Annotated in this window: 58 protein-coding genes and 4 tRNA genes (1 of these 62 only partly in view); 35 read left to right on the top strand and 27 right to left on the bottom strand. The window is 65.6% G+C overall.

The window, feature by feature from the left end:
* Nucleotides 1-70: 70 nt before the first annotated feature.
* From OHA40_RS16955 to OHA40_RS16945, 3 genes are all read right to left on the bottom strand, one after another.
* Nucleotides 71-158 (bottom strand) — tRNA-Ser (locus OHA40_RS16955).
* 66 nt (nucleotides 159-224) lie between these two features.
* Nucleotides 225-683: a nucleoside deaminase gene (locus tag OHA40_RS16950; RefSeq protein ID WP_330233987.1), complete on the bottom strand. Its 459-nt coding sequence runs from the start codon at nucleotides 681-683 to the stop codon at nucleotides 225-227.
* 43 nt (nucleotides 684-726) lie between these two features.
* Nucleotides 727-1266 carry a tRNA adenosine deaminase-associated protein gene (locus OHA40_RS16945; protein ID WP_330233986.1) on the bottom strand — a complete coding sequence of 180 codons (540 nt, stop codon included), beginning with the start codon at nucleotides 1264-1266 and terminating at the stop codon, nucleotides 727-729.
* On the opposite strand from OHA40_RS16945, the gene OHA40_RS16940 reads away from it, so the two are divergent.
* Complete coding sequence (locus OHA40_RS16940) at nucleotides 1265-2275, top strand: prephenate dehydrogenase (protein WP_330233985.1); 1011 nt, start codon at nucleotides 1265-1267, stop codon at nucleotides 2273-2275. The genes OHA40_RS16945 and OHA40_RS16940 overlap by 2 nt on opposite strands.
* Nucleotides 2276-2386: 111 nt before the next feature.
* Here the strand turns inward: OHA40_RS16940 and OHA40_RS16935 are convergent, their stop codons facing one another.
* The 3 genes from OHA40_RS16935 to OHA40_RS16925 form a co-directional block, all read right to left on the bottom strand.
* Nucleotides 2387-2902 carry a putative glycolipid-binding domain-containing protein gene (locus tag OHA40_RS16935; protein WP_330234223.1) on the bottom strand — a complete coding sequence of 172 codons (516 nt, stop codon included), beginning with the start codon at nucleotides 2900-2902 and terminating at the stop codon, nucleotides 2387-2389.
* A 146-nt stretch (nucleotides 2903-3048) separates the two neighbouring features.
* Nucleotides 3049-4935: an ABC transporter ATP-binding protein gene (locus OHA40_RS16930; protein ID WP_330233984.1), complete on the bottom strand. Its 1887-nt coding sequence runs from the start codon at nucleotides 4933-4935 to the stop codon at nucleotides 3049-3051.
* A gap of 2 nt (nucleotides 4936-4937) precedes the next feature.
* Nucleotides 4938-6626, bottom strand: a complete 1689-nt coding sequence (locus OHA40_RS16925) for an ABC transporter ATP-binding protein (protein WP_442944056.1) — start codon at nucleotides 6624-6626, stop codon at nucleotides 4938-4940.
* A gap of 365 nt (nucleotides 6627-6991) precedes the next feature.
* Here OHA40_RS16925 and OHA40_RS16920 point away from each other — a divergent pair, with 365 nt between their 5' ends.
* Nucleotides 6992-7270 (top strand): putative quinol monooxygenase, encoded by a 279-nt coding sequence (locus OHA40_RS16920; RefSeq protein WP_330233982.1) that lies wholly within the window; start codon nucleotides 6992-6994, stop codon nucleotides 7268-7270.
* Between the two features lie 110 nt (nucleotides 7271-7380).
* Here OHA40_RS16920 and fadD32 read toward each other — a convergent pair whose 3' ends face one another.
* Together fadD32 and OHA40_RS16910 are read right to left on the bottom strand one after the other, a co-directional pair.
* Nucleotides 7381-9303: a long-chain-fatty-acid--AMP ligase FadD32 gene (gene fadD32, locus OHA40_RS16915; protein WP_442944021.1), complete on the bottom strand. Its 1923-nt coding sequence runs from the start codon at nucleotides 9301-9303 to the stop codon at nucleotides 7381-7383.
* A 107-nt stretch (nucleotides 9304-9410) separates the two neighbouring features.
* Nucleotides 9411-10661, bottom strand: coding sequence for a KasA/KasB family beta-ketoacyl-ACP synthase (locus OHA40_RS16910; protein WP_330233981.1), 1251 nt, complete (start codon nucleotides 10659-10661; stop codon nucleotides 9411-9413).
* Nucleotides 10662-10997: 336 nt separating this feature from the next.
* Between OHA40_RS16910 and OHA40_RS16905 the strand changes: the two genes are divergently transcribed.
* From OHA40_RS16905 to OHA40_RS16880, 6 genes are all read left to right on the top strand, one after another.
* Nucleotides 10998-12131 carry a DNA cytosine methyltransferase gene (locus tag OHA40_RS16905; protein ID WP_330234221.1) on the top strand — a complete coding sequence of 378 codons (1134 nt, stop codon included), beginning with the start codon at nucleotides 10998-11000 and terminating at the stop codon, nucleotides 12129-12131.
* Between the two features lie 38 nt (nucleotides 12132-12169).
* Nucleotides 12170-12565 (top strand): very short patch repair endonuclease, encoded by a 396-nt coding sequence (locus OHA40_RS16900; protein WP_330234220.1) that lies wholly within the window; start codon nucleotides 12170-12172, stop codon nucleotides 12563-12565.
* A gap of 233 nt (nucleotides 12566-12798) precedes the next feature.
* Nucleotides 12799-13479: a DUF998 domain-containing protein gene (locus OHA40_RS16895; RefSeq protein ID WP_330233980.1), complete on the top strand. Its 681-nt coding sequence runs from the start codon at nucleotides 12799-12801 to the stop codon at nucleotides 13477-13479.
* Nucleotides 13480-13756: 277 nt separating this feature from the next.
* The gene (locus tag OHA40_RS16890) at nucleotides 13757-14149 is read left to right on the top strand and encodes a RidA family protein (protein WP_330233979.1); all 393 of its coding nucleotides are present in this window, start codon (nucleotides 13757-13759) and stop codon (nucleotides 14147-14149) included.
* Between the two features lie 194 nt (nucleotides 14150-14343).
* Nucleotides 14344-15066: a maleylpyruvate isomerase family mycothiol-dependent enzyme gene (locus OHA40_RS16885; protein WP_330233978.1), complete on the top strand. Its 723-nt coding sequence runs from the start codon at nucleotides 14344-14346 to the stop codon at nucleotides 15064-15066.
* 468 nt (nucleotides 15067-15534) lie between these two features.
* Nucleotides 15535-16803: a cytochrome P450 gene (locus OHA40_RS16880; RefSeq protein ID WP_330233977.1), complete on the top strand. Its 1269-nt coding sequence runs from the start codon at nucleotides 15535-15537 to the stop codon at nucleotides 16801-16803.
* A 1434-nt stretch (nucleotides 16804-18237) separates the two neighbouring features.
* Here the strand turns inward: OHA40_RS16880 and OHA40_RS16875 are convergent.
* The 3 genes from OHA40_RS16875 to OHA40_RS16865 all read right to left on the bottom strand — a co-directional run bounded on the left by OHA40_RS16875 (nucleotide 18238) and on the right by OHA40_RS16865 (nucleotide 19799).
* Nucleotides 18238-18891 (bottom strand): hypothetical protein, encoded by a 654-nt coding sequence (locus OHA40_RS16875; RefSeq protein ID WP_330233976.1) that lies wholly within the window; start codon nucleotides 18889-18891, stop codon nucleotides 18238-18240.
* Nucleotides 18892-19182: 291 nt separating this feature from the next.
* The gene (locus OHA40_RS16870; RefSeq protein ID WP_330233975.1) at nucleotides 19183-19569 is read right to left on the bottom strand and encodes a hypothetical protein; all 387 of its coding nucleotides are present in this window, start codon (nucleotides 19567-19569) and stop codon (nucleotides 19183-19185) included.
* A 53-nt stretch (nucleotides 19570-19622) separates the two neighbouring features.
* Entirely contained in the window at nucleotides 19623-19799 is a 177-nt protein-coding gene (locus OHA40_RS16865) for a hypothetical protein (RefSeq protein ID WP_330233974.1), read from the bottom strand.
* A gap of 563 nt (nucleotides 19800-20362) precedes the next feature.
* Here OHA40_RS16865 and OHA40_RS16860 point away from each other — a divergent pair.
* On the top strand, nucleotides 20363-21196 hold the full coding sequence (locus OHA40_RS16860) for a hypothetical protein (protein ID WP_330233973.1): 834 nt from the start codon (nucleotides 20363-20365) through the stop codon (nucleotides 21194-21196).
* A 58-nt stretch (nucleotides 21197-21254) separates the two neighbouring features.
* Here the strand turns inward: OHA40_RS16860 and OHA40_RS16855 are convergent, their stop codons facing one another.
* Entirely contained in the window at nucleotides 21255-21935 is a 681-nt protein-coding gene (locus OHA40_RS16855; protein ID WP_330233972.1) for a GntR family transcriptional regulator, read from the bottom strand.
* A 213-nt stretch (nucleotides 21936-22148) separates the two neighbouring features.
* Between OHA40_RS16855 and OHA40_RS16850 the strand changes: the two genes are divergently transcribed.
* Genes OHA40_RS16850 through OHA40_RS16805 form a run of 10 tightly spaced genes read left to right on the top strand, consistent with a single transcriptional unit; the run spans nucleotide 22149 to nucleotide 29057 of the window.
* Complete coding sequence (locus OHA40_RS16850) at nucleotides 22149-22610, top strand: hypothetical protein (protein ID WP_330233971.1); 462 nt, start codon at nucleotides 22149-22151, stop codon at nucleotides 22608-22610.
* On the top strand, nucleotides 22610-23257 hold the full coding sequence (locus OHA40_RS16845) for a DUF2637 domain-containing protein (RefSeq protein ID WP_330233970.1): 648 nt from the start codon (nucleotides 22610-22612) through the stop codon (nucleotides 23255-23257). The genes OHA40_RS16850 and OHA40_RS16845 overlap by 1 nt, the downstream gene beginning before the upstream one ends.
* Nucleotides 23257-23520 carry a hypothetical protein gene (locus OHA40_RS16840; protein WP_330233969.1) on the top strand — a complete coding sequence of 88 codons (264 nt, stop codon included), beginning with the start codon at nucleotides 23257-23259 and terminating at the stop codon, nucleotides 23518-23520. The genes OHA40_RS16845 and OHA40_RS16840 overlap by 1 nt, the downstream gene beginning before the upstream one ends.
* Complete coding sequence (locus OHA40_RS16835; protein WP_330234219.1) at nucleotides 23520-24812, top strand: FtsK/SpoIIIE domain-containing protein; 1293 nt, start codon at nucleotides 23520-23522, stop codon at nucleotides 24810-24812. Before OHA40_RS16840 ends, OHA40_RS16835 begins: the two co-directional genes overlap by 1 nt.
* The gene (locus OHA40_RS16830; protein ID WP_330233968.1) at nucleotides 24809-25135 is read left to right on the top strand and encodes a hypothetical protein; all 327 of its coding nucleotides are present in this window, start codon (nucleotides 24809-24811) and stop codon (nucleotides 25133-25135) included. The genes OHA40_RS16835 and OHA40_RS16830 overlap by 4 nt, the downstream gene beginning before the upstream one ends.
* Nucleotides 25132-25323, top strand: coding sequence for a hypothetical protein (locus OHA40_RS16825; protein ID WP_330233967.1), 192 nt, complete (start codon nucleotides 25132-25134; stop codon nucleotides 25321-25323). The genes OHA40_RS16830 and OHA40_RS16825 overlap by 4 nt, the downstream gene beginning before the upstream one ends.
* On the top strand, nucleotides 25320-25931 hold the full coding sequence (locus tag OHA40_RS16820) for a hypothetical protein (RefSeq protein ID WP_330233966.1): 612 nt from the start codon (nucleotides 25320-25322) through the stop codon (nucleotides 25929-25931). Before OHA40_RS16825 ends, OHA40_RS16820 begins: the two co-directional genes overlap by 4 nt.
* Nucleotides 25931-27589: a replication initiator gene (locus OHA40_RS16815; RefSeq protein WP_330233965.1), complete on the top strand. Its 1659-nt coding sequence runs from the start codon at nucleotides 25931-25933 to the stop codon at nucleotides 27587-27589. The genes OHA40_RS16820 and OHA40_RS16815 overlap by 1 nt, the downstream gene beginning before the upstream one ends.
* Before the next feature lie 8 nt (nucleotides 27590-27597).
* On the top strand, nucleotides 27598-27795 hold the full coding sequence (locus OHA40_RS16810) for a helix-turn-helix transcriptional regulator (RefSeq protein ID WP_330233964.1): 198 nt from the start codon (nucleotides 27598-27600) through the stop codon (nucleotides 27793-27795).
* A complete protein-coding gene (locus OHA40_RS16805) occupies nucleotides 27795-29057 on the top strand; it encodes a hypothetical protein (protein WP_330233963.1) in 1263 nt (420 codons plus the stop codon). The genes OHA40_RS16810 and OHA40_RS16805 overlap by 1 nt, the downstream gene beginning before the upstream one ends.
* Before the next feature lie 525 nt (nucleotides 29058-29582).
* Here OHA40_RS16805 and OHA40_RS16800 read toward each other — a convergent pair.
* From OHA40_RS16800 to OHA40_RS16790, 3 genes are all read right to left on the bottom strand, one after another.
* Nucleotides 29583-29756 carry a hypothetical protein gene (locus OHA40_RS16800; protein ID WP_330233962.1) on the bottom strand — a complete coding sequence of 58 codons (174 nt, stop codon included), beginning with the start codon at nucleotides 29754-29756 and terminating at the stop codon, nucleotides 29583-29585.
* 988 nt (nucleotides 29757-30744) lie between these two features.
* On the bottom strand, nucleotides 30745-31536 hold the full coding sequence (locus OHA40_RS16795; protein ID WP_330233961.1) for a glycosyltransferase family 2 protein: 792 nt from the start codon (nucleotides 31534-31536) through the stop codon (nucleotides 30745-30747).
* Nucleotides 31530-32312: a GntR family transcriptional regulator gene (locus OHA40_RS16790; protein WP_330233960.1), complete on the bottom strand. Its 783-nt coding sequence runs from the start codon at nucleotides 32310-32312 to the stop codon at nucleotides 31530-31532. The genes OHA40_RS16795 and OHA40_RS16790 overlap by 7 nt, the downstream gene beginning before the upstream one ends.
* A gap of 130 nt (nucleotides 32313-32442) precedes the next feature.
* Here OHA40_RS16790 and OHA40_RS16785 point away from each other — a divergent pair, with 130 nt between their 5' ends.
* The 13 genes from OHA40_RS16785 to OHA40_RS16725 are packed head-to-tail and all read left to right on the top strand — an operon-like array spanning nucleotide 32443 to nucleotide 39916.
* Complete coding sequence (locus OHA40_RS16785) at nucleotides 32443-32910, top strand: hypothetical protein (protein ID WP_330233959.1); 468 nt, start codon at nucleotides 32443-32445, stop codon at nucleotides 32908-32910.
* Nucleotides 32910-33137, top strand: a complete 228-nt coding sequence (locus tag OHA40_RS16780) for a hypothetical protein (RefSeq protein ID WP_330233958.1) — start codon at nucleotides 32910-32912, stop codon at nucleotides 33135-33137. Before OHA40_RS16785 ends, OHA40_RS16780 begins: the two co-directional genes overlap by 1 nt.
* A complete protein-coding gene (locus OHA40_RS16775; protein ID WP_330234218.1) occupies nucleotides 33137-33796 on the top strand; it encodes a DUF2637 domain-containing protein in 660 nt (219 codons plus the stop codon). The genes OHA40_RS16780 and OHA40_RS16775 overlap by 1 nt, the downstream gene beginning before the upstream one ends.
* On the top strand, nucleotides 33796-34086 hold the full coding sequence (locus tag OHA40_RS16770) for a hypothetical protein (RefSeq protein ID WP_330233957.1): 291 nt from the start codon (nucleotides 33796-33798) through the stop codon (nucleotides 34084-34086). Before OHA40_RS16775 ends, OHA40_RS16770 begins: the two co-directional genes overlap by 1 nt.
* Nucleotides 34086-35390 (top strand): FtsK/SpoIIIE domain-containing protein, encoded by a 1305-nt coding sequence (locus OHA40_RS16765; protein WP_330233956.1) that lies wholly within the window; start codon nucleotides 34086-34088, stop codon nucleotides 35388-35390. The genes OHA40_RS16770 and OHA40_RS16765 overlap by 1 nt, the downstream gene beginning before the upstream one ends.
* Nucleotides 35387-35578 (top strand): hypothetical protein, encoded by a 192-nt coding sequence (locus OHA40_RS16760; RefSeq protein WP_330233955.1) that lies wholly within the window; start codon nucleotides 35387-35389, stop codon nucleotides 35576-35578. The genes OHA40_RS16765 and OHA40_RS16760 overlap by 4 nt, the downstream gene beginning before the upstream one ends.
* Complete coding sequence (locus tag OHA40_RS16755) at nucleotides 35575-35901, top strand: hypothetical protein (RefSeq protein ID WP_330233954.1); 327 nt, start codon at nucleotides 35575-35577, stop codon at nucleotides 35899-35901. The genes OHA40_RS16760 and OHA40_RS16755 overlap by 4 nt, the downstream gene beginning before the upstream one ends.
* Nucleotides 35898-36098 (top strand): hypothetical protein, encoded by a 201-nt coding sequence (locus OHA40_RS16750; RefSeq protein WP_330233953.1) that lies wholly within the window; start codon nucleotides 35898-35900, stop codon nucleotides 36096-36098. The genes OHA40_RS16755 and OHA40_RS16750 overlap by 4 nt, the downstream gene beginning before the upstream one ends.
* Nucleotides 36095-36256: a hypothetical protein gene (locus tag OHA40_RS16745; protein ID WP_330233952.1), complete on the top strand. Its 162-nt coding sequence runs from the start codon at nucleotides 36095-36097 to the stop codon at nucleotides 36254-36256. The genes OHA40_RS16750 and OHA40_RS16745 overlap by 4 nt, the downstream gene beginning before the upstream one ends.
* The gene (locus OHA40_RS16740) at nucleotides 36253-36873 is read left to right on the top strand and encodes a hypothetical protein (protein ID WP_330233951.1); all 621 of its coding nucleotides are present in this window, start codon (nucleotides 36253-36255) and stop codon (nucleotides 36871-36873) included. Before OHA40_RS16745 ends, OHA40_RS16740 begins: the two co-directional genes overlap by 4 nt.
* Nucleotides 36873-38567: a replication initiator gene (locus OHA40_RS16735; RefSeq protein ID WP_330233950.1), complete on the top strand. Its 1695-nt coding sequence runs from the start codon at nucleotides 36873-36875 to the stop codon at nucleotides 38565-38567. The genes OHA40_RS16740 and OHA40_RS16735 overlap by 1 nt, the downstream gene beginning before the upstream one ends.
* A gap of 16 nt (nucleotides 38568-38583) precedes the next feature.
* Complete coding sequence (locus OHA40_RS16730; RefSeq protein WP_330233949.1) at nucleotides 38584-38757, top strand: helix-turn-helix domain-containing protein; 174 nt, start codon at nucleotides 38584-38586, stop codon at nucleotides 38755-38757.
* Nucleotides 38758-38761: 4 nt separating this feature from the next.
* Complete coding sequence (locus tag OHA40_RS16725) at nucleotides 38762-39916, top strand: tyrosine-type recombinase/integrase (RefSeq protein ID WP_330233948.1); 1155 nt, start codon at nucleotides 38762-38764, stop codon at nucleotides 39914-39916.
* Nucleotides 39917-40014: 98 nt separating this feature from the next.
* On the opposite strand, the gene OHA40_RS16720 is transcribed toward OHA40_RS16725, so the two are convergent.
* The 3 genes from OHA40_RS16720 to OHA40_RS16710 form a co-directional block, all read right to left on the bottom strand.
* A tRNA-Arg gene (locus OHA40_RS16720) sits at nucleotides 40015-40087 on the bottom strand.
* Nucleotides 40088-40121: 34 nt separating this feature from the next.
* Nucleotides 40122-40211: transfer RNA gene (locus tag OHA40_RS16715), tRNA-Ser, on the bottom strand.
* 88 nt (nucleotides 40212-40299) lie between these two features.
* Entirely contained in the window at nucleotides 40300-41007 is a 708-nt protein-coding gene (locus OHA40_RS16710; protein WP_330233947.1) for a dienelactone hydrolase family protein, read from the bottom strand.
* A gap of 118 nt (nucleotides 41008-41125) precedes the next feature.
* Here OHA40_RS16710 and hisC point away from each other — a divergent pair, with 118 nt between their 5' ends.
* On the top strand, nucleotides 41126-42199 hold the full coding sequence (gene hisC, locus OHA40_RS16705) for a histidinol-phosphate transaminase (protein WP_330233946.1): 1074 nt from the start codon (nucleotides 41126-41128) through the stop codon (nucleotides 42197-42199).
* Here the strand turns inward: hisC and OHA40_RS16700 are convergent.
* The 5 genes from OHA40_RS16700 to OHA40_RS16680 all read right to left on the bottom strand — a co-directional run bounded on the left by OHA40_RS16700 (nucleotide 42196) and on the right by OHA40_RS16680 (nucleotide 48582).
* A complete protein-coding gene (locus tag OHA40_RS16700) occupies nucleotides 42196-43263 on the bottom strand; it encodes an alpha/beta hydrolase (protein ID WP_330233945.1) in 1068 nt (355 codons plus the stop codon). The two genes, hisC and OHA40_RS16700, sit on opposite strands and share 4 nt — an antisense overlap.
* Nucleotides 43264-43608: 345 nt before the next feature.
* Nucleotides 43609-44721, bottom strand: a complete 1113-nt coding sequence (locus tag OHA40_RS16695) for an IS630 family transposase (RefSeq protein WP_330234030.1) — start codon at nucleotides 44719-44721, stop codon at nucleotides 43609-43611.
* A gap of 65 nt (nucleotides 44722-44786) precedes the next feature.
* The gene (locus OHA40_RS16690) at nucleotides 44787-45437 is read right to left on the bottom strand and encodes a response regulator (protein WP_330233944.1); all 651 of its coding nucleotides are present in this window, start codon (nucleotides 45435-45437) and stop codon (nucleotides 44787-44789) included.
* A gap of 18 nt (nucleotides 45438-45455) precedes the next feature.
* Complete coding sequence (locus tag OHA40_RS16685) at nucleotides 45456-47678, bottom strand: sensor histidine kinase (protein WP_330233943.1); 2223 nt, start codon at nucleotides 47676-47678, stop codon at nucleotides 45456-45458.
* A 169-nt stretch (nucleotides 47679-47847) separates the two neighbouring features.
* Nucleotides 47848-48582, bottom strand: a complete 735-nt coding sequence (locus tag OHA40_RS16680; RefSeq protein WP_330233942.1) for an NUDIX domain-containing protein — start codon at nucleotides 48580-48582, stop codon at nucleotides 47848-47850.
* Between the two features lie 537 nt (nucleotides 48583-49119).
* On the opposite strand from OHA40_RS16680, the gene OHA40_RS16675 reads away from it, so the two are divergent.
* The gene (locus OHA40_RS16675; protein WP_330233941.1) at nucleotides 49120-49323 is read left to right on the top strand and encodes a hypothetical protein; all 204 of its coding nucleotides are present in this window, start codon (nucleotides 49120-49122) and stop codon (nucleotides 49321-49323) included.
* Between the two features lie 8 nt (nucleotides 49324-49331).
* Here OHA40_RS16675 and OHA40_RS16670 read toward each other — a convergent pair whose 3' ends face one another.
* The 4 genes from OHA40_RS16670 to OHA40_RS16655 form a co-directional block, all read right to left on the bottom strand.
* A complete protein-coding gene (locus tag OHA40_RS16670; RefSeq protein WP_330233940.1) occupies nucleotides 49332-51041 on the bottom strand; it encodes an SIR2 family protein in 1710 nt (569 codons plus the stop codon).
* Nucleotides 51042-51208: 167 nt separating this feature from the next.
* A tRNA-Ser gene (locus OHA40_RS16665) sits at nucleotides 51209-51293 on the bottom strand.
* Between the two features lie 24 nt (nucleotides 51294-51317).
* On the bottom strand, nucleotides 51318-51818 hold the full coding sequence (locus tag OHA40_RS16660) for a MarR family winged helix-turn-helix transcriptional regulator (protein ID WP_330233939.1): 501 nt from the start codon (nucleotides 51816-51818) through the stop codon (nucleotides 51318-51320).
* A gap of 41 nt (nucleotides 51819-51859) precedes the next feature.
* Entirely contained in the window at nucleotides 51860-53038 is a 1179-nt protein-coding gene (locus tag OHA40_RS16655) for a lactate 2-monooxygenase (protein WP_330233938.1), read from the bottom strand.
* Nucleotides 53039-53180: 142 nt separating this feature from the next.
* On the opposite strand from OHA40_RS16655, the gene OHA40_RS16650 reads away from it, so the two are divergent.
* Nucleotides 53181-54070 carry the 5' portion of an NAD(P)H-quinone oxidoreductase gene (locus tag OHA40_RS16650; RefSeq protein ID WP_330233937.1) on the top strand. Its footprint extends 115 nt past the window's final position, so 890 of the gene's 1005 nt are visible here — the first part of the coding sequence; the start codon lies at nucleotides 53181-53183; the stop codon falls past the right edge of the window.

Below are 54070 nucleotides of genomic sequence, written 5' to 3'. Positions count from 1 at the left end.
CGGCTGGTAGCGCACTGGTCCTGCGGAGCGAAAAAGCCCCTCACCTGTGCGAACAGATGAGGGGCGGAAGCGGTGGCGGAGGGATTTGAACCCTCGGAGGGGGGTTACCCCTCACACGCTTTCGAGGCGTGCTCCTTAGGCCGCTCGGACACGCCACCGCCGACAACCATACCGGACCGTCGCCAGAACGCTAAATCGCCTGGTGACCTGCGATGACGCCGCGCTCAGCGCTGGGCGCGGAAGAACTGGTCGAGCAGCGCCGCGCACTCCGCCTCGAGCACGCCCCCGCGCACCTGCGGACGGTGGTTGAGCCGACGGTCTCGGACCACGTCCCACAGCGAGCCGACGGCGCCGGTCTTCGGCTCCCACGCACCGAAGATCAACCGGCCGACCCGGGCGAGCACCAAGGCCCCCGCGCACATGGTGCACGGCTCCAGCGTGACGGCGAGGGTGGCGCCCTCCAGCCGCCACCCGGCGCCGTGGACCGCGGCCGCGCGGCGCAGCGCCAGGATCTCCGCATGCGCGGTCGGGTCACCGAGCGCTTCGCGTGCGTTCGCCGCGCGTGCCAGTTCCCTTCCGGTGGAATCGAATACGACCGCGCCGACCGGTACGTCACGCTCTCCGGCCGCGGCCGCGGCCGCGGCCGCGGCCGCGGCCGCGGCATCGAGGGCGACGCGCATCATGTCGGCGTCCGATGTAATCGGGTCGCCCCGGAGAACTCCCACGTCAGCGCGGCAGTTTGTCCAGCACCGCGGAGAGTTCGCCGCCGAAGCCGAGCCGCTGGGCGATCATGCCGAGTTGCTCGTCCGGGTAGAGGTCGGTCTCGGCGAGGATGACGCTCAGCACCGGTTCGGGCAGGCCGAGATCGGCCAGCACCCCGAGGTCGCCCTCCTCCCACGGCTCGATGTCATCGAGCTCGTCCGGGTCGATGTCGGGGATGTCCACGTTCAACGCCTCCAGGACGTCCGCGGCGATGTCGTAATCGATCGCGGCAGTCGCGTCCGACACCAGCATCCTCGTGCCGCTCGGCGCGGGCCGTAGCACGATGAAGAACTCGTCGTCGATGTCGAGTAGGCCGAATACCGCACCGGAGCTGCGCAAAGCCTTGAGTTCGTTTTCCGCGGCGGACAAATCGGTGAGCGCCTCCCGGCTCAGCGGGCTGCATCGCCACTTGCCTTCTTCGCGGACAACCGCCACTGCGAACCCTTCCACGTCGTCGTAATCTTCCGACGCCGCCCTGTTCGTGCCCGAGCGCTGTGCTGCCATGGCCGCAACGGTAGTCTGCTCGAGCTCAAATGTTGAAGTCGTATGCCAATCTGTTCCGGTGACTTCGGCGAAGCAAGCACCCATATGTGTCCTGGGGACGGGTCTGATCGGCGGGTCGCTGCTGCGCGCGGCCATCGCCGCAGGCTATGACGGCTGGGGGTACAACCGCTCCGCGGCGGGTGCGCACGCCGCGCGCACCGACGGATTCGACGTCACCGAAGACCTGAGCGCCGCACTGCAACGCGCCGCGGAAACCGCCGCGCTGATCGTGATCGCGGTACCGATGCCGGCGGTGGAGCACATGCTCTCCGCGATCGCCACCTTCGCGCCACACTGCACGCTCACCGACGTGGTGAGCGTGAAGGCGCCGGTCGCGGCGGCCGTGCGCGCGCACGGCCTCGCCGACCGGTTCGTCGGCGGTCATCCGATGGCGGGCACCGCCGAATCCGGGTGGGCCGCCACCGATCCCGGCCTGTTCCGCGATGCGGTGTGGGCGGTCGGCGTGGACGAGGGAACCCGCGCCGATCCGTGGCGCCGCGTGGTGCGGCTCGCCCTGGATTGCGGCTCGGTGGTCGTTCCGGTCGTGGCCGCGGAGCACGATCGCGCCGTGGCCCGCATCTCACATCTGCCGCATGTACTCGCCGAGGCGTTGGCTACGGCCGGCGCCGCGGGCGGCGAACTCGCGCTCGGCCTGGCGGCCGGATCGTTCCGCGATGGAACCCGGGTCGCGGGCACCGCACCGGATCTGGTTCGCGCGATCTGTGAACCGAATTCCGCCGCGCTGCTGGAAGTTCTGGACGACACGCTCAGGGTGCTCGGCGCGGCGCGCGACAGCCTGCGCGCGGAGCAATCCCTCGCGGAACTCGTCGAAGCGGGGCATGACGCGCGACAACGCTACGAATCGGCGCGGCGCTGGGAGATCACCGATGTCCGACCGGGTGACCACAATTGGCTGGAGGACTTGCGTTCGGCCGGAGAGCGCGGCGGCGTCCTCACCCGACTCGACTGAAGAGCATGGTCAGAACTCCTCTCCGGCCCAGGCGACCACCCCCGGCCGGTGGGCCCGCGTTCGGCAGGGAAGCGCGGCGGCGTCCTCACCGGGCTCGGTTGAACAGCTCGGTCAGATCCGCTCCGCCAGGCCCGGGTAGTCCAGCAGGAAGCCGTCGGCGTCGACCGTGACGGTCGCGCTGGAGACCGGGGACAGCACGCTGATGCCGTCGGCCGCGCTGCTGTAGATCAGTGTGGCCTCTTGGACAAGCAGGTCGGGCAAGCGGACGTAGACCACCGGGACCTGCACGTCCTCAACGGCGTGCTGCAGGTCGTAGCGGCGAATCGGCAGAGTGTTGAAGAACGGGCTGAGCACCACGTCCACGTCGAGTGCCCCGGCGAAGGTGGAGCGGACGTGGTTGCCACCCGCGTCGATGAGCCAGTAGCTCTCTTCGTCACGGGCGATCGAGGCGTGCCGCTCACCGGCGGCCGTCGTGGTGCGCAGCGAGAGCCGCTTGGTCGCGCCGTTCTCGTCGGTAACCAGGTCATACGAAGCGCTGAACGGGGGATGTTCCGCGCACGCGCCGCCGATCATGCGCCCGGCGGCGCGGATGCGATTGCCGTTGAGCGTCACCCGCACCGACTCCATCCGCGACGCGTCGTGGGCGCGCCAGGTGAGAATCGCCGGCCACCGGGATTCCTGGGGGCTCTCGGCGCGGCTCTCGGGGTCGGAGGCTTGGGTCGTCACGTATCTACCGTAAGCGACACCAAGCCCTCGCCCGCATAGCTCGCGCGTCATACGAGCGACTCCCGCCAAGCCGCATGCAGGTCGGCGAACCGGCCCGTTCCCGCGATCAGGGCGTTCGGGGCGCCGTCCTCGACGATCCGGCCCGATTCGAGCACCAGCACCCGATCCGCGATCGCCACCGTGGACAACCGGTGCGCGATGATCACCGCCGTGCGTCCGCGCAGCACGGTCTCCAGCGCCCGCTGCACCAGCCGCTCGCTCGGGATGTCCAAGCTCGAGGTGGCCTCGTCCAGCACGATCACGGCCGGATCGGCCAGGAACACCCGCGCGAACGCGACCAGCTGCCGCTGCCCCGCGGAGAGCCTGCCGCCGCGTTTGCGCACGTCGGTGCCGAAGCCCTCGGGCAGCGCCTGCACGAAGTCGTACAGACCGACCGCACGCGCCGCGGCGAACACCTCTGCGTCGGTGGCTGCTGGCCTGCCGAGCCGGATGTTGTCGGCGACCGAGCCGGAGAACAGATAGGACTCCTGCGTGACCATCACCACGTTGCGGCGCAGATCGACGTCCGACAGCTCGCGCAGGTCGATGCCGTCCAGGCTGACTCCGCCACCGGACGGGTCGTAGAACCGCGTCAGCAGCTTCGCCAGCGTCGATTTGCCCGCACCGGTCGCGCCGACCAGAGCGATCACCTGCCCGGCCGGGATCTCCAGGGTGAACTCGGGCAGCACGGGGCGCGGATCCGCGGCGGATCCGCCCCCGTAGCCGAACCACACCTTGTCCATCCGCACCGCGCCCGACGCCTTGCCCAACGTCACCGGCTTCGCGGGCTCCGGTACCGAGGGCTCCTCCTCGAGCACGCCCGAGATCTTCTCCAGCGCCGCAGCCGCGGACTGGTAGGCGTTGAACACCTGGGCGAGTTCGTCCAGTGGGCCGTAGAACTCGTTGAGGTACAGCAGGTAGGCCGCGAGCACGCCGACCGCGAGATCGCCCTCGATCACCCGCCACGCGCCGACCACGATGATGGTCACCGTGGTCAGGTTGCCGAGCAGTTTGGTCAGCCCCGCATAGTCGCCCATGCCGCGCATGGCCGCGGTGGTCGCCTGACGGAACTCGGCGTCCTCGATCGCGAGCACCGACTCGTTGCGCTGTTCACGGCGAAACACCTGTACCGCCCGCATGCCGCCCATCGACTCGACGAACTGCACCACCACCTTGGCGATCGCGCCACGGGTACGGCGGTAGCCCGCCCGCTGCCTGCGCTGCGCCCAGCGGGTGACCAGCACCAGGGGGACGAAACCGGCCAGCACGATCGCGGCGAGGGTCTGGTCCAGGTAGATCAGCAGCGCCGCGATGGTGAGCACCGAGAGGATCGCGCTCAGCGCCTGATTGAGCGCGCTCTCCAGCAGGTCCTGCAGGGTGTCGATATCGCCGGTGAGCCGGGCGACCACCTTGCCCGAGGTGTACTTCTCGTGGAAGGCGACGCTGAGGCGCTGCATATGTGTGAACGAACGGACCCGCAGGTCGAACAGCACGCTCTGGCTGAGCCTGCCGGACACTCGCAAGAAGGAGAACGTGGTCGCCACGCCGACCAGGACCGAGCCGAGGTAACCGGCCACGGTCCAGGCGAGCGGCGCCCAGTTCCCCTCGACGCCTCGCACGATGCCGGTGTCCAATCCGTGCGCGACGAACAGCGGCGCCGACACCATCGCGATGTTGTCCACCACGATGAGCACCAGCGCGAGCGCGGCCAGCTTGCGGTAGGGCCGGACCAAGTCGAGCAGCAGCCGCCGGGATCGACCGGCCAGCACCAGGTTTCCGGTCTCGGTGACCTCCTTGTCCTCGTTCGCGATGCCGCGCCAGTCGGACGCATCGTCCTTGCTGACCGAACTTTCCGGCGCTGCATCGTCTTTCGAGACGGTCGTCTCGGTACTCACCCCTACTCACCGCCCATCAGTTCTCGGTACCTCTTGCTGGTACGCAGCAGCTGGTCGTGGGTTCCCTCGGCGACGATCCGGCCGTCGACGAGCACCGCCACCCGATCCGCCAGCGCCGCCGTGGACGGGCGGTGCGCGACGAGCAGCGTCGTGGCGTCGGCCAGCACGGTGCGCAGCCGCGCCTGGACCCGCTCCTCGGTCTCCACATCGAGCGCGGACAGCGGGTCGTCGAGCACCATGATCCGGCTGCGCTTTCCGGCGGCTGCGCCGGAAAGCACCGCACGGGCCAGCGCGAGTCGCTGACGCTGACCGCCGGACAGGCTCAGGCCCTGTTCGCCGATCCTGGTGTCCAAGCCCCAGGGCAGGTTGTCCACGAATTCCGTGGCCTGGGCGACATCCAGGGCGCGGCGCACGTCGGCATCGGAGGCGGATGGGTCGCCGAGCGCGACGTTCTCCCGCACGCTCGCGGAGAACAGCACCGGATCCTCGAACGCCACCGACACCAGCGAACGCAGGTCGGCGACGCGCATCGTCGCGACGTCGATTCCGTCGATGGTGATCGCGCCACCGGTCACGTCGTACAGGCGCGGGATCAGGTTGAGCAGTGCCGTCTTCCCGCTGCCCGTCGCGCCGACCAGCGCCACCGTCTCACCAGGACGCAGCTTCAGCGACACATCATGCAGCACCGCGTTTTCCGCGTCGGGAAAGGCGAAACGCACACCTGTCAAACGCAGTTCGCCGACGATGTGCTCCGGCAGGTCCACCGGATCGGCCGGGTCGGTGATGTCGATCGGGGTGTCGATGATCTCCCAGTACCGGTCGGCCGCGGTGCGCGCGTCGTTCAGCTCGGCCAGCAGGAAGCCGGTCCAAATGATCGGCCACTGCAGGAAAGTCGCCAGCGTGATGGCCGCGACCAGGGTGCCGAGCGTCATCGCGCCGTGCGCCACCGCGTAGCCGCCGTAGCCGAGCGCGAACGCGATGGCCAGCCGCGGGAGGCTCACCATGCCCGACCACAGCGTCGCGTCCAAACGCACTTTCAGCAGTTCGGTCTGCCGCAGCTGGCGCGCTTGGGCGGTGAACCGGCGGCCGAAGAACGCACCGCGTCCGAACGCCTTGAGCACCCGCACGCCCTGCGCGGACTCCTCAGCCGTGGTGGCCAGGTCGCCGGCCTGGTCCTGCGAACGCCGCGAGGCCACCGAGTACCGGCGCTCGAAGCGAATGCAGATGACCACCAACGGGATCGACACGATCGCGAAGATCAGGCCGATCTGCCAGCTCAGCGCGACCAGCGCGATGAGCCCGACCGGGATGATCACGGTGTGGATGAGCAGGAACGGCCCCGCGAAGGACACGAACCGTCGCATGGTGGACAGGTCGTCCACCGCACGCGACAGCAGCTGACCCGACTCCCACGCGTCGTGCCTGCCGATCGACAGCGCTTGCAACTTGCGGAAGATCTTGGCGCGCAAAGTTATTTCGAAGCGCGTGGCGGGCGCGGCGACCAGCCATCGGCGACCCCACACGCCGCCCGCCTCCACCAGCCCGAGCACCGCGACGACGGCCACCGGGCCGATGGCTCCGGCGAGATCGCGATGCGCGACCGGGCCGTCGATGATTCGCGCGATCATCAGTGGAATCACGATGGCCGTCAGGCTCGCGAGCAGCGCGAGACCGCTCGCGGCGAGCAGCATCCCGAGATGCGGACGCAGGTACGGCCAGAACCGGCGCAGCGAATGCCCTCGGCCCGCGGCGGCGGGCCGCTCCGGTCTATCGGCCTCCGGTTCGGCCGACGAAATGTCCAGTGCGACAGACAAAGCTCCCCCTCGCGGTACGTGACTGGCGGCGCGGAATGGGTCCCTCGGTGATGTTCGCATCGAGGTCCGACATTCCAGGGTCGCACCGGATCGGGCGTCGACCAACCGATTTTCCGGCCGTTCCCCTGCCTGCGACCGCGCATCCGCGCTGGACGCGGTTGCGGGGGGATCGTGACTCATCCGCCAAGCCAACAACCTCGAGTTACCTCGAGGTCAAGGCATCGGGACCTGGACTCGGTTGCGTGCTGATCGTCGCCGGATACCTGCGCGTCACCGATCGCGACAGCTACCTCGACAGCTGCCGCGAGGTGGTGCGGCTGGCCCGCGCCACCGAAGGATGCTTGGACTTCGATCTCGGCGCGGACCTGATCGAGCCCGATCGGGTCAACGTCTACGAGCGCTGGGCGACCCGCGCCGCGATAGAGCGTTTCCGCGGCACGGGTACCTCGAGCGAGCTCGCTGCCCAGATCATGGGCGCCGACTTCCGGGAATTCGAGTACCACACCGAGATCCGGATCTAGGCGGCTGCCTCGCCTTCGCTCGGCCCGGCGCATAAGCGGCTGCCTCGAGCCTTCGCACGGCCCGGCGCAGGCTATCGACGGACCCCGTCCGACTGCGCCTTCAATGCGACCTATACGACGACTACGGACTCCCATTCCTGCGCCGCGTCCGGGAACGCCTGCTGCTGGTGGCCGCCACGCAGCGTGCCCTCGAGATAGGCCGCCCGGCAGGCGCGGCGGGCGATCTTGCCGCTGGAGGTGCGCGGGATCGAGCCCGCGGGCACCAGCAGCACGTCGCGCACCGTGACGCCGTGGCGCCGCGCGATCGCGGCGCGCACGGTGTCGGCGACCGGCTCGGGCTCCAGCTTGCCCGCACCGATATTGCGTTCCGCGACGATCACCAACTGCTCGGAGGTGTCCTCGGCGTCGAACCTCAGTCCGGAGTGACTGCCCTGCTCGAATACCAGCGCGGGCAATTCGTTGGCCGGAACCGAGAACGCGGCGACGAAGCCGGGACGCAGCGCCTGGCTCGATTCCTGGGCGGAGAACTCCAGATCCTGCGGGTAGTGGTTGCGCCCGTCCACGACGACCAGATCCTTGACCCGGCCGGTGATGTACAGCTCGCCGTCGAGGTAGGCGCCGAAGTCCCCGGTGCGCATCCAGTTGGCCTCCCGCGGCGTGCCCTCCGCGTGGCTGCCATCCGGCAGCCGCGCGGCCAGCTTGGCGCGGAACACGGCCTCGGTCTCGTCTGGACGGCCCCAATATCCGATGCCCATGTTCTCGCCGTGCAACCAGATCTCGCCGACCTCACCGTCACGTCGCTCGGTGCCGTGCTCCGGATCGACGATCGCCGCCCACTGCGACAGCGCGACGTAACCGCAGGACACCTGCGCGATGGCGTTGTCGGCATCCGGCGCGACCTCGACCATCCGACCGGCGTTCAGCTCGGCACGGTCGACGTAGACGACCTTCGCCTTACCCTCGGCCTTGGTCGCCGACACGAACAGCGTCGCCTCGGCCATGCCGTAGCACGGCTTGATCGCCGTCTCCGGCAGTCCATAGGGCGCGAACGCCTCGTTGAACTTCTTCATCGACGACACCGAGACCGGCTCACTGCCGTTGATCAACCCGATCACATTGGACAGATCCAATTCCTCGCCCGGTTTCGGCTTGCCGCGCACCGCCGCGTGCTCGAACGCGAAATTGGGTGCGGCGGCGAAGGTTCCGGCACCGTCGGAGGCCGCGGCCAGCTCCTTGATCCAGCGGTAAGGGCGGCGCACGAACGCGCTCGGCGACATGATCGTGATGAACCCGCCGCCGACGGTCGGCAGGATCACCGACAGCAGGCCCATGTCGTGGAACAGCGGCAACCAGGTGACCCCGCGCGAATGCTCGGTGACGCCGATGGCGTCGATCATCTGCAAGAGGTTCGTGCCCACCGCACGGTGGGTGATCTCCACGCCCGCGGGCGTCCGGGTCGACCCGGAGGTGTACTGCAGGTAGGCGACGCTGTCGATGTTGATGTCCGGCCGCATCCAGGATGCGCCGACGCTGTCCGGGATCGCTTCCACCGCGATGATGCGCGGACGCTCCGGTGCGGGTAGATGACGAAAGAACTTCCGCACGCCGCTCGCCGCGGAACCCACGGTGAGGATCGTGGCGGGCGCGCAATCACCGAGAACCGCGTACAGCCGGTCGGTGTGGCCCTGTTCTTCCGGATCGAACAGCGGGACCGCGATGTTGCCCGCGTACACCGCGGCGAACAGAGAAACGACGTAGTCGAGCCCTTGCGGAGCGAGAATCGCCACCCGGTCGCCCGGCTGCGTCACCTGCTGCAACCGGGCCGCCACCGCGCGGAGGCGCACACCGAACTGACGCCAGGTGAGTTCGTGGTATTCACCGTCGCGTTCGCGGGAATAGTCGATGTAGCGGTAGGCGAGGTCGTCGCCGTTCTCCGCGCAGTGCTTGTCGACGAAGTCGATCAGGGTCCTGTCCCCCCTGATTTTGATATTGCCCTGATCGTCCAAAAAGTCGTCGAAGGTTTCGTCGATCATCGCCTTATCCTTTTCCAACGCACAGGCACTCAGGCCGTGCAATGACACCGAACACAGGTCGATAACGAAGCGTCGGGAAGGCTAGCAGGTGTCCCGGCCACCTGCGGTCAGTATCGACCGAAGGCGAGCGCGACGTTGTGCCCGCCGAAGCCGAAGGAGTTGTTCACGGCGTAATCGATACGGCCGGGCCGGGATTGGCCGCGGACGACATCCAGATCGATCTCAGGGTCCTGCCTGTCCAGGTTCAGCGTGGGCGGCACGATCCCGTCCCGCATGCTCAGCACGGTGAGCACCGCTTCCAGCGCGCCGACCGCACCTATGGAGTGGCCGAGAGCCGATTTCGGCGCGTAGACCGACGGATGGTTGCCGATGGCCTTGTTGATCGCGCGCGCCTCGGCCGCGTCGCCCACCGGCGTGCCCGTCGCGTGTGCGTTGACATGGGCGATGTCGTTCTTGGTCAGACCCGCCGTCTCCAGCGACCGCGTCATCGCCCGCGCCGCGCCGGAGCCCTCGGGGTCGGGCGCGACGAGGTGGAAGCCGTCGGAGGTGATCCCGGCGCCGAGCAGCCGTGCGTGGATGGTCGCGCCGCGCGCCTTGGCGTGCTCCTCGGTCTCGAGCACCATCATCGCGCCCGCCTCGCCGAAGACGAAGCCGTCGCGGTCGGCGTCGAACGGACGCGAGGCGCGCTTGGGCGCGTCGTTCCTGGTGCTCATGGCGCGCATCATCGTGAACGCCGCGATCGCGAGGGCCTGGATCGAGCCCTCCACTCCGCCGGAGACCACCATGTCGGCGTCACCCATGACGATCATCTTCCAGGCGTTCGCGATCGCCTCCGACCCCGACGAGCAGGCCGACACCGTCGTCGCCACACCGGCGCGCGCGCCGAGTTCCAGCGCGACACACGCGGCGGACCCGTTCGGCATCGAAGCCTGCACCGAGTACGGCGAAACCTTGCGGTAGCCGCCGTTGTTCAGTTTGTCCCGCGCGTCGACGATCGCCTCGGCGCCGCCGAGCCCGGTGCCGATGGACACGCCGAGACGGTTCTTGTCCACCTCCGGGCTCCCCGCGTTGACCCAGACCTCCCGCGCGAGCACGGTGGCCATCTGCTCCACGTAGGCCAGGCCGTGGGTCTCGCCCTGGGGGAGGCACATCCAGGGCGCGACCTTGAGATGACCGCCGATGCGGACCGGCAGCTCGAACTTGTCGACGAAGTCGTCCTCCAAGAGGTCGATGCCGCTCTCGCCATTGAGCAGACCCTTCCACGTGGAGTCCACGTCACCGGCGATGGACGTGGTCGCCGCGAGGCTTGTGACCACGACAGGGGGAAACTTCCCGTTCTTGGTGGAAGAAATCGGCATGTTCGCTCACTTTCCCTAGCGTCGCTCTGGAAACGGCATCGAGCAAAAGCACTGCGCGAGCGCGCCACCAGGATCGTGGGCGGCCCGCGCGGACGGCACTGGAACGCAGGCGGAACGACCGATCATCACGACATCGCGTGACCGGTCCTGTGATTATTGAAAAAAGACGCATCAATAGCACTGCGTGACACGCGGACCGTACCAGGTGCCCAGGACGTTGGTCGCGTTGTCCGGCGATCGCCTCGGACGACTCGAGTAACCTGCTCCCGGGCACGGGACGCGCGGGCAGCGTCCGGTGTGGACGCGAGAAAGGGAAGGTCGTTGACGGGCGCGCGGATGGTCGGGCTGTTCGCCGGAATCGGCGGACTCGAGCTCGGTCTCGGCAAGCACGGCTGGCACACCGAACTGTTGTGCGAGATCGAGCCCGGCGCCCAGGGTGTGCTCGCGGCCCGCTTCCCGGACGTGCCACTGCATTCCGACATCACCCGGCTGCGCGCCATTCCGGCGGGAACGGAACTGGTCGCGGCAGGATTCCCGTGCCAGGACCTGTCCCAGGCCGGACGCACCGCAGGCATCACCGGCACCCGCTCGGGCCTGGTCGACGAAGTGTTCCGGCTGGTGCGCCGCAAACGTGGGCCGCGCTGGCTGCTCATCGAGAACGTGCCGTTCATGTTGCAACTCGGCCGAGGCGCGGCGATGCGGCACATCACCGGCGCGCTCGACGAGCTCGGCTACACCTGGGCCTACCGGGTGGTGGACGCGCGCGCGTTCGGCTTGCCGCAGCGACGGCAGCGGGTGCTGATGCTGGCCTCACGCACCGAGGACCCGCGCGGGGTGCTGTTCGGCGAGGACGCCGGGCCGCGCACGGTCGGCGATCCGGCGCTCGATCCATGCGGCTTCTACTGGACCGAGGGGGTGCGCGGGCTGGGCTGGGCGGTGAACGCGGTGCCGACCCTGAAGGGCGGATCGGCGCTCGGCATCGCGAGCCCGCCCGCGGTGCGGCTGCCGTCCGGCGAGATCGTCACTCCGGGCATCGCCGACGCCGAACGCCTGCAGGGTTTCGCCCCGGGCTGGACCGTGCCGGCGACCGAGGTGCCCGGTGTGCGGAATGGCCATCGCTGGAAGCTGGTCGGCAACGCCGTGAGCGTGCGCATGGCGGCCTGGGTCGGGTCGCGGCTGGCCGCGCCGCTCGACCCGATTACCGGCGATCAGCGGCTTGCGCCGGGCACCCCGTGGCCGGTGGCCGCGTGGGGACGCGCGGGCGCGGCTCATCGGGTGCCGGTGTCCACTTGGCCGGTACACGAGCCCTACGAGGACTTGACCCACTTCCTCACCGACGCGCAACTGCTCTCCGCGCGCGCCACGGCCGGGTTCCTGCGCCGAACGAGCATGGGCAGGCTGCGTTTCCCGACCGGCTTCCTCGCCGACGTGGAGAGCCATCTCGACCGGATGGGCGGCTGGGCGGCGTGACGCGACGACCCGGCACGGACCCGGCCACCAGCGCGCGGATGGCGCGCCAGCGGCGCACCGGAACCGATCCGGAACTCGCGCTGCGCCGGGAGCTGCACCGGCGCGGGCTGCGCTTTTTCGTCGATCGAGCGCCGATCCGCGGGCAGCGCCGCCGCGCCGACCTGGTATTTCCGCGCCGCCGGGTCGCCGTCTACGTGGACGGCTGTTTCTGGCACCGCTGCCCGCAGCACGCCACCGACCCGAAGAACAACGCCGAATGGTGGGCCGCCAAGCTGGCCGGAAACGTCACCAGGGACCGCGCCACCGACGCGGCGCTGATCGCGGCGGGCTGGCATGTGGTTCGCGTCTGGGAGCACGAGGACCCGGTCAGCGCGGCCGACCGCGTCCAGGCGGCGCTGGCGCCTGGTTCAGCGGCGCCGGACCCGCACCAGTGAGCGCGGGGCGTGTGCGGCCAGGTAGCCGGACACCACCATCACCGTCATGACCGCGATTCCGGCGGCGGCGGTCGCGAAGCCGAGCATGAGGACCTCCTCGAATTGCACCTGCGGTTCAGCGTGCCCCGCGAAGCTGACAAAAGCCTGTGCGCCGGGTGGCAAAGACGTGTGCGCCGGTGCCGTAGCTGTACGGCTGTACCCAGCACAATGGTCTCGTGACGGGTGGCCGAGAGATGACCGACCGACGTGTGCGACCGGCGTCGGTGCTGATCGCGTCGGCGATCGCGCTCGCGGGACTTTGCTATTCGTCCTGGGTGCTCCAGTTCGTGCTGAAGATCGACCTGGACCCGGTCGACTCCTTCCTCAGCGAACTGGATGCAGAGGACAAGCCGTACCGACTGGTGTTCGCAACCGCCGACATGATCTCCGGGGCACTGCTGATGCCCGCGGCGATCGGGGGGCTGCTGCTGTTCCCACGCCGCAGGCTGACCACGATCGGCTGGGTCGCACTGTTCTGCTTCGCCGCATCGACCATCGCCGACGTCCTGCTGCCGCTGCGCGATTGTGTGCCCGGCGAGAGCGGATGCGGCGGCCCCAGCGAACTGTTCCCGCAGCTGCATCAACCGCATGCACTGACCAGCACGCTGGCGGTCACCTCGATCGCCGTCGCGGCGTTCGCATTCAGCCTGGCCGCGTTCCGCTATCGGCGCTGGCGGATCCTGCGCGAGTTCGGTCTGGTCGCGCTGGTGATCGGGTCGGCCGCGACGGTGTGGCTGCTGGTCGCCGACAACCTGCCCGGGCACTACGCCCTTGGAATCGCCCAGCGCCTCCAGGTCAGCGCGATGTCGTTGTGGTTGGTCGCGCTGGCCGCCGCGGTTGTGCTGGAGGGTCGGGAGTGGACCGAGCCGAGCTGAGGCCGAACGAGCGCGGATGATCGCCTCGACGACGGGCCGCCGATGTTGCGGACGGCACCGCGGCCGAAGCGGATGTCGGCGCCGACGCTGGGCTGGCCTGCCCCGGCTCACCTCATGCCACCGGCGCGCCTGCGGCGGCCTCGGTGTCGTCGGACCGCGGGCCCTCCGATACCCGCATCAGTCCGGCGCCACGGCCGCTGCCAGGTCGAGAAGCCGGGCATCAGCGCTTGGTGGTCTGCCGGCTGACTGCTCCTGGCCTCGTGCGATGCTGTCGCGCATGAGTGATCGCGTGAACATCTCCTCGGGTTCGGAGTTCGAAGACATCGTCGGCTACTCGCGGGCGGTCCGGCTCGGCAATGTCATCGCGGTCAGCGGCACAACCGCCTCGGCCCCCGGTGGCACAGCCGTCGGCGGTGACGACATCGGCGAGCAGACCAGGGAGACCCTGCGCCGCATCGGTTCCGCGTTGGCGGAGGCGGGCGCGAGCCTGACCGACGTGGTCCGCACCCGCATTTTCGTCACCGACATCGCGCGTTGGCCCGAGGTCGCCAAGGCGCACGCCGAAGTGTTCGGCGATATCCGGCCCGCCACGGCGATGTACGAGATCAAGGCCTTGATCACTCCGGCGCTGCTGGTCGAGATCGAAGCCGACGCGATCGTCGCGGAGTAGGACGTCTGGCTCCCGGGCGATCGGTCCAGTTGCGCTTCGTCGCGGCTCGGCCACTCGCTGACGCTCATTGGGGCGCCTAACGCACTGCGCAGACGCCGGACGCCGAGCGCCAATTCCGGTGATCGCTGGTCCGGCCCGCTCGACCCGTCCCATCTTCGCGGCGGGCCGGGTTTCCTGTCGCTAGGGTCGGAACCGTGACCACCGCCGCTTCGCAGACCCCCGTGCAGCTCGACACCGTCGCCGAGGCGACCGCGCGCCTGCTCGACACTATCCGCGACCTCGACGAGCACGCGGTCACCCAACCATCCTCGCTGCCCGGCTGGACCCGCGGCCACGTCCTCGCCCACCTGGCCCGTAACGCCGACAGCCTGGTGAACCTGCTGCTGTGGGCACACACCCGCGTCGAAATCCCGCAGTACGCCAGCGCTTTCCTACGCGACAGCGACATCGAGGCGGGCGCACCTCGTCCGCTCTCCGAACAACTGGCCGACAACGAGGCGGCCGCGACCCGCTGGCTCGGCCTGGCCCGCTCGCTGACCGACACCGCCTGGCGAACCCAGGTCCGCACCCGCCAAGGCCGCCCGATCCCCGCCACCGAGGTCCCTTGGATGCGCCTGCAAGAGGTGGAAATCCACCACGTCGACCTGAACGCGGGCTACCAACCCTCCGACTGGCCCGCCCCCTTCGTCGCCCGCATCCTCCCCCAAGCCACCGCCGACCTGACCCGCCTCACCGCCGACTCCCCACTCGAACCCTTCACAATCCGCGCTACCGACACCGACTTCACCGCGACCATCGGCGCAACCCCGACCCACACCATCAGCGGCCCTGCCGCTTCCCTGGCGGCCTGGCTCCTCGGCCGCGGCGATGGCACCGACCTGGCCGGGACACTACCGACACTCCCCGCCTGGAAGTAGGCCCGAGCCGACGCGGCAACCGCTGTCGACCCAGATCTACGGCGCCGGAGGCGCTTTCGATGAGCGAGGCTGTAGCCGCGCTATCGAGTCGGATCAGGGTAGTGAAACGGTGGCCCGAATTACCGCCCAGAGCCACCATTTGGCTGTCCTCGTGGTGAGGGCGGGACAGGGGCGGCGCGATTCCGATGGTGGCTCGCGCCGGGTGGCGCTGCAGGGGTGGCAGATACACGGAGCACCGGGCGTGGTCGATCGTCGTCAGCGCCACCCGGAAGCCAAGGGGTAGCAACTCTGTCGCATCCAGTACCGAATATGTCGTTTCCGACGGTAGGTTCGACCGTCCTGGCCATCTAGCGTGATCTACAGCAACGGCAAGCTCTTTCGGGAGATCGACGCGCGTGACTCGTACACGTGCCTGCGCTCACCGATCACCCGCGCCGAATTCCTATTCCCTCGTCTGGAGTCACGTCTATGACCACAGCGCAGTCCCCCGTGCCCCGCAGCACCGCTCCCCGAAGCTGCCCCGTCCAGGGATCACCGATCAATACCGAGACCCCGCAAGTTTGTCTGCGTAGCCGGAAGTTCGCCGCTGATCCACACAGCGGCTACCGCCAGATGCGCCGGCAGCACGGTTCGCTGGTGCCCATGGAGTTGGCACCGAATGTGCCCGCGACCTTGGTGATCGGGTACCGCACCGCGTTGCGGATCCTCAACGACCCCGACCATTTCCCGGCCGATCCGCGGACCTGGCAGCAGAGCATTCCCGAGGACTCCCCCATCAAGCCGATGATGGAGTGGCATCCGAACGCGTTGCGCAACACCGGAGCAGCGCATGCTCGCTATCGGCAGACGTATACCGCCAGCATCGACGGAATCGACTTGCACGCGCTGCATTCGACGGTCGAGAAGATCGCGATCCCGCTGATCAACAGCTTCTGCGCGGCCGGTTCGGCCGATTTGGTGTCCCAGTACGCATTTCCGCTCGTCTTCGAGGCCATCAACCAGATGGTCGGCTGCTCGGCGGAATTGGGGCAGCGGGTCGCGACCGGCATGGCCGCGCTCTTCGATACCGTCGAGGCGGCCCGTGGCATGCAGATGCTCAGCGAAGCACTGATGGAGTTGATCCAGCTGCGCCGCGCAGAGCCCGCGGACGACGTCACCTCACGGCTTGCACATCATCCGGCCGATCTCGATGACACGGAGATGCTTTCCCAGCTGATCAGCTTCTACGGCGCGGGTATCGAGCCGCAGCAGAATCTGATCTCCAACACCCTGTTGCTGATGCTGACCGACCACCGGTTCGGAGGCAACATGCTCGGCGGGAGCCTGTCGACGCGTGACGCGCTCGACGAGGTGCTGTTCAACGACCCGCCATTGGCCAACTTCTGCACGACGTACCCACGGCAGCCGATCCTGATCGACAACACCTGGTTGCCTGCGCACCAGCCGGTGCTGATCAGCCTGGCCGGATGCAACAACGACCCCGAGATCCGCGGTGGGGACCACACCGGTAATCGTTCCCATCTGGCGTGGAGCACCGGGCCACACGCCTGCCCGGCCAAATCCGTCGCATACCTGATCGTGCAGGAGGCCATCGACCAACTCCTCGACGCCCTCCCGGAAATGCGCCTGGCTGTGCCGCCTGACCAGCTGGTATGGCGACCGGGCCCGTTCCATCGCGCTCTGACGGAATTGCCGGTCGCCTTCCCCGCGTCCCCCACGTTGACCATCACGCGATGAGCCGTCGCAGGGAACATGGACCAACCTGACGCCGACATCCGAGGCGTAGTCGCATGATGTCGTCAGAGAAGCGAGAAGGCCCCTCCGCTCATATCGGAGAGGCCTTCTACCTGCGTGCGCCCGAAGGGATTCGAACCCCTAACCTTCTGTTCGGTAGAACTTATGTTCGAAGACATCCCACGGGTTCCCGGAATGCCCCCTCTAGCAGCAGTTATGCCAGTCCGATAGTTCCCGTAGATTCCCTCCGGTTCCCGCCGACACCCGGCAATACCGCGAACAAAGTGCGAACACCACGCCTATGCGCCGTTTGGTGCGGACGGGACCACAGGTCTCGACCGATCAGCGCCTTCAAGAGTCAGGTGATGCAAATCACATAAGCTAGGTTTGGGACGAATGCCCCCATCCTCGGGCGTCAATACCCCTTTTTAAAGTAGGTATTCCGGCGCCAATACCCACATCGATACCTACATTTCCGGCGCCAATACCCACATCGATACCTACATTTCCCGCGTCATACCCACATCGATACCCGCATTTCCCGCGCCATACCCCTTTCAGGTGCGCCAATATCCACTTTTTCCGCCATCAATACCTACTTCTCCGAAAATATTCCGCCAAATTTTGGGATTCATGCCCCATTTTCGTAGCGAATACCTCCGTTTCCGGAACCGATGCGTCACATTCCTGGGGGATGTTGGTGATGGCAACACGGCCGAATACGTGGTCCAATAGCTCTGACCCACTTGGCAATTCAGATGATTCCAAACGGGTGCTGCCTCCGTCTGAGGACACGCGGAGGCAGCGACTTCATGAGTATTACGACCCACGGACAGGACCGTCATGCCCGCTTCACACTCGTCCGCACAGCGCCGCCCCTATCCAGAAAGCCCCGATTCTGAGCCGGTTGTGCACCCCTTGCTTGCCATGGGGGTCAGTGTTGCGTTGGCAGTTGTAGTAGGTCTGCTGACGGATTGGAACCAAGCGGGATGCACTCTGGGTGCTTGCCTGGGATTCTTCAAGGGCGCAAACCGCAAAGTACCGCCCACTTCGTGATAGACGACAGTTACCCGCCGCGCTTCGGTACGAAAGCTTCTCTGACACCAGTCAGGGGCTTTTCCCGACTTCGGTCGTACGTTGCGCAATATGGCTGTGCGGTACGGAGGTTGGTTCGGGCCAGTCGTGAAGCCGCGAGTCCTGTTGGCCTGGTTCGTGTCTGCCCGGCAGGACGACCGGTCCTGGTGCCACTGCGGGGCGTCATCGGCTTCGAAGATGTCCAGAATCTTGCAGCGGGATTCTGGCCGCCGGGTAGTTCAGTGCAGAAAGTGCCTCTGAACTGGGTATAGTTTCTTGCTACTTCTCGGCCGATCTGGGCCGTTCCGGGCGTGCGACGGCCTGAGCACCCGTGACGGTTGGAGCTCTGCTGCGACGCAGGCGCTACGTCCGAGCCTGACGGGCTTCGGCGATGTAGTCGTCTACCTGCTTCTTCAATACCTCTATGTAGCTCTTGGCAGCACGACTCGCTTCCGGGGCGCTGTACGAATCGAGATCGACGTACGTTCTGAAGGCGTTCTTGTATCCATCGAACGCCTTGCCTGCCGCCTTGAACGCAGCCTGATACTTGAGCGGATCGGTGATCGACTGAGCAATCGTCTGCACTGCGTACTGACATTCGACGGCTTTGTCGAGGATGGAGGCCGGAGCAGTCATCTGAAGACGTGTCAGAGCGACCCCGACTTTCTGGACCTCCGCCATAGCCGTCTGAGCAAGTTCCAGCTTGTCGTCCAGCCGGGTCTCGGCTCCCGCCACGGTGTCTCGGATGATGTTGAACGCACCTTTGCTGTCGATCATCTTCGACATGGCTTCCGCAACCGTGTCGGAGAATTTGAGGCACTCCTCCCGCGTCTGTTGCTTGTTCTTCTCGTCCCTCTCCTGGGCCTTGACCTTGTCTTCTTGAGCTCCCTTGCGCTCATCGCTCTTGCGAGCACTCCAAGCGGCGATGGAAGCCGCCCCAAGGCCGGAGATAATCGCGCCAGTAGGCATACCCCACCAGAACCCCGGCTGGGTGAAGAAGTCTGAGATCGCGCTCATGCGAGAAGATTAGCTGCCGGTCCGCCTGTTTGGTTCCGAGTGCATCATCCGGGGTTGGCCCTGATGTGCGGTGGTCTGCACCTATGGCGGGCTGGCTGCGCCTGCCCCTTATCGGCCTGCCTTTCGCGCGTAGAGGCTCCGGGGTCAAGGGTGGCGATAGCCATCACGTAGTGACGCCGTAGGCGCTCTTGACGCTGGAGGGGCGCGTGAACACAATGCAGGCCACCACACAGCAGGGCCACGCGACCGAAGGGCGCGGGTGAATTCGCCACGGCCTCTGCGGCTTTGAAGCTATCGCCCGGACAGGCCCCATTCCTTCTCAAGCTGGTCGACGGTCGCCAAGAGTTCTCGGATCTCGGGTGGCCGTGCGTGGTCTCGGTCTGGATTGATCGGGATTCCTATGACGCGATTACCGTATCCGGGCTCGATCTTGCTGATCAGCTCGGCGCTGAGGTGCGGGCGAAGGGACTCGTACCAGGACAGGCCATTGGCCTCTTGGCCGCTCACCAGCTCCGCGATTCCGTTACGCCATTTGTCGACTAGGTCACGTTGATGTTGACGGTCGTCCTTGCGCTTCTGAATCGCCCAGTTCGTCCAAGGTGCGCCGATTGATCCGATCACGCCACCGACCAAGGCGAATACGCCAGCAACGAGCGCGACGACGATGGTTTCTGCCACGCGGGCATGGTATTCCGAGCCGCCAAGGAAGGGGGCCGAAGCCCCCCTCCGGGTCAGTACGGGTACCGGGTCATCGTCTCGATGTTGCGGCGGATCTGGGCGTCGCATTGGTGGCAGCGCCACCGGATTTCCTGCTGTTCGCCGTGGGTGGGGTACTCGTAGAGGAACGGGACCGCGGCGGGGTTGTCGCATCCGCGAAGCTGGCAGGTGGTGGGCTCGGTGACGTTCATCTTCGGTTCCTCTCCGGTTGGGGTGGTCTGGCTGAGGGCGTCTCGATCACGGCTCCGGCGGGTGTCAAGAGTCGGCGGATGCCGATCACGTAGTGACGCCGTAGGCGCTCTTGATGCCCGTTGGTGGCGTGATAGCCCTCGGATCAGTCAGACCGCCACGGCCGGAGAGGAACTGGCGATCCGGCGGGGCCCCGCTCGGCTGACTGCGGTGACCTGCTCGTGAACTCGTCCGGAGCTCCACAGGACCACAGCCGGTGGACCGGGCAGAGTGCCAGCGGATTCGTGCAGGGCTGCGGGAGGTAAGTCGGGTACGGCTCCCGTCGTGCCCAGCACTGCGAGGACGTTGAGAAAGCGGCCAGACAGGAACAGGGGGCGTTCTGCCACGTCGCCAAACGCGGGGCAACGCACCGACGCGCCCGCCTGCCGCAGCCTGCGGAGGCCGGCGGTTGCGCGTCGCGGCGCGGTGCGCCGCGTAGGCGGCGCGCCAGCGCCGCCCTTGATCCTGTATGGCGAAATTCGGCAACAACTCGCATAAGGCAAGGCGCGTACGGAGAATCGAGTGTATGACTGGTCTCGCGCTGACGCCGGAGCGTCGAACGGAACTGGCCGAACTGCTCGGGGACGAGCCGCGGCTTAAGGCGGAGTACCCGAGGGTGGCCGATTACCTGGATACTGCGCCGATGCTGTCTGGGACGGGAAATGCTGAGGCGGATGCGGCGTTCGACCTGAGGTTCGTGCACTACATGACCGGCGGGGGGTCGGTCTCGGGGAATCCGTACTGGGACATCGTGGGGCCTTCCGTCGGACTGGATGGGCAACGACGGGTCGTCAACGGCGGAAGCTCGAACGGTAGCGTTCGACTGGGCTTCGTCCAGACGATCTTGCAGAGTGCCTACGCCTATGCGATCCCATCCCCGGAGACGCTCAACTGGGCAAAGACATTCAGCGAAGGACGTACCGTTGTCGAGCTGGGTGCGGGCCGCGGCTACTGGGCAGGGCTGCTCGCCGATGTCGACGTAGCCGTACGGGCTTTCGACTCCGAGCCACCGGACAAGGTGGCGAATGCGTCATTTCCGGCGGCGGAAGGTCAACGCGACGCGTGGTATCCAGTCGGCGGTCTCGATGAGTTCGAAGCAGAGCTGAATGGCGACTCGGTGCTCTTCCTGTGTTGGCCTCCCGGATGGGGTGACCCGATGGCGTCCAAAGCGCTGGAGCTGTTCGAGACGCGAAGAGGTCGGCGCCTGATCTACGTGGGCGAACCAAAGGGCGGCAAGACCGGTGACGATGCGTTCTTCGACCAGCTGTCGAACCGCTGGACGCTGGAATCACAAGACACGCAGTTTGTCTCGTGGTGGAACCTTGCTGATGTGGCGCAAGGCTGGGTTCGCCGCGGTTAGGCCGAAACGAAGCGTGGCCCGATCGTTGGTGCGACCGGGCCACGCGGATTGCTCTGAGTCAGGGCTGGGAGTCGAGCGCCATCCGGAAGACGAACGAGTCGTAGCGGTCCCGTGGGTATGACACGTCCGAGACCATGAGCACTTGACCGTCGGCCTTGAGGAAGCGCTGATGGACTGCCTTCACGAGTTCGCCGGACGGCACCTCGAGCCATACGGCGTGTGTCGGCACCGGAGGCCGGTCGGCGAGTGTCTCCTCAAGGATTGCGGCAGCTGTCACGTCCGTACCCGGCCGTTGATAGCTGTCTGAGATCGAGATCGGTCGCCCCTGCTCGGATGCCATCGTGATGATGTGTTCGACATCGTCGCCTGGAGCGATGCCGAGCAATGCGGCAAGCTCCTCATCGGCGGGCGCCGTAGACGACTCACGTTCGATACGAACCTCCTCCTCGCCCCCCGCTGCCTCGTTGCCGAAGGTGACCTCGGGGTCTTCCATCTGCCGTTCCGGAGAGACACGAACCAGTGTCGGGCGAGCCGCGACGAACGTTCCCCGGCGTTCGATGGTGTAGACGAGTCCCTGGCGCAACAACAGGTCGATGACCTTCCGGATGACGATCTCGGACACACCGTGCTGCTTGGCAAGTTCGGAATAGCTCGGCAACTGCGTCCGTGCACGTAAAGCGCCGCTGCGGATGTCCCGCGCGATCTCTCCCGCGATGGAAACGTACGCAGGCTCACTCATGTGCTCACTCCTCTTCGTCGGCGACCGTGCTGATGATACGCAACTGCGTATACGCACATCTCCAACCTACGCGCGTGCACTGCCAGGCCCTCTCACAACTGCGTATACGCAAACCCTTGTGCGTATACGCTGCTGTGTATACGCTGTTGCGTATGCACAGAGGGTGCATACGGCGACAGCCTGACAAGTACGTGGCGACAAGGAGATTGAGCGATGGCACTCAAGGATGTGTGGTTTACCCCGGAGTTTCGTGAGGCGTTTCCGAAGGGTGTGTTCCTGCTGGGTGAGATCCAGGCGGTGACAGAGTTCAGCTCGGACCGTAACGCGCCGAAGCGGCAGAAGGTCGATCTGGACAACGAGGGCAACGGCACCGGTAAGCGGTTGTGGAAGGGCACGATCACCGATCCGGCGGGCTCGGGGGCGAGGAACTCCAGCTACGACGTGGTCTTCGTGTCGGATGTGCAGCCGGTTCCTGCTGCGGCGGAGATCGTGCCGGGCATGACGCCGATCGAGCTGGAGGGCTTGCAGATCAAGCCGAAGATCGCCGGTTCGGGTGAGTTCAAGTCGATCGGCTGGTCGATCCGCGCGACCGGGATCAAGGGCGACAACTCCGGCGCGAAGCAGCCTCCGGCTGATCCGGGTGCGGCGCGTCCGGCCGGTTCTAAGGCGGCGTGATGAGTGCGGCGGATCAGTCGGCGGGGATGCGTCTTGCGCGCTGGTCCGCCGTGGTCATCATCATCGCGGTCGGCGCGGCCGCGTTCCGGCTGTCCTTCGCGACGCTGAAGGATCTGGCGGTGCTGGCGCATATCCCGGCGCGGGATGCGTGGCTGTTCCCGGTGATCGTGGACGGCACGATCCTGCTGGCGACGTTCGGGGTGCTGGTGCTCGCCAATGCCCCGGAACGCCGGTTCTTCGTCGGGGTCCTGGTCGTCGGCTCGGTCGTTTCCGTGGCCGGTAATTCACTGCACGCGGTGGCCGCGGGCCGGGAGTTGCCGTGGTGGGCGTCGGCGCTGGTGGCCGCGATCGCCCCGATTTCCCTGCTCGCTGACACACACGGCCTGGCGCTGCTTATCCGTGCAGCGCAACGAGATTCGGCACCCGACACCGCTCCGGCACCGGTGGTCGAGCCTGCCGCAGAGCAGCCGACACCCGAACCCGAATCGGTGTCCGTGCCTGAGCCTGAGCCGCTCCCCGAGTCTGCCCCTGAGCCGGTGCGGGTGGCTGAGCTTCGTCCGGTGCCTACTGCACCGGCACATCCTGTTCGTTCTTCGCGATCGGCCCAGACCATGCTGCCGATCGCTGTCCCTGTTGGGGGTATGTGATGTCCGAGAAGTACTACCCGAGGCACACCACCGGTGCCGATGATGACGTGCTGGTGACGATGGCCGTGCATCACGCGTCGTTCGAGGTCCATTACTTCGCCGAAAAGGTGATGGTGAATCTCGGCGGTGTCGGGTGCGGGATGCATCTGACAGTGCAGCAGGCCCAAGCATTCCGGGCACTGCTGGATGCCGGTATCGCCGATGCGCTTGCCGATCAGGAATCCGCCACCTATCGCGTCGATCTGGTGAAGGCGGTCGCGTGATGTCTGTGACCGCAACTCTGGTAACCGCGGGCGCGGTCGTGGCCACGGGTCTGATGTGGCAGTGGCGGCGCATCGGTGCCGGTGGTTCCCCGACCCCGGAGGATCACGCGGCGGCTGCCCCGCCGGAGCTTCGCACAGCCGCGTTCATTGTCACTGATCCGGCGCAACTGGCCCTGATGTGGCCCGCTCTTGGCCTGGGGTCGTGGCAGGTGGGCTATCCGAACGTCGTCTCGGCCACCTATACCGCGTTCGGCATGTCGGTCGAGGTGCAGATGCTCGGTGGCCAGTCGATGAAGGACTGGACCAACGACAACACTCGGGATGCGCTGGCCCACTACTTCGCGGTCCCCTCGGTGACCGTTTCGGCGATCGATCCCGGTTTCGTCCGCTTGGACCTGCGCGTCTACGACACCCTTGCCGACACGGCGTCGGTACCCGGCTCGTCCGGTCCGGTGGATCTGGAGGCCGTGCCGGTCGGCGTGACGGAGGACTTCGACACGTGGCGGCTGCGGGTGCTGTACGCGCACATCCTGCTTGCTGGCGCGATGGGCTCGGGCAAAGGCTCGGTGCTGTGGTCGCTCATCGCCGCACTCGGTCCGGCCATCAAAGCCGGACTGGTGGATGTGTGGATGGCTGACCCGAAGGGCGGCATGGAATTCGGCCGCGGGCAACGGCTGTGGGTGCGGTTCGAATGGACCGCCGAAGGCATCCTGGCCATGCTCAACGAGGCTGTCACCACGATGCAGGAGCGCGCTGCCCGGCTGCGTGAGGCCGGTATCCGCAAGCTCGTCCCCACCCCAGACGAGCCGCTGATCCTGATCATCATCGATGAGGCCGCCGCCCTGTCCGCCTACGCCGACCGCGAGCAGCAGCAGGAGTTCCAGCGGCTGACCGGACTTCTGCTATCCCAGGGCCGCGCGGTTGGTGTGTCGGTGATCGCGGCGTTGCAGGACCCGTCGAAGGAGACGATGCCGAATCGGCAGCTGTTCCCGGTGCGGATCGGGCTGCGGCTGGACGAGCCGACCCAAACCACCATGGTGCATGGCCAGGGCGCCCGCGACCGTGGCGCACGCTGCGACGAGATCTCCGAGCACACACCGGGTGTCGGCTACGTCGGTGAGGATGGCACCACGGAGTTCGTGCGGGTGCGCGCGTTCTACGTCTCCGATGAGGACATCGACGCGATTGTGGATGCCTACGCCCCGGCTCCTGAAATCACTGGTCCCACTGAGGATTACAGCAATTTCGACCCCGACGACCTCGGCGACGCAGACGGGCCGGTAGCGGCATGAAGCGAGGATTCGTTACCGAGGAGCACGTGGTCGTCTACTGCGACGGCTGCGGCGACCACTACACCGAAGGCGAGAACGAAGCGATCTGCTTCGACTCCGTCGCCCAGGCCGTGGCCTACATCAACGCCCGTAGCGCTGGCGTGGGGTGGCGTTATGACGGCGACCGGGTGCTGTGTGACGGCTGCCTCGCTACTGCTCGGTGTGCCGAACACGGCCACCGGTTTCCCGAGTCCTGGCAGACCACCTTCTGGTCGCTGGGCAAGTCCACTCGTTCCCGCACCTGCGAAGTTTGCGGCGTCCCCGAAATCGAGGCTCTGCCATGAGCGTCCGCTCCATTCATCACGACGACATCGATGCGGTGATCGATACCCGGGCTCGTCGTCGCTGCCAGCTCGAACGCCGCGGCGCCGACCCGGTGAGCATCGCGGTTCACCTGCTGATCGAGACCGGCGACGCGCCCGGTTGGGATGCCGACCTGGACGGCTACGACGGATGGGATACAGCGGCATGACCACCAAGACAAGCACTCGTCTCGACGTGTTCGACCTGATCGGCCTGGCCCTGTTGAACACCGTGTGGTGGGTCGTGATCGGCCTGTGGTGGCTGCTGCTGTTCCCGATGATCTCCGTTCCCCTCGCCCTCGTCGTCACGGCGTGGGTGGTGCTGGGTTGGCCGGTGGGCCTTGCGGCTGCCGGGGTGTCCGTCGCGGGGATCATGCTCTGGCAACGTCAGCGCCCGGAGATGTTCGAGCGATGGGTCAACCGGCGGGCCCGTACCCGCTTCCTGACCTGGTACCGGTACCGGCGTCGCTGGGCCAAGCTCATGGCGGCCTGCCACCTGACCATCGACCGCGATGACCGCAGGTTCATTCCGCGTCTGCTGGATGTGGAGATCGGTTCGGCGGTGGACCGGGTGCGGGTGCGGATGCTCGAGGGCCATTGCCCCGCCGACTTCGAGAACCGCGCCGAGCATCTTGCGCACGCGTTCGGCGCGATGGAGTGCCGCGCCACCATCACCGGTCCCGGCACCGTCGAGTTGGCGTTCCGGCAGTCGGATGCGTTGGCCGACACCATCGTGCTTCCGCGGGTGGATCACTGGACCAAGCCGAAGGCGGCCTGATGGACACGACCACTGATGTGGTCCCGGTCCGGCAGACTGCGGCCGAGCGTCGTAGCCTGCCGGATTTCCGGGATATCGCGGAAGCTTTTGCCGACAAGGAGAAGGTGTGCCGTAAGCCGGTGCCGATGCGGGTGGAGAACCCGCGCACCTTCGAAGTCTCCTACGTCGGCGCACCCTGCAAGTCCACTGTCGCCTCGGTCTGCCCGGCGTGTGCCGAACAGGCGCGGTATCTGCGGATGACCCAGTGCCGCGAAGGCTGGCACCTCGAGGACGAACCCGAGGACCGCAAGAAGGACCCGACCGAGCATCAGCAAGCCCTGTTGGCGACACGAGCCGATCTGTTCAACAACTACCAGCAGACCAAGACCGACGGCGACACCGAGTTCATAAGCCGCAGCGGGATTGTTGAGGTGGTAGCCAGTATCGACGCCGAACTCCGCGATACCGGGCTCCGCAAGCGTCTGCCACCGCTGGATCCACCGGCGAAGGCTCGGCGGGTGCGTTCGACGCGTCGCCGCCAGGATGTGCCGAACCTGCCACGCCGGCGGGTATCGAAGGCCACGATCGGCCGTCAGTTCGCGGGCAGGTTCCGGCCCAGCATGTTCGTCACCCTCACCCTCCCGTCGTATGGGGCGGTGCTGTCGGACGGCTCCCCGGTCGATTTCGCTACCTACGACTACACCCGGGCGGCACGGGACGTTGTGTTCTTCTCCAACCTGGTCGACCGGTGGATCGACAACCTGCGCCGCGTGGTGGGCTACAACGTCCAGTACTGGGGCACCATCGAACCGCAGAAGCGTGGTGCCCCGCACCTGCACATCGCGTTGCGTGGCGCGATCACCCACAAGATCATTCAGCAGGTCACCAACGCCACCTACTTCCAAGCCTGGTGGCCACGCTTCGACGCCGAAGACCGCGTCTACGGCAACGACGAACAGATGCCGGTCTGGGACCACAAGCGCGCCACCTTCGTCGACCCCGCCACCCGCAAACCGTTGAACGACTTCGAAGACGCACTCGACACCCTCGGCGAGGTCGACAATTGGGAACCCGCGCACGTCGCCCGCTTCGGGGTGCAGGTCGACTCGAAAGGAATCCTCGGCGGCACCGAGGAATCCAGTCGGCATATCGGCTACATGACCAAGTACCTCACCAAGTCCATCGGCGAGGTCCTGGAAGCCAAGACCCCGCGGGCCGCCGATCACTACGACCGGCTGCACAACGAGCTGCAATATGTGCCGTGTTCGAAGAAGTGCGCGGTGTGGCTGCGTTTCGGCATCATCCCGGAGGGCGCCAGCGACAAGACCGTGCCCGGTCGCTGCAAGGGCAAAGCCCACCGCCGCAGCACTCTCGGACTGCCCGGTCGCCGGGTGCTCAACTCCCGGCAGTGGTCGGGCAAGACCCTTCCCGACCACAAAGCCGACCGTGCCGAGTTTGTTCGGCAACTGCTCGCCTCGGTCGGCATCGAGAAGCCCGACACCTCACACCTGAGGGTGACGCCGGTCCAGCCGGGCGACCAGAACGCGCTGCCGCGCGATCACCTGATCATGGCCGCGATCGCGCAACGCAAGACCTGGCGAGCCGAGTACGTGAGAGCCATGCTCGCAGCCGGTCCACCAGCGGCACAAGAAACTTCGGCAATTCTAACGGCGGCATAGAGGCAGGAATGATGAACAACGGTCCGACGTGGCTGACTCGTGAAGAGGTCAGCCTGAGGGTGCGTTTTGCTCCGAAGACGCTTGCCAACTGGGCTGCTCAGACGCCGCCGAAGGGGCCGCGGTTCACGAAGGTCGGCGGGAAGACGCGCTACGACCTTGCTGACGTTGTGGCCTGGCAAGAGGCGCAAGCTGCGGATGCGGCGTAATGGCGCGGCGGACCATCGACCCCGGTGATTGGGGAGACATCAGCGCCAAGAAGCAGTCGAACGGCCGGTGGAAGGCTACGTGTCGGTATCGGCCGTGGGATGGGGGTGAGCTGAAGCCTGCGGGGGCGTGGGGTGCCACGGAGGAGGAGTCGAAGGCGAATCTCCGACGCAATGTGCGGGATCGTTTGGCGCACAGTGATAGTGAGCACGAGAAGATCACTCGGGATGTGCGCCTGTCGGTCCTGGCGGATCTATGGTTGGAGGAGAAAGCGCTCGATCCGGGGTGTAGCGCTGAGACGTTGAAGCAGTACCGCGACGAGATCGAGGAGTCGGCCGACAAGCGTGGCGACCGCGCGGCCATCAAGATCAAGCCTGCGCTCGGTGGCTACAGGTGGCGGGAGGCGAAATCGGTTGTGCTGGATCGGCATCTGAAGCGGCTGCTGGAGCTTGGGTACTACGAGAAGGCGCACCGGCAGAAGGTCATTCTCAAGGGGATCATGGGTTTGGGCGCGCGGCATCTGAACGTGCCGAATCCGATGGACAACGTGGCCAGGCTGCGGCGTGCCGAGGAACGTTCCGGGCCTCGCGCAGCCGACGGCGCGACGCTGACGGGTCTACGGTCGCAGATGGAGGACTGGTTGTCCGGCAAAGCGATTCCGGGCACCCCTGCGTACAGGAGCGGCCCGAAACGCAGTCGCCTGGTGCTGGATGCCTCGGACCTGATGCTGGCTACCGGTGGTCGTCCAGGTGAGGTGCTGGCTATCCGCAAAGTCGATTGCGTGCCGCTCGACAAGGATGTCGATTGGACGGAGTGCCGCCGCTGGCGGGTGTGGTTCACGGGCACGATCGCCACCGACAGGGAGACGGGCAAGCTGTACCGCAAGTCGAAGCCGAAGACGAAGAACAGCGTGGGCAGCGTCGTGGTCGCTGACTTCGCGGTGCCGACGCTCATACGGCTGCTCGCCGCTGCGGGCGATGATCCGGAAGCGGTGCTGTTGACCACCCGAACTGGTGGGCTGGTGAGCCCCCGGAAGCTCAGTGGTCAGCTCCGCAAGGCACGGGGTAGCAACTATGCGTGGGTGACGCCGAAGACGTTCCGCAAGACCGTGGGCACGAGGGTGAAACGGAAGAAGGGTCTGGACGCTGCGGCCGAGCAGTTGCGTCATGGCTCGACGGTGATCACCGAACGGTTCTATGTGGACGATCCCGAAGACGTGGCGGACTACACGGATGCGCTCGAAGAGGGATGGGGCGGCGAGTGATCATCGGGCCAATAACGCAAACAAACCGCGAACATGACCCGAGTTCGCGGTTTGCGTGTGCAGCATTTTCGCTGCTAGAAAGTGCGCCCGAAGGGATTCGAACCCCTAACCTTCTGATTTATCCGGGCGTACGAGGTTGTCCGCCACAGTCTGCCAGTAGTGTTGTGTAGCAACATATTTCGGTCATGACTACCTGGTGACCGTGTGCTGTAATCCGCGTCTGTATGCCTACGTTTGTACGGGCAAAGTAGCGGTTTTTCATATCGGGACCCCCATGGCCCTGCTGTGTGGTGGGTTGCACCCAGAGGCGGGCTGGCTGCGCCTGCCCCTTATCGGCCTGCCTTTCGCGCGTAGAGGCTCCGGGGTCAAGAGTGGCGTTAGCCATCACGCAGTGACGCCGTAGGCGCTCTTGACGCTGGAGGGGCGCGTGAACACAATGCAGGCCACCACACAGCAGGGCCAAGCGGCCGAAGGACGCTCAGTAGTTCGGCAACCGAGATAAGGGGGCCGAAGCCCCCTCCGGGATCAGTACGGGTACCGAGCCATGGTCTCGATGTTGCGGCGGATGCGGGCGTCGCACTGGTGGCAACGCCACCGGATCTCCTGCTGCTCGAGGTGGGTGGGGTACTCGTAGAGGAACGGGACTGCGGCGGGCTGGTTGCATTCGCGGAGCTCGCAGGTGTCGGGCTTGGTGATCATCGTTCGGGTTCCTCTCCGGTTGGGGTGGTCTGGCTGAGGGCGTCTCGATCACGGCTCCGGTGGGTGTCAAGAGTGGCGTCAGCCATCACGTAGTGACGCCGTAGGCGCTCTTGATGCCCGCTGGTGGCGTGATAGCCCTCGGATCAGTCAGACCACCACGGCCGGAGAGGAACTGGCGACCACCGTGCCCTGTCGGCTGAATCCGGTGACCTGCTCGTGAACCTGTCCGGAGCTCCACGGGACCACAACCGGTGGACCGGGCAGGAAGCCGGGCGGATCGTGCACGGCTGCGGGAGGTCAGTCGGGTACGGATCTCGTCGTGCCCAGCACTGCGAGGACGTTGAGAAAGTGGCCAGATAGGAACGAGGGGACGTTCTGCCACGTCGCCAAACGCGGGGCAACGCACCGACGCGCCCGCCTGCCGGAGCTTGCGGAGGCCGGCGGTTGCGCGTCGCGGCGCGGTGCGCCGCGTAGGCGGCGCGCCAGCGCCGCCCTTGAGGTTTATATGGCGGAATTCGGCAGCAACTCGCACAACGTGGGCGTAGTCGATGACGTACGCCGGTCGGCCTGAAGGCGGGCCGAATCGCGGGCCGCGGTGGGTCATGCCCTGGGCCGACAGGTTGAGTGTCGGAATCCCGTTGCGGTTCAACGGTTTCTGTCGCCGCGATCACGTAAGGTGGGACGCACCTCCAGCCGAGGGGCGATGGACTTGGTCCGACATCGCGCCCAGGAAGGAGGTGGTGGGGATGGCGAAACATCGCCGGAGAATGAGCAAGACCCCGGTCGATTACGGCATCATCTTTGCGGTTGCTGCCGTGACCGCCGGGGCTCTCGTCCTGGTCCGCCGAGTGCGGGCTAAGTAACCCACCCGGTGAGGGCTGTCGTGGAGGGCAGTCCTCACCTCTCGGCATCACCGAGGTGACGGACTCGATGTTACTTGACGGGGATCGATCTGGATAGTTCCTGTCAGGCGATCGAGGCGCCGATCTCAGTACAGTCCGCTGCTTCCGCCTCGCATCTCAGCCTCGCTGGGCCATCGGATTCCTGGTTGTGAGAGCAGCGTTTGAATTGCCTCCACGCGCTCGACAAGGAACCGCCAGCGTGTATCTAGCACGTCCTTGGGCGTGTTGCTGGGGGTGGTCTGGTCCGGGTGCTTCCGGTAGTGCAGACCGACATCACCGATGAACCAGCCGGGGGCGTAGGTCGATACGGCGAGAAGCATCCCGATGTCTTCGGCTATTGGCAACGCCATCCAACCGCCGACGGCGATGAGTAGTTCGCGGCGAATGCATATGGTCGCTGGATGAACGCGGAGCGCGTAGTTGCGAGCCCACCACGATTCGAAGACAGATCCGCGCGGAAGTTCGCCTTCGGGCGGGTCGGTATCGACACTGATCAAGCTGCCGTCAGGTAGGAGGTCGAGCGCCCGGCATGTTGTCCATCCGATCCTCGGGTGCTCTGTCAAGACATTAATGCTGTTGGCGAGTGCATTCGGGAGCAGGATATCGTCAGCGTCCAGATTTTGAATCAACGTGCCAGTTGAGCGCTCCAGCGCAAGGTTGCGAGTTGTGCCGGGTCCGCTCCGGGGGCCTGATGCGGGTTGGACCCTCGGATCATCGCGGGCCGCTGGCGGCAGCGGCAGTTCTTCGTTTCCGTCGGCTTGAATAAGCCATTCCCATTCCCAACCTGCGGGGAGGACTTGCTCATAGAGCGATTGGTATGCCTCCGCAAGAAAGGCTGGCTGTGGGCGGTAGGCGGGTGTGATGACGGAGATCAGCATGGGGCTTCCAAGTCGAATTCGGCCGTGTAGATGATCTGATCGGCCACGACCAGGCTGGTGCTGGCCTCGACCGCCGCGCCGTCTTTGTCGATTACGGTGCGTTTTCGAACCATCACGGGCAGAGCTGTGGGCATGGCAAGTTCGGCTGCCTCATCCGCTGTCGGAAGGCGAGACTCGACAGTCATCGAGATGTGGTGTGGCTCGATCCCGGCATCTCGTAACCAAGTCTCCGTGGACTTGCCTGATACTTCGTCGTCGGGGGACCTAAGCCCAGCTCTTTGGGCGACCTTGTCCGACATCCGTGACCGCACGAGCTGATGCGGCGTGCCTTTGAGCAGGTACCGGAACGTACGAACTAGAACTGGTTCGTCACCGAGTTCGGCTCCGAGTAGGTCGGCAACATCTGCTGCGGGCGCTCGGTCATAGCTGATGTCGACATCGAAATCATCACCATTGTCGAGGTCGTCACTATGGATTTGCTCAAGTGTCCGATCCTTCGGGGTGGTGGCCGCCGCGAAGTGCTGGTCGATCGGACGAGAGAGCTTCATCCGGGCTCGGACACGAACACCTCGACGCGGCGCATGTGGGTCCGTCAGCAACACGCCTTCGTTGGCGAGTGTCGAGATCGCTCGAACAAGTGCGCCCTGCGTCGGTGTCTCGTACTGCGCCATCAGCTCGCGCACTGATGGGATTCGCTCTCCGACAGCCCATTCCCCTGCCTCGACCCGTCGCCGCAGGTCAGCTGCTATATCCCGCCAGATCGAAGGTGGTGGCATCCCACTCTCCCAACTTTGTTGATGAACAATGCTTGACGGACCTTCTTTGTTGCTTAATAATAGTCTCATGGCCGTTTGTTAAGCAACAAACATGGCCTAGGCGATACACCTTACACAGGGAGATTGAGCGATGGCGATTAGCAGGGGTTTCCGGTTTCCGATCGAGTCTCGGGTGGCGTTCCCGAAGCGGTTGTTGCTGATGGGGCCGATCGCTCCGGCGATCAAGTACAACCCGGACCGCAATGCGGTGCCGGAGCAGATGTATGACTTCGATCCGAAGACCGGCGAGGGGTCGGGGTTGCCGTTGTGGAAGGCGACGGTGACCGATCCGCATGAGGCCAGTGACGGCAAGGGTAAGCGGGCGTCGTTCGAGGTCACGTTCATTTCGCAGCATCAGCCGGTTCCGGCGGGTGAGCAGATCGTGGACGACATGTGGTTCATCGAGCTGGAGGGCTTGACTGCGGAGCCGCGGGTGATGGGGCAGGGCGAGTTCAAGTACCAGGGTTACGTCTACCGCGCGACGGGGATCAAGGGCGACAACAACACCCCGAAGGCCACCAACGCCAGCAACGGCAGTGGCGCGAAGGCGGGTGCGTGATGAGCACCGAGGTGTTTATGCATGTCAGCTCGTCGACCCGTGGCGATGACGAGCGGGTGCAGGCGAGGTACTCCGCCAAGATCGGCATGGTTGTTGTCTCGGTCGGTTCCGGTGATCTGTACATGACGCCGGAGATCGCCGCGGGGCTGTGTGATCGGTTGTCGGAGGTGCTGAACGACTGCATCGCTGCCGTGGAGTCCGGTTCGGGTCCGAAGGCGGCGGCGTGATGTTCGGCGATGACCGTTCGGTGCGGATGCGGTCGGCGCTGGTGGCGGCGGTGTTGATCATCGTCGGTGTCGGTGTCGCCGCGTTCGTCCTCAGCTACGAAACGCTCCGCGACCTGGCGGAGTTGGCGGGCATCGACCGCGAGAACAGCTGGTTGTTCCCGGTGATCGTGGACGGCACCATCATTCAGGCCACGGTGTCGGTGATGGTGTTGTCCAACCGGCCGGATGAGCGCCGCTGGTTCTCCTGGGTGCTCGGGGTCGGCGCGGTGGTGTCGGTGGCGGGCAACAGCTTGCACGCGTTCACCGATGGGCAGCAGCTGCCGAACTGGGTGGCGGCGGTGATCGCGGCTATCGCCCCGATCGCGCTGCTGGTCGACACCCACGGCGGGGTGATGCTGTTCCGCGCCGCACAGAGCAAACACGCCGAAGACTCTGCGCCAGAAGCAGTTTCCGAGCCTGAGCCGGACCCGACCCCGGAGCATGATTCGCCGGCGGTCCCGGCTATCGGACCTGAGCCCGTGACTGCTCCGCTCCCGGCTGCTCCGGCTCCGCCTGTGGTGGCGGCCCAGGTTCGTCCACTTCGGCCGACTCGTCCTGTTCCTGTTCGTCCGCGTCCGGTGGCTCAGCCGATGCTGCCGCTCGCGATTGGGGGTAACTGATGTTCACCAAATCCGTTCTCGCGGGAGCGTTGTTTCCCCCGCTTCTGTCCACTGCTGCTGCTCCCGTCGAACCGGGCGGCAAGAACGTGCCACCCCGCGACCACCTGATCGTGGCGGCGGTCTCCCAGCGCATCACCTGGCGCGCGGAGTATGCACAAGCGCTACTCGCGGCCAGTCCCCCAGGGGCGCAAGAAACTTCGGTGATCCCGTATCGCGACGTGACGTTGGAGGACTGCGACGACTGGCTTGCTGAGGCCAAGGAGCTTGCCGACGCTGAGGGGGTGGAGTGATGTCGCTGACGGCTGCCCTGGTCACCGCTTCTGCGGCGGTGGCAACAGGGATGATGTGGCAGTGGCGGCGTCTCGGCGCTGATACCACACCGAAACCGGAGGATCACGCGGCGGCTGGCCCGCTCGAGCTGCGGCCCGCGGTGTTGATCGTGACCAGTTCGGCGCAACTGTCGCTGATGTGGCCCGCACTCGGGCTCGGCTCCCCGCAAACCGGTTACCCGAACGTCGTCTCGGCCGCCTACACCGATTTCGGGATGTCGGTCGAAGTGCAAATGCTCGGCGGGCAGTCGCTGAAGGACTGGAGCAACGACAACACGCGCGCCGCGCTGGCTGCCTACTTCGCGGTCCCAGCGGTGACGGTCGCACCGTCAGATCCGGGATTCGTCCGCCTGGACTTGCGGGTCTACGACACCTTGGCCGACACAGCCGCACTGCCGGGCCTGGCCTCCGCGGTGGATGTGGACCTGGAAGCAGTCCCGGTCGGCGTGACCGAGGACTTCGACACCTGGCGGGTGCGGGTGCTCTACGGCCACATCCTGCTGGCTGGTGCGACCGGATCGGGTAAGGGCTCGGTGCTGTGGTCGCTGCTGGCTGCGCTCGGTCCCGCGATCAAAGCCGGATTGGTGGATGTGTACCTGGCCGACCCGAAGGGCGGTGCAGAGTTCGGCAAGGGCGAGGATCGGCTGTTCGTTCGCTTCGCCACCGACAACGAAACCATCCTCGCGATGCTGAGCGAAGCCGAGCAGATCATGCGTGAACGGCTGGTCCGGATGCGTCGCGCCGGTCTGCGCAAGATCGTTCCGAGTCCAGGCGAGCCGCTGATCCTGATCATCATCGATGAGGCTGCGTCGCTGTCGTCGTATGCCACCCGGGAGGAACAGCAAGAGTTCCGGCGCCTGACCGGCCTGTTGCTGTCGCAGGGCCGCGCGGCGGCGGTGTCGGTGATCGCGGCGTTGCAGGACCCGTCCAAGGAGACGATGCCCAACCGGCAACTGTTCCCCGTCCGCATCGGCCTGCGCCTGGACGAACCCACCCAGAACGCGATGGTCCACGGCCAAGGCGCGCGGGACCGCGGCGCACGCTGCGACGAAATCTCCGACCAGACACCAGGTGTCGGCTACGTCGGCGAAGACGGCACCACCGAGTTCGTCCGGGTGCGCGCGTTCTACGTCTCCGATGACGACATCGACGCCATCGTGGATGCCTACTCGCCTGCGCCCGAGATCACCGGTCCCGCCGAGGATTACAGCGACTTCGACCCTGACGACCTCGGTGACGCCGACGACGGGCCGGTGGCGGCATGAACGGCGTGGTCGGGTTGCGGCTGATCGGCACCCCGGACGAGATCAGCGCCGTGTTGTGGATCCTGGCGCAAGCGGTCGTACCGGCCGGTGCCCGGCTGGTCATCGACCCGAACAACTACTCGGTGCGGCGCACTCCGGACTCGATCCGCGTGTACGCGGAGGTCACGCTGCCGAAGGTGCAGCCATGAAGCGGGGTTTCGTGACCGAGACACACGTGGTCGTCTACTGCGACGGCTGCGGCGACCACTACACCGAAGGCGAGAACGAAGCAATCTGCTTCGACTCCGTCCACCAGGCCGTCACCTACCTCAACGCCCGAAGCGGCGGCGTGGGCTGGCGGTATGACGGCGACCGGGTGCTGTGCGACGGCTGCCTCGCTACCGCCCGGTGCGCCGAGCACGGCCACCGCTTCCCCGAAGCCTGGCACACCACCCGATGGCCGCTGGGCTCCTCCACCCGTTCCCGCACCTGCGAAGTGTGCGGCATCCCTGAAATCGAGGCCCTGCCATGACCAGCAACAACCTCCGCCCGATCCGTGACGACATCGATGCGGTGATCGATACCCGCGCCCGGCGGCGCTGCCAACTCCAACGCCGCGGTGCCGATCCGGTGAGCATCGCGGTGCACCTGCTGATCGAAACCGGCGCCGCGCCCGGTTGGGATGCCGACCTGGACGACTACGACGACGGATGGGATACGGCAGCATGACCGACTCGCCCAAACCAGCTGTGCCGCAGGTGAATCCGATTGTACAGGCCGCGGCCGACCAGGTGACCGGCCGCAAGCGCCGCACTCGCAAAGACCTGCACGCCCCGTGCTGGGGGCAGATGACCTTGTTCGACTCCACTGCGAAGGCTGACCGATGACCACCAGAACCAACACCCGAAACACCCGGCTGGACGCATTCGACCTGTTCGGCCTGGCCCTGCTCAACACCCTATGGGGGATCGTCATCGGCGCGTGGTGGCTGGCGCTGTTCCCCATGATCTCCGTACCCCTCGCCCTGACCGTCACGGCATGGGTGCTGATGGGGTGGCCGGTAGGTCTCGCGTCTACCGCGGTGTCCGTCGCCGGACTGCTGCTGTGGCAGCGTGCCCGCCCGGAAATGTTCCGGCACTGGGTCACCCAGCGGGCGCGTACCCGGTTCCTGACCTGGCACCGCTACCGGCGGCGGTGGGTCAAGCTGATGCAAGCCTGCCACCTGAGCATCGACCGCAATGACCGCACATTCATCCCGCGGCTGCTGGATGTCCAGATCGGCACCGTCACCGATCGAGTGCGGGCGCGGATGCTGGAAGGACACTGCCCGGCCGACTTCGAGAACCGCGTCGAGCATCTGGCGCACGCCTTCGGAGCTCTGGAATGCCGCGCCACCATCACCGGTCCCGGCACCGTCGAACTCGCCTTCCGGCACTCGGATTCGCTCGCCGAAACGATCACCCTGCCGCGGGTGGATCACTGGACCAAGCCGAAAGCAGCCTGATGGAACCCACCACCACTGATGAGGTGGTCCCGATCCGGCAGACCGCGGCCGAACGCCGTGCTCTGCCGGACTTCCGGGACATCGCCCACGCGGTCGCCGACGAACAGCACATCTGCCGTCGCCCGATCCCGATGCGCGCCGAAGACCCGAAAACCCTGCGGGTGGACTACGTCGGATCACCGTGCAAGTCAACGATCGAATCCGTGTGCCCGGCGTGTGCGGCCAAGGCTCGCTATCTGCGGATGACGCAGTGCAACGAGGGCTGGCACATGGATGCCGAACCGGTCAACGACAAGCGCACACCCACTCAGCGGCAGAAGGACCTGATCGAGGCACGTTCGGATCTGTTCGCCGCGTACCAGGCCGCGAAAGAAGACGACGACCGGCAGCGGATGGACGACGCTGTTGAAGACGTGGCCGGTATCGACAGACAGTTGCGCGAGTCGGGGTTCCGTGGCCGTCTGCCGGACCTGGACGCCAAACAGAAGGATCGCCGCAAGCGCTCCACCCAGCGCCGCCAAGACGCGCCGGATCTGCCGCGGTTGAAGGTCGCCAAGACCACGATCGGGCGTGAGTACGCGGGCAAGTACCGGCCCTCGACGTTCGTGACCCTCACTCTGCCGTCCTACGGCTATGTCCACAACGACGGCGCGGTCGATTCCAAGGGCAAGGTGTGCGGGGACGGCTCGCCCCGTGACCCGGACTCCTACGACTACACGCGTGCGGCGCGGGACATCGTGCATTTCGCGGCGCTGTTCGATCGGTGGATACAGAACCTGCGCCGCGCGGTCGGCTGGGACGTGCAGTACTTCGCCACCGTGGAACCCCAGCGTCGGGGTGCCCCGCACCTGCATCTGGCGATCCGGGGATCGATCCCGCACGCAGTGTTCCGGGCGGTGACCGCGGCGACCTATCACCAAGTGTGGTGGCCGCGGTTCGACGCCGAGAACGAGGTGTACTCCGGCGAGACGATGCCGGTGTGGGATCACGAGGCCGGCGCTTTCGTCGATCCCGGTACCGGGCAGCCGTTGACCGGGTGGGATGACGCGTTGGACATCATCGACAGCACCGATGATCTGGAGCCCGCGCACGTGGTCCGGTTCGGTGTCCAGGTCGACAGCAAGGGCATTCTCGGTGGCACACCGCAGGCTGATGAGAAGGTCCGCTACCTGACGAAGTACCTCACGAAGTCGGTCGCGGAGATCATCGAACCCCAGTCCCGGCGCGCGGCCGAGCATTACGACCGGCTCCACGCCGAACTCCAGCACACCCCGTGCTCGCCACGCTGCGGCGTGTGGCTGCGCTACGGCATCGTCCCCAAAGGCGCGACTGCCAAGACTCAGCCGGGCCGCTGCAAGGGCAAAGCCCACCGCCGCGACACGTTGGGCCTGCCCGGTCGCCGCGTGCTGGTGTCGCGTCGCTGGTCGAACAAGACCCTTCCCGACCACAAGGCCGACCGCGCCGAGTTTGTTCGGCAAACCCTCGCCGCGATCGGGATCGTCAAACCCGATCGCTCGCATTTGATCATCACGCCCGTGGAACCGGGCGACAAGAACGTGCCGCCCCGCGACCACCTGATCATGGCGGCGGTTTCCCAACGCCTCACCTGGCGTGCCGAGTACAACAACGCACTCCTGGCAGCCAGCCCACCTGGGCCACAAAACAATTCCGCAATCCATCAAGCCGCCGCCTAGAAGGGGGGAACACATCATGTCGAAACTGCTCACCGAATCCGAAGTCCGGAAGCTGATCCCGATCGGGCACAGCAAGTACTACGAACTGATCGGGTCGGGTGAACTGCGGTCGGTGAAGATCGGCCGTCGCCGGTTCGTCACCGAACGGGCCGTAGCCGACTACATCTCGGGTCTTGACCAGGCAGCGTGATCCTGTGCCGAGACAGCGCATGGCCCCTGGTGAGTGGGGCAAGATCACCATCAAGAAATCTGGGCCAGGCCGGTTTACCGCATCGACCTACGTCCGGGATGAGGACGGGTGCCGTCGGCAGGCGGAGCGGAGTGGTTCGAGTGAGGAGGATGCACGCCGGGCGCTGCTGCGGCATCTGAAGAAGCGGACCACACCCACTGCGGGCGCCGTAGTCAGTGAGCGAACGTCGTTGTCGGAGCTGTTCGAAGCTTGGATCGCGACGAAGGATGGTCTCAAGAAGCAGTCTCGCGACGAGTACCACCGGACTTGGGACAAGCACGGTAAGTCTCAGCTCGGGGCGTTACGGGTCCGGGAGCTTTCGACAAGCCGCGCTGAACGGTACATCGCGACTCTGCCGCCCTCGCGAGCTCGGATGCTGCGCGTGGTATTGCTCGGAATGTTCTCGATGGCTGTTCGGTATGACGTTCTTGCGGTGAATCCGATTCGGGAGGTGAACCGTAAAACCAGCAAGGCTGTACCAGCGAGGGCGTTGACGCCGGAGGAGTTCGCGGCGGTTCGTTCGGCAGTGCAGGCGTACCGCGATCGGCCCGGGATGAGTGGGCCGAAGCCGGGACGGTTGCTCCTGGAGTTCGTCGACGTGATGGGCTCGACGGGTTGTCGGCCGAATGAGGTGCTTGGCTTGCGGTGGTCGGACGTCGACTTGCTGGCTGATCCACCGACTATGACGAGTACGGGCACGGCGTTGGACCACGGCAAGGTAAAGGGGCAGGGTGTGCACCGCCAAGACGAGCGCAAGGGAGGTGCACCGGATCACACGGTCGTTCTTCCGAAGTTGGCGGTGGAGGCATTGACCAGACTGTTTGGCAACGCCACCGAGGCGGACGGCCCGGTGTTCGCCAACCGTGACGGTGGATGGATGAGCCTGGCGAACCTCCGCCGATCGCTGCGGGCTGCTCTGCCAGATGAGCTGCGATGGGTGACGCCTTACAGCTTCCGGCGGACGGTGGCGACGTTGGTCCGTGACGACTTCGGTCCGGCTCAGGCTCAGGCTCAGCTGTCGCACGCGAAGTTGTCGACTACCGAGCAGCACTACCTTCAGCGGCAGACTCAAGGACCAGATATCCGGACCACGCTCGATCGGTTCGCAGAGGGAAAGTAACGGCTCGTTTGTAAGGGCAAAGTACTGGATCTAGTGCAGGTGATCTTGAATGCCAATCGGCCCCCGAACTGCTTGTGCAGCTCAGGGGCCGATTTCTGTGCGCCCGAAGGGATTCGAACCCCTAACCTTCTGATCCGTAGTCAGATGCTCTATCCGTTGAGCTACGGGCGCAGGTGTTATTCAGTTGTACCCGGTTTCCCGGGCGTGGCGGAGGCGAGAGGATTTGAACCTCCGGTCCCCGTGAAGGGACAACTCATTAGCAGTGAGTCCCATTCGGCCGCTCTGGCACGCCTCCTGGAGCCTTCTCTTCGAGGGCACCGGTCCTTTCGAACCGCCGAGCAGCAAGGTTACATGAGCCACAGTCCAGATCACAAAACGGCAGGTCAACGTAGGTTACTGTCGAACCAGTCGAAGATTCGGGTCTGCGAATCGACCACATCCGGGTCGTCGTCGGTGCCGGGGGTGTCGGCGCGGTGATGCAAGCCGGGGTAGGTGACGACCAGGCTGGCGACGGCCGCGCGGGCGGTCGCGTCGCGCAACTGTTCGACCTGGGCGGGCGGGGTGGCCGGATCGTCGGCGCCGAATAGGCCGAGCCACGGCGCCTGTAGGTGCGGGGCGGCGACCACCAAGGCGTCGGCCTGATCGGCGAGTGGCTCGACGATGCCCGGCGCCGCCACGCTTACCGCCGCGCCGATCGGGCGGTTGGTCGCAACCAGGAACGCAGCCGTCCCCGCGGTGTCGAAACCGAGCACACCAACGGTGTCGGGGAACACCCCACGCCTGGTGAGCCAGTCGAAGCAGGCGTCGAAGTCGTCGAACAGCTCATCGCCGAAGACTCCGCCGCCCGGTTCGCCGTTCACCCGGTGGAAGAGATCGGGCGCGACTACTGTCCAGCCCTCCCCGGCCAGCGCGTTCATCAGGTCGCGCAGTGCGCCGGTGAGCTCCCGGGATTCGTGCAGCACCACGATTCCGCCGCGGGCATTGCCTTCCGGTTCCGCCACGGTGATGGGCACCTGCCCACGGGCAGTCGGTCGCTCGTCTTCCTGGTCGCTTCCCCGTAGCGGGGCGATATCGTCGTAGGTGCCCGACATGAAACCAGCGTAGGGCGCGTTGCTGATATTCGGTAGATAATCGCATGTGAGGGGCTATAGCCCAGAGAATTTCCGGCACGCGGATCGGGCAGGCACGCGGCGCGGATAGGGTTGGAGTGTGACAGCGCAGATCCGGCCGGACCTCGATTCGATCCCGGCGTACACCCCCGGCCGCAGCCATCCCGGCGCGGTGAAGTTGGCCAGCAACGAAACGACCTTCGGTCCGCTGCCCGCCGCCGCCAAGGCCATCGCCGAGGCAGCCGAGTTGGCCAACCGGTATCCGGACAACCACGTGGTCGAGCTGCGCACGGCGCTGGCCGATTTCCTCGGGGTGGGATTCGACAATGTCGCGGTCGGTTGCGGCAGCGTGGCCTTGTGCCAGGAGCTGGTGCAGATCACCTGTGCGTCACCCTCGGACGAGGTGCTGTTCGCGTGGCGCTCGTTCGAGGCGTACCCGATCGTGACCAAGGTCGGCAACGCCACCGCCGTGCACGTACCGCTCACGGCGGATCAGGTACACGATCTGGACGCGCTGGCCGCGGCGGTCACCGAACGAACCAAGTTGATCTTCGTCTGCAACCCGAACAACCCCACCGGTACCGCCGTCGGCAAGGCGGAACTGGTCCGGTTCCTGGCTGCGGTCCCGCCGCATGTGCTGGTCGTGCTGGATGAGGCCTACTACGAATACGTGCGGCTGGACGATCACCCGGACGGCGTAGAACTCGGCCGGACCCGGCCCAATGTGCTTGTGCTACGCACCTTCTCCAAGGCCTACGGGCTGGCCGGGCTGCGGGTCGGCTACGCCGTGGGCGATCCCGCGGTGATCACGGCACTGCTGAAGGTGCACATCCCGTTCAGCGTGAACCGGCTCGCGCAGGCGGCGGCGATCGCGTCGCTGGAGGCACGGCACGAGTTGCTCGATCGCACCGGCATCCTGGTCTCCGAGCGCGAGCGGGTGCGCGACGCGCTGGTGGAGGCCGGGTATCAGGTGCCGCCGAGTGAGGCGAACTTCGTCTGGATTTCGCTGGGTGCGCGCAGCGTCGAGTTCGGCGAAGCGAGCGCGGGGGCCGGCGTGCTGGTGCGTCCATACGGCGCCGACGGTGTCCGCGTCACCATCGGCGACCCGCACGAGAACGACCTGTTCCTGAACTTCGCCACCGATCCCGCGGTGCTCGCGCGGTTCCTCGGCTAGCGAACGCCGAGCGCGCCCGCGATCGTCGGCCAGGACAGCGCCAGCTCGTCCGCCCAGTACGGCCAGGAGTGCGTTCCCGTGCCGCGGAAGTGCGCGGTGACCGGGATACCGAGCGAACGAAGCCGGTCGGTGAGCCGCCGGGTGCAAGCGTTGGTCGCGGCCTCCAGCGGGCCGCCGAACCCGATGGCGCTGGCGACATTCGGGGTTCCTGGCACGTCGTGCACGCCGGGCAGGCCGCTGCCCACCGACAGATAGATCGTCTTGCCACGCAAGGCGTCCGCGTGCAACGTGACGTCGTGGGCCAGCCAGGCCGGATCATCCTGCTTGCCGAACATGTTGTCCGGCTCACCCATGTAGGTGGCCACCACCGCGCGCGCCTGCGCCTGGCCGATATCGGTACCCATCGAGAAACAGCCGCTGTGCGCCGCGATCGCGGTGTAGAGCTTCGGTTGACGGAACGCCAGCATCATCGCGGCCTCGGCGCCCATCGAGACGCCCATAACCGCGTTGGTGCCGTTGCCATTGAACTCCGCGTCGATCAGCGGGGGCAGTTCCTTGGCGAGGAACGTCTCCCACATGTTCGTGCCGAGCATCGGGTCGGGATGCTGCCAGTCGGTGTAGAAGCTGGCCGGCCCGCCGACGGTGAACACCACGTTGACGTCCTTGTCCGCGTAGAAGCGGTCCGCGTGCCCGAGCTCGGTCCAGTTGTTGCTTTCGGGGCTCGCGCTGCGGCCGTCCAGCATGTAGACCGTCGGGCGCGGGCGGGACCGGTCGCGCGGCAGCAGAACCTGCACCTCGACCACCCGGCTCATCGCGGGCGAGGCGACAAAGACCCGCAGCCGCCGATCGTTGATCGGTTCGATGTGATCGATCCTGGGCGTCGAGGGTTGTTTGCTGGTCGGTTCGGCCGGACCCGGACCATCCGAGGAGCCGGTATTCACCGGAGGAGGACCGCCGGGGGCCGCTGCTACCTGGGGAGCACCGAACGCCACCGCACCAGAAACAAGTGCGGCGCTTACCAGGGCGCTGGAGACCCAACGCCGCACGCCGCGCCGAGACAGCATGTGAACCATCCTGCCAGAGGCGCGGTGAGTGGCAGGCAGGCCATCGCCGTGTCGAGTTCCGTTCGCCGCGCTCATCGAGTGTCGAGATCCTGCCGACGCCGTTGCACTCCGGCGAACCGCCACACCGCGATCGCAATTGCGCACACACCGAAGGCGAGCAGCGCGACGAGCACGGAGACCATGGTTTGTATCTTCTGTATCCCGTTCTCCGCCACCGATTTCCGCGTGGCATTGTCGATCGCGGCGACGGGACGTCATCGCGGACCTCCCGCTCTGACGGCTGTCGCCGAGCCCGCGCAGCGGCTGTCCGGCCCGAGTTGGGCGAGTCATGGGCCTAGTGCCTCGTCAAGCAACCTTCGGTAGGTAATCAGGGTGCCGGATCTTGGAGTTGACGGCGAAGTCGCGTTTGGGTCGGGCGTGCTGGTTGTACCAGCGGATGTAGGCGCCGATCGCGGCGTCCTGTTCGTCGTGGCTGCGGTGATCGGTGCCGTTCAAGGCGAAGTAGCGTAGAGCCGCGAATTCGGACTCGATCCAGTTCAACCACGATGAATAGGTCGGTAGGAAGACCAGTTCCACGTTGTTGGCCGCAGCCCAGGTGCGGACCTCGGCTCGTTTGTGCGGGGAGAAGTTGTCGGCGATGACGTAGAGCTTCTGTCCGGGCCAGCGCGCCCGCAGCGACTTCAGCAACGACAGGAACTCCTGCCACCGTTTACGATCCCGGATCCGGTAGTGGATCTTGCCGGTCGCCAGATCCAGAGCGCCGAGTAGGTGCCGCACGCCCTGGGTGCGCCGGTAGGTCGCCCGCAACCGTTTCGGGGTTCGTCGCCCGAACCAGCCACGACCAGCGCGGGGTTGCAAGTTCAGCGGCCCGAACTCGTCCACGCAGACCACCCGCCCATCGGTGGGTGGATGGTCATAGAGGTCCAGGACGCGGTTCATCTTCGCGGTGAACTCCGGGTCGGTGCCCGCTTTCCAGGTCTTGACCGCCTGCCACGACACCCCCTCGCCGTGGAGGATCTTGCGCAGAGTTTCGCGGCTGATCTCAGCGATTCCGTTGGTCAGCAACACTTCTCGCAGTTTCGACAGGCTCCACACCGAGAACGGCCAGCCCAGATCACGCGGGCAGCACCGGGCGATACAAGCGATGCGTTCACGCGTCGCCCGATCTACCTTCTTCGGCCTGCCCGCGCTCCATTTTGGGTCCAGAGCTTCGAACCCCCGCTCGTTGAACTCGTGGATCACCTGCCGCACATACGCCTCGCTGACCTGCATCAACCTCGCGATCGCGGGGGCCGGTTGCCGCTGCGCCGAGGCCATCACCACGATCGCTCGTCGCGTCCTGACCGGTTGTTTGCTCGTCTTGGTGATCTTCTGCAACCGGCGCCCCTCCTCCGGGGTCACCGCCCGCACAAACACTTCCGGCCTCCGGGCCACCGACACCACCTCCACTGGCAGCATCACCGGACACGCGTCCACGATCAACCCGACACCCGGTTACCAGGGCAACCTACCTGGACGAGGCACTAGGTATCGTCTCTTGGAATACGAGGCGAGACGCCATCCTGCTGTATCGAGTCGATGATCTTCTGGCCGATCTTCCACAGCTGCTTTTTGTAGTCTTCGGTGGACATGTTCATGACCTTTGCAGCGGCCGCGGAGTCAGCTGTCTGAATAAAAGCCAAAAGCATGTCGCGATCTCTGCTGTCGACCAGGCGGTCATGCAACATCGTCATGGCCATATTCGGCGTGAGTCCCCCTCGGTTCAGATGCGCCATCTGTATGGACGTCATGAGGGGCCCCACACCCTCATCCTTGGCGACATAGGCGAGTGCGCCGCGATCGAGGCACGCCTTGGTCAGCTGAATGTCGTTCTCGAATTTCGTCAGGACGACAACCTTGAACCCCTGTTCACAAAGCCGCTCGAGCGGTCCCAGATCGGGGGGATAGAAGTGCACGCCATACTGGAGATCGAGCACGACCACATCGACATGCTCCGGAGCCATGTCGCTGTCATCGAAAAAGTCGTCGGGATCGTCGTACTCCGCTACGACTGTCATAAGTGGATCGGCGGATTTGCAGCTCACCCGGAATCCGTTACGGATCAGCGGATTATCTTCGATGATCACGACCCGAATCGGCTCGGCTTCCCCGGTGACATCTTCCTCATCGAACACTTCGGTCTCCCGTAACGACTACCACGGGGTTTCGACCCGCAGCAGCATTTCATTTTCATTCGTAATCGTCACAGCGCAGCCAGGCAGGGTGTGCAGCCGGTCGGCCGCTTGCCGGGTTTTCGCGGAGAACGTGCATCGCACATACATACTCAGCAAAACACGACCGCGGTCACCGATCGCCGTAATTCTCAGGTACGTCGCCGGGGTGCATGCTTCGAGCATGATCCGCAAGGGGAGCACCAGCTGGCGACATACTTCTGATTCCAGATCGGGGATGCCGGGAAGAATGCACAGATCCATCCTGGTGTCTCCGGTGTCGATATCTTCGGTCAGGTCTCGAATCTCCTGGGTCAAGCCATGTTCATAGGTGTTCAATTCCGCGAAGATGCGTCGCAACCGATCGTTGAACATGCGGGCCGTCCTGCGCACCGCCGGATCGCGCGCCGAAGCCGTTCCATCGGAAAGCTTCTGCAGAAAGGGGGTGATCGAGTCCGAAATGGTCTTGTAGCGACGCGCGAAATCTGTCTGCGCAACCCGTCTGATCTCTTGCTCCTCCAGCAGGCGACTGCGCTCGTTATTGAGATCTTGCGCCCGGTGCGCCGCCGTCCTCAGCAGTCGTACGAAGTACAGCGCCATCGCCTGCATCAGGATGACTCCGGCAGTGAGATATCCGACGTCCGCAAGAGTCTCCAGCTTCGGTGATATCGCGAGAATCACCAGGCTGGCCAGGACCCACGAGGCCGCGAGCGTCGCCACCGCGGTTTCGATTCGCTGCCGCAGCAGCAGGACATTCAGTGTCCACCCATAGTTTCCGTATGCCCAGTTCGTGTTCAGTAGGATCACGTGAGCGGGGATGAGCAGCGACTGTATGGGGGATATCAGAACGGTCGCCACGACAAGTGGCCACGAAGGTAGGACCGGACGCCGGATATTCACGAGCCCGGCCAGCGTGCATGCCATCATCGCAGCCAGCAGGACGATGTGTGACCACGCGTGAACAGGACGCAATGAAGGGATCCGCACCAGGGCCACGAATGTGAGCGTGATCGCGACCGTGGCAATTCCATACCCGAGCCGACGGAACAAACGTTCGACGTCGAAGACCGCATCGTCATCATCGGATGTCGACCGATCGTCCGACGCGAAATTCAACGGCCAGGACATCTGCACCGCGGTGCCTATACCGGGCTCACTATGGACTTTGGCGTCCCCGCCGATGTCTCGCAGCCGTGCGATAATAGATTGCCGGATACCGAAGCGGGATCCGATCAGCTGAGCGTCTTCGGTGAAGCCCACTCCGTCGTCGGTGATCGTCAGTCCATTGGCCTCCAGCTCGATGATTACCCGCGTGGCCGCTGCGTGACGTTCCACATTGTTCAGCGCTTCGCGTGTGGCTGCGGAGATCACGTAGCCTGCGAAGTGCGGTACAAGCAAGTGCGTAGAGCCTCGCAGGTCGATTTCGAAAGCAAACTTGGCGCACGTTTTCCGAATTCGTTCGACGAGGTCTACGGAGCCTTCTTCCCGACCCGTCGGCAACTGTTTTATCTGCCAAATGTCACGTCGCGATTCCTCGGCCACAGTGGCCGCGTCGACCACGTCGCCACTGTTTCCGATGGATTGCAGCGTCCCCGCCGCGGTATCGTGCAGCAACCGCCATTGCTCAGCCTGGTATCTGGTGCGAGCTGCGGCTACCCGCTGTGCGACCCTGGTCTCGTTCAACAGGGTGAGCGCACTGTCGGCAATAGTCGCCGCGCGGAGGATGAGTTGGCGCACAACCACTGTCAGCACGCATTGAATCCACAAGAAATTCACGCTGAAAATCGAGAAAGGGCTCGCGAGGCCGGCTATATACGAGTAGCCATACCAAAGCGACGCGTACGTAATGCCGGTGCCCAGGAATGCCACGTACGCGCGTGTCTCGACCGCCAGTGAAACAATGGTGAGTCCGGCTACGCTCTGCGGCCCACTCGGACCCGGTGCGGCTTCGGCACTTCGTATCATGGTCCCGGTACAGATAACGAACGCTTGCACCACCGCCAGATCCAGTGCGGTCCAGGTCCAGGAGCGCCATCGTGTCGCCAAGCGCCAGGCAGACCAAATCCCGATCAGGGTCGTCGCAATCAACCCGACTGGCGTACGAATAGGCTCCACTGTCAAGTACACGACCGCGACGGTCAGACTGGGTACATGGCGCAACAAGATCGCCAACCGGGCCGCTTCCGCCAAAACGCTTGTGCGCATCGGCGAGTCGTGAGCGCTCGCGCGAATATCGGCCTGTCGATACAATGATTCCCCCTCAGGCGACCGGCCTGCGCGCAACCCTCGAGGTCGACCGCTCATCTCCGGGAGTTCTCGCCGCAGTGTTCAGCATCGTACGCGCGCAACCGCGCCCGCCGGCTTGAATCGTCAACTATCCCGGCGGCTTCACCCGATAGGTCTGCACCGGTTTGCCGCTCGCACCTTCCACCCAGCCGTACTTCTCGATTCTGCTGTCCTCGGCCACGCGGCGGCGCAGCGCGTCAAGGGTCATCGGCGCATCCAAGCTCTCGCGGATACCGGCCAACTCGGCGACAGTGAAGACACCTTCGCTCGACAACATCGGCACCGGCCAGAGGAGATCCGCGCGCGTCCGCTGCTGAGCGAAGTCGATCGCGGTCGCCAGAACGTCGTCGTGGTCGAAGCCCAGATGCGCAGGCGCTCCGTCGCCTTGCAGCTTGTGTCCCCGAATCGACGCGACACAGGTAAGGACCTCGTCCGGCGCGGGGAGCGCATCCCGTCCACAGCGGGCGACGTACGCCATCGACAGCACCCGGGTTCGGCTGTCGCGACGGGGATCGTCGAAGAACCGCAGCGGCTCGAGACCGCCGAGGTGCCGCGCCTTCACTTTGCGGTCCATCACCTGCTCGACGGCCTGCTCGAGCCGCGCGTCGTTGCGCACGAACCCGCCCGGCAGAACCCACTCGCCGTAATCGGGCCACTGGGTACGCCGTACCAGGAATGTTCGAAGTTGTCCCTTGGCACCAGCCGAGAGCACGACGACATCGACCGCCACCGACAGCCGATGCTCGGCGTAAGAACGCAGATCGTAAGTCGCAAGCCACTGTTCGTACGTCTGTTCCGGGGCCGGCAGGTCAGCTGCATCCATGGCATCCACCCTAGCCCAAGGAAGCGCCCACCAGATCGTTGACAGATAGTGGTATCGTTCAGCGATTTCGATATCGCTTGTCGATGCTACTATCGGCATGAACGGCGTCCGGGATCTCCCGGCCGAGTCACCCGAGGACTCCACGTCGCCCCCTCCGGATCTGGCAGGAGTGTCACACCGTGACTATTTACGAGCACGAAACATTTGCAGCCCCACAGGGTTTCGGCTTCTCGCTGCGCGATAGGGGCCTCCGGACGAAGACCTTCGCGGCTGTCACGGCTCTCGTCAGCTGGGCTTCGCGCCGAACCCGGCCACGCACTCAGGCAGAACTGAACCATTGCACCGGGACAGGTGCAAGGTTTGTGGGCTCGCACATCGCAGGCAGAAAGTCAGGCGTTCGAGGCGCAAGCGCGCTCGGATACTGCGACCATGGATGGATACGCGATCACGGGGTCGCCTGACGAAAACAGCCGCGGCCGGCGTGTTCGGGGTTGTCACCATCCTCGACAATATTGGCAACGCGCGATAGGTGAAGTGATGAGCGAAGAGGATCGTAAGACGATATCCGACCTGAAGCAGCTCGCCGAGGAAGGGGAGAATCCCTACTATGAGGATTATGACGTGCTGGAGAGCCGGTCGAGAGGGTATATATTGACCGAATTCGACGAAGTCGACGTGGCACGTGTACGGCTCACCGTGGCGAACAGAGAGAACCCGAAGCGCCACCCACGAGAAAGCTGAAGAGAGTCCTACAGGCTGGCACGCGATAAACGGCGCCCTTTCACGGCCGTCTGCTCCGGCTCCAGCAGTTGGATACCACACCGACGGATAACATTCACCAAACTCAGCATCGACTCGGCATTCTGATGGGGCAATCCGGTATGCCCGATATATTCGCTGCTGGAAAGCGTTATCACGCCTGCGAAGAACTCCCGGTTCTCCGCATTCAAGAAGATCGGCACCGATAAAAACGAACGCCACCGCGAGTACTGCCCGGCATCCTTCGAGTTGTCGACGTAACTCACCTGCCCGTCTATGAAGGCTCGCATGGACACCTGCTTGGAGTTGAGCGACAGCTCCTCACGCCTCAGCAGGCGCCGGTTGTACAGCACGCCGGCGGACGACGCGCAGAGAACGAGCTGACGCTCCTTCTCCACCCCGTAGCGGACCCAGAGCTCGAGCTTCAAGCGCTCACCAGAGGGTAGAACGAATTTCTTTCGTATAGCGCTCACCGTGGCATCGAGCCGCAGATACTGCCGCGTGAAGTGGTGAATGTCGGCGTTGGCCGCGTCGTTCCACTCTTCCCACCACCGAACGAGACGCCTGCCGTAGGTGCTTCTATTCGTCGTCGAAAAGTACGCATCGGTCGACCCCAAGCTGGTGCAGATGACGAGCTCACGGAAGAACTGCGACACCTGGTACTTGAAGTCCGCGGCCAGCATGTTGACGCCCAACCGCTTGCATCTGCCGGCGAGCAGCCGGATCAGATTCTGCGCATCACTGCAGGTCAGGTTATGAACTCGCTTGGGCGGATCGTCGTTGCTCTTCACGGTCGACAGTGGTAACAAGAACAGCCGATACTGGTTGTCCGGTCCGCTTCGTGTTCGGAACGCTCCCCCGTTTCGCTCCCTGGCAAGGGCCTCGATCAGCGGCGCGTCCGTCAAACTGGCACCCACGATGATGAGCGAGGAGTCTCGGGCGGAAAAATATTGCCGTAGAATCCTAACCGTCATTTCGCTCGTCTCGCCGTAATCGACTTCGTCGAGTACGACCCGGCAGGCGGTCTGCTGCGCGGCATCCTTGTGCACCCTGCCGTGCAGATAGACGATCTCGACAACTGGTTCGTCATCGTCCGGAGCAGTGCCGTCCTGCATTGCGCCACCCGGATTCTCGAACTCCTCCGCGAAGCGAACTCTGGTATTCACGTTCACGCCGAGTTCGCCGAGAATACGGTCGCTGTCCTGGATGAAGGATCGAGCCTCGTCCTCGAGATGGATATCGAAATTAGTTGTCAGTATGGTGACCGTGCCGCCTGCGATCGCCCGCATTATCGCGAACGATACGATGTTCCGCATCAGCGTTCCGTACTGCCAGGTGTGCGCCTTCTTGTACAGTTCGAGGCGCAGCTGATTCTGCACCTGCCAACAAACCTCGGCATCCGCACCGAGGGCCGGATACTGCTCGCTCAGGGAATTCACGACGGCGGTGGCTTGGCGTGCCGGATCGAGAAAGCGGGCCAGTGCACCCAGGTGCGCCGGTTTGACGCTGTCACCGCCCGGCCGGATACTCGATACCAATTGCTGCCAGCCCAGACCTGTTCGATCGATCGACACACCAGCGCCGCAATAGATGACAGTGTGACTTCGCCGGAAAACTTCGGCGATGGCGTATTTGGTCTGCTGGGAGGAAAAGAAACGAACCTCACTTCTGGTGAACAGGTTCTCATTTGTTTGGCTCATCCATGACTCCGACGCGATAGCAGACCCGGCAGTCGCATTCCTGCGGCAGTTCCCTCATCGTACCCTTGGCGGCAGCTTTCGCTGAATGAGTTCAGACCCTTACGGCGTCATTAAAACTGGTCGGCCGCATAGTTGAGCGCGAACAGCAACGAATAATTCACTCTTTGCGGAGACGGAGGGATTTGAACCCCCGGTCGCTCTCGCGACGCTCGCTTTCAAGGCGAGTGCATTCGGCCGCTCTGCCACGTCTCCAGGACCATGATCGTAGCGGACCGCTCAGCCGGGGTGCTTACCGATTTCCTCGTCGATGCGTCCGAAGACCTCGCCGATCACCTCGAGCTGGGCCGGGGCGAGCAGATCGATGAAGTGGCGGCGAACGGCTTCGACGTGACCGGGGGCGGCAGCCTCCAGGCAGCGCATGCCCTCGTCGGTGAGTTCGGCGAGTACGCCGCGGCCGTCCTCCAGGCAGGTGTTGCGGCGCACCATCTGCTGGGCCTCCAGCCGCCGGATCTGATGGGTCAGCTTGCTGCGCGAGGACAGCACGCCGTCGGCCAGCTCGCTCATCCGCAGGGAGCGGTCGGGGGCCTCGGAGAGCAGCACCAGGATCCGGTATTCGGCGATGGTCAGCTCGCTGTCGCGCTGCAGTTGGCGGTTGAGCTCGGCCATCAGGCGCTGGTGACCGTCCATGTATGCGCGCCAGGCGCGCTGCTGCGCGGAGGTGAGCCACCGCGGCTCGGCCACCGCACGATTGCTCGGTTCGGGATACACGGTGGTCATTCTATGCGCGACGAACTGCGCAAATCGGCGAGTGCCGCAGGTCAGCGCAGCGTGGACAGCAGCGAGCGGCTCACCGCGGCCAGGTCCGTGCACCCGGAGAGTCCGAGCGCCGAGTCGAAATCGGCAAGCAATACCCGAAGCGCGTGCCGGACGCCCGCCGCCCCCGCGAGACCGAGACCGTAAGCCCAGGGCCGCCCGTAGAGCACCGCCTTGGCGCCCAATGCCAACGCGACGAGCACGTCGGAGCCGGTGCGCACGCCCGAGTCGAACAGCACGTCGGCACGGTCGCCGATGCCGGCCACCACCGCGGGCAACGCGTCCAGTGCCGCGATCGAGCCGTCGACCTGCCGTCCGCCGTGGTTGCTCACCACCACCGCGTCGGCGCCGGCATCCACCACCTGGCGCGCGTCGTCAGGGTGCAGGATGCCCTTCACCGCGATCGGCAGGTCGGTCCATTCCCGCAGGTGCGCGAGGTCGGCGGGCCGTAGTGCGTGGTTACCGAACAACCCGACCCAGGTGAGGATGGCCGTCCGCATCGCCTCCTCGCTCTCCTCCGGCGCGGCGGGCAGCTTGCCACGGAACACCGGATCGGAGAGGTAGTTGGCGATGCCCTTGCCGTGCAGGAACGGCAGATGCGCCAGTTCCAGGTCACGTGGACGCCAACCGAGGGCCGGGGTGTCCACGGTCACCACGATCGCGGAGGCTCCCGCCCGCTCGGCACGCTGGACGAACGAGCGGGCCAGTTCGTCGTCCGCAGGCCAGTACAGCTGATACCACCACGCCCCGGCCGCCGCGCCGACCTCTTCGATGGTCGAGGAGGCCGCGGTGGACAGCACCGTACCGATGCCCAGCTCCTTGGTGACCTCGGCCGCGATCACCTCACCGCCCTCGTGCAGCAGTTCGAGGACGCCGATCGGCGCGGTAAGCACCGGGGCGGCCAGCCGGGTCCCGAGCACCTCGACCGAGAGATCGCGGGCGCCGGGCCCGGTCGCGCCGCGCAGCATCCGCGGCAGGATGCGGTACCGATCGAAGGCGGACCGGTTGGCCGCGGCGGTACGCTCCGCCGAGGCGCTGCCCGCCACGTACGCGAAAGCCGCCGGGTCCAGCCGCTCCTGCGCGCGCAATTCCAAACCCGCAGCGGTCATGGGCAATTCGGGCACCGCCCCGCCCAGGCCACCCAGGTAGATCTCGTTCTGAAAATTGATGAAGCCGCCGCTCACCCCCGGAACGGTAGCCTGTGGCGCCGATCACCGCAGGCCGCTTCCCGGATTGCGCTTTCCCGGGGCGTTCCGTCCCCCGGCTCGGTGTCGCTCGACGGGGGTCAGCGCGCGGTGATCCCGACCGGCGGAGCACTATGGCACGGTGCGTGCTATCGACCTGATCGGTTTCGGCGGACCCGAGGTGATGTCCTGGACCGAGGCGCCGGATCCGACGCCCGGCCACGGTGAGGTACTGATCGAGGTGGCCGCGGCGGGCGTCAATCGAGCCGACCTGCTCCAGCGCCGAGGCCACTACCCTCCCCCGCCGGGCGCCAGCCCGATCATCGGACTGGAATGTTCGGGTGTCATCGCCGAACTCGGCGACGGGGTGCGTGACTGGGCGGTCGGGGATCGGGTATGCGCGCTGCTGTCCGGCGGCGGTTACGCCGAACGAGTCGTTGTTCCCGCGACCCAGGTCCTTCCGGTCCCTGACGGCCTCGACCTCGGCGCGGCGGCCGGATTGCCCGAAGTGGCGGCAACCGTCTGGTCGAATCTCGTGATGACCGCGGACTTGCAGGCGAATCACCTGGTGTTGATCCACGGCGGCGGCAGCGGTGTCGGCTCGCACGCCGTTCAGGTCGCCAAGGCACTCGGCGCGCGCGTCGCGGTGACCGCAGGGTCGGCCGAGAAGCTGACGCGCTGTGCGGAGCTGGGGGCGAGCGTCCTGATCAACTATCGGGAGGATGATTTCGTCACCGCGGTGCGCGCCGAGAAGTCGGGCGCGGGCGGCCCGGGCGCCGACATCATCCTCGACAACATGGGTGCGGCCTATCTGGGGCGCAATGTCGATGCGTTGGCCGACCACGGCAGACTGGTGGTGATCGGCATGCAGGGCGGCGTGCATGCGGACCTGAATCTGGCTGCGCTATTGGGTAAGTGGGGCACCATCCAGGCCACCAACGTCCGTGCGCGGCCCGCGACCGGCGCCGGCGGCAAAGCGGAGATCATCGCCGAGGTACGCAGGCATCTGTGGCCGTTGATCGCCGACGGCAC

It is taken from the genome of Nocardia sp. NBC_00508, from assembly GCF_036346875.1.
In the GTDB taxonomy this organism is placed as follows: Bacteria; Actinomycetota; Actinomycetes; order Mycobacteriales; family Mycobacteriaceae; genus Nocardia.
This window is presented reverse-complemented; position numbering and strand designations above follow the sequence as displayed.

What these genes read in the sequence shown, in the direction of transcription:
- OHA40_RS16880 (WP_330233977.1), top strand. Translation starts at nt 15,535, where the DNA reads ATGACCACAGCGCAGTCCCCCGTGCCCCGCAGCACCGCTCCCCGAAGC.
- OHA40_RS16740 (WP_330233951.1), top strand. Translation starts at nt 36,253, where the DNA reads ATGACCACCAGAACCAACACCCGAAACACCCGGCTGGACGCATTCGAC.
- OHA40_RS16710 (WP_330233947.1), bottom strand. Translation starts at nt 41,007, where the DNA reads ATGTCGGGCACCTACGACGATATCGCCCCGCTACGGGGAAGCGACCAG.
- OHA40_RS16730 (WP_330233949.1), top strand. Translation starts at nt 38,584, where the DNA reads ATGTCGAAACTGCTCACCGAATCCGAAGTCCGGAAGCTGATCCCGATC.
- OHA40_RS16815 (WP_330233965.1), top strand. Translation starts at nt 25,931, where the DNA reads ATGGACACGACCACTGATGTGGTCCCGGTCCGGCAGACTGCGGCCGAG.
- OHA40_RS16750 (WP_330233953.1), top strand. Translation starts at nt 35,898, where the DNA reads ATGACCAGCAACAACCTCCGCCCGATCCGTGACGACATCGATGCGGTG.
- OHA40_RS16950 (WP_330233987.1), bottom strand. Translation starts at nt 683, where the DNA reads ATGATGCGCGTCGCCCTCGATGCCGCGGCCGCGGCCGCGGCCGCGGCC.
- OHA40_RS16780 (WP_330233958.1), top strand. Translation starts at nt 32,910, where the DNA reads ATGAGCACCGAGGTGTTTATGCATGTCAGCTCGTCGACCCGTGGCGAT.
- OHA40_RS16805 (WP_330233963.1), top strand. Translation starts at nt 27,795, where the DNA reads ATGGCGCGGCGGACCATCGACCCCGGTGATTGGGGAGACATCAGCGCC.
- OHA40_RS16670 (WP_330233940.1), bottom strand. Translation starts at nt 51,041, where the DNA reads ATGAGCCAAACAAATGAGAACCTGTTCACCAGAAGTGAGGTTCGTTTC.
- OHA40_RS16905 (WP_330234221.1), top strand. Translation starts at nt 10,998, where the DNA reads ATGGTCGGGCTGTTCGCCGGAATCGGCGGACTCGAGCTCGGTCTCGGC.
- OHA40_RS16675 (WP_330233941.1), top strand. Translation starts at nt 49,120, where the DNA reads ATGAGCGAAGAGGATCGTAAGACGATATCCGACCTGAAGCAGCTCGCC.
- OHA40_RS16745 (WP_330233952.1), top strand. Translation starts at nt 36,095, where the DNA reads ATGACCGACTCGCCCAAACCAGCTGTGCCGCAGGTGAATCCGATTGTA.
- OHA40_RS16875 (WP_330233976.1), bottom strand. Translation starts at nt 18,891, where the DNA reads ATGAGCGCGATCTCAGACTTCTTCACCCAGCCGGGGTTCTGGTGGGGT.
- OHA40_RS16910 (WP_330233981.1), bottom strand. Translation starts at nt 10,661, where the DNA reads ATGCCGATTTCTTCCACCAAGAACGGGAAGTTTCCCCCTGTCGTGGTC.
- OHA40_RS16790 (WP_330233960.1), bottom strand. Translation starts at nt 32,312, where the DNA reads ATGCCACCACCTTCGATCTGGCGGGATATAGCAGCTGACCTGCGGCGA.
- OHA40_RS16660 (WP_330233939.1), bottom strand. Translation starts at nt 51,818, where the DNA reads ATGACCACCGTGTATCCCGAACCGAGCAATCGTGCGGTGGCCGAGCCG.
- OHA40_RS16685 (WP_330233943.1), bottom strand. Translation starts at nt 47,678, where the DNA reads ATGCGCACAAGCGTTTTGGCGGAAGCGGCCCGGTTGGCGATCTTGTTG.
- OHA40_RS16755 (WP_330233954.1), top strand. Translation starts at nt 35,575, where the DNA reads ATGAAGCGGGGTTTCGTGACCGAGACACACGTGGTCGTCTACTGCGAC.
- OHA40_RS16830 (WP_330233968.1), top strand. Translation starts at nt 24,809, where the DNA reads ATGAAGCGAGGATTCGTTACCGAGGAGCACGTGGTCGTCTACTGCGAC.
- OHA40_RS16860 (WP_330233973.1), top strand. Translation starts at nt 20,363, where the DNA reads ATGACTGGTCTCGCGCTGACGCCGGAGCGTCGAACGGAACTGGCCGAA.
- OHA40_RS16765 (WP_330233956.1), top strand. Translation starts at nt 34,086, where the DNA reads ATGTCGCTGACGGCTGCCCTGGTCACCGCTTCTGCGGCGGTGGCAACA.
- OHA40_RS16925 (WP_442944056.1), bottom strand. Translation starts at nt 6,626, where the DNA reads ATGCTGCTCGCCGCGAGCGGTCTCGCGCTGCTCGCGAGCCTGACGGCC.
- OHA40_RS16845 (WP_330233970.1), top strand. Translation starts at nt 22,610, where the DNA reads ATGAGTGCGGCGGATCAGTCGGCGGGGATGCGTCTTGCGCGCTGGTCC.
- OHA40_RS16680 (WP_330233942.1), bottom strand. Translation starts at nt 48,582, where the DNA reads ATGGATGCAGCTGACCTGCCGGCCCCGGAACAGACGTACGAACAGTGG.
- OHA40_RS16695 (WP_330234030.1), bottom strand. Translation starts at nt 44,721, where the DNA reads ATGCTGCCAGTGGAGGTGGTGTCGGTGGCCCGGAGGCCGGAAGTGTTT.
- OHA40_RS16940 (WP_330233985.1), top strand. Translation starts at nt 1,265, where the DNA reads ATGGCCGCAACGGTAGTCTGCTCGAGCTCAAATGTTGAAGTCGTATGC.
- OHA40_RS16800 (WP_330233962.1), bottom strand. Translation starts at nt 29,756, where the DNA reads ATGATCACCAAGCCCGACACCTGCGAGCTCCGCGAATGCAACCAGCCC.
- OHA40_RS16700 (WP_330233945.1), bottom strand. Translation starts at nt 43,263, where the DNA reads ATGCTGTCTCGGCGCGGCGTGCGGCGTTGGGTCTCCAGCGCCCTGGTA.
- OHA40_RS16760 (WP_330233955.1), top strand. Translation starts at nt 35,387, where the DNA reads ATGAACGGCGTGGTCGGGTTGCGGCTGATCGGCACCCCGGACGAGATC.
- OHA40_RS16785 (WP_330233959.1), top strand. Translation starts at nt 32,443, where the DNA reads ATGGCGATTAGCAGGGGTTTCCGGTTTCCGATCGAGTCTCGGGTGGCG.
- OHA40_RS16900 (WP_330234220.1), top strand. Translation starts at nt 12,170, where the DNA reads ATGGCGCGCCAGCGGCGCACCGGAACCGATCCGGAACTCGCGCTGCGC.
- OHA40_RS16945 (WP_330233986.1), bottom strand. Translation starts at nt 1,266, where the DNA reads ATGGCAGCACAGCGCTCGGGCACGAACAGGGCGGCGTCGGAAGATTAC.
- OHA40_RS16770 (WP_330233957.1), top strand. Translation starts at nt 33,796, where the DNA reads ATGTTCACCAAATCCGTTCTCGCGGGAGCGTTGTTTCCCCCGCTTCTG.
- OHA40_RS16935 (WP_330234223.1), bottom strand. Translation starts at nt 2,902, where the DNA reads ATGGAGTCGGTGCGGGTGACGCTCAACGGCAATCGCATCCGCGCCGCC.
- fadD32 (WP_442944021.1), bottom strand. Translation starts at nt 9,303, where the DNA reads ATGATCGACGAAACCTTCGACGACTTTTTGGACGATCAGGGCAATATC.
- OHA40_RS16810 (WP_330233964.1), top strand. Translation starts at nt 27,598, where the DNA reads ATGATGAACAACGGTCCGACGTGGCTGACTCGTGAAGAGGTCAGCCTG.
- OHA40_RS16890 (WP_330233979.1), top strand. Translation starts at nt 13,757, where the DNA reads ATGAGTGATCGCGTGAACATCTCCTCGGGTTCGGAGTTCGAAGACATC.
- OHA40_RS16840 (WP_330233969.1), top strand. Translation starts at nt 23,257, where the DNA reads ATGTCCGAGAAGTACTACCCGAGGCACACCACCGGTGCCGATGATGAC.
- OHA40_RS16820 (WP_330233966.1), top strand. Translation starts at nt 25,320, where the DNA reads ATGACCACCAAGACAAGCACTCGTCTCGACGTGTTCGACCTGATCGGC.
- OHA40_RS16850 (WP_330233971.1), top strand. Translation starts at nt 22,149, where the DNA reads ATGGCACTCAAGGATGTGTGGTTTACCCCGGAGTTTCGTGAGGCGTTT.
- OHA40_RS16895 (WP_330233980.1), top strand. Translation starts at nt 12,799, where the DNA reads ATGACCGACCGACGTGTGCGACCGGCGTCGGTGCTGATCGCGTCGGCG.
- OHA40_RS16795 (WP_330233961.1), bottom strand. Translation starts at nt 31,536, where the DNA reads ATGCTGATCTCCGTCATCACACCCGCCTACCGCCCACAGCCAGCCTTT.
- OHA40_RS16855 (WP_330233972.1), bottom strand. Translation starts at nt 21,935, where the DNA reads ATGAGTGAGCCTGCGTACGTTTCCATCGCGGGAGAGATCGCGCGGGAC.
- OHA40_RS16735 (WP_330233950.1), top strand. Translation starts at nt 36,873, where the DNA reads ATGGAACCCACCACCACTGATGAGGTGGTCCCGATCCGGCAGACCGCG.
- OHA40_RS16825 (WP_330233967.1), top strand. Translation starts at nt 25,132, where the DNA reads ATGAGCGTCCGCTCCATTCATCACGACGACATCGATGCGGTGATCGAT.
- OHA40_RS16775 (WP_330234218.1), top strand. Translation starts at nt 33,137, where the DNA reads ATGTTCGGCGATGACCGTTCGGTGCGGATGCGGTCGGCGCTGGTGGCG.
- OHA40_RS16865 (WP_330233974.1), bottom strand. Translation starts at nt 19,799, where the DNA reads ATGAACGTCACCGAGCCCACCACCTGCCAGCTTCGCGGATGCGACAAC.
- OHA40_RS16835 (WP_330234219.1), top strand. Translation starts at nt 23,520, where the DNA reads ATGTCTGTGACCGCAACTCTGGTAACCGCGGGCGCGGTCGTGGCCACG.